Source organism: Nonomuraea sp. NPDC051298, assembly GCF_055586305.1.
Genome location: NZ_JBVJIM010000023.1, coordinates 1 through 57,109, shown reverse-complemented (window position 1 = coordinate 57,109; position 57,109 = coordinate 1). Strand labels below are relative to the sequence as shown.

Genomic DNA, 57,109 nt, shown 5'->3' with positions numbered 1-57,109 from the left:
AGAGCGCCGTCGACCGCGGCTGCATCGCCAGAGACTACCTGCACAGCAAGTTCGCGCTGTTCTCCCGCCTCATGGTGGACGGCGCCGCGCACGCGAACGTGGTGTTCCAGACCTCCTCGAACCTGGCCGACTGGGACATGTACAGCGCGTTCCAGGACGCGTACACGTTCACCGACGCCGCCGTCTACGGCGCGTACCGGCAGTACTTCTCCGACCTGCAGGCGGGCCGCCGCAAGCCGGTCGATCCCGGCTACTCGTGGACCACGCCCACCGGGACCGCGCACCGGGCCACGTTCTTCCCGCGGCGGGCCACGGACCCCGATCCCATCGTCAACGTGCTGAAGCTCATCGAGTGCGGCTACGACGACGGCGGCGTCCGCCGGCAGACCGACATCCGGGTGGTGATGCTGGCCTTCAACAAGCACCGGGTGGCGATCGCCAACGAGCTGCTGCGGCTGCGCGGCGAGAACTGCTGGGTGGACGTCGTCCACTACGAGGACGCCTCCACAGACGCCACCAAGAGCGTGGACGCCACCGTCCGCGAGGTGCTGGGCAGGACGGTGAACGGGCGCAGGATCCAGGTGACGCCCTGCCGCATCCCGGCCGGCTCGCGCAGCGTGGGCGTGCACAGCAAGGTGATGATGATCGACGGGTACTACGACGACGACATCACGCCGCGCGTGTACACGGGCAGCGCGAACTTCACGCACCTGGAGAACTCCGACGACTCCCTCGTGCGCATCGCCGGCCGCGATGTCCACCAGCAGTACCTCACCTGGTTCTGGCACGTCCGCGACACCTGCGCCGCAGGCTAGCAGCCACCTGACCGTCGGGGCTCACCTGCCGCTCATGGCCGGGGGACGGGACCACCGTGAGCAGCCCTGACGGCCTGGAGGATCTGGTCGCGTACGAGGCGGGGCCCGGCCGGAAGGAGGGCGGTCAGATCGGTGTCGCGGGCGTGCAGGTATTCGGCGTGGAGATTGGCGAACAGCGAGAGCGTGTGCGTGATCCGGTACGGCTCCAGGCCGCTGCCGGCCAGTGCCTCGCGCGTGCTGAACAGGGAGATCGGCTGGTATCCGACCGGACGGCCCAGCGCCTCGCCCAGCACCTCGGCGAGGTCCTGACCGCCGAACGCCTCCACGCCTTCCAGCTCGTAGGTCCTGCCCGCGTGGCGGTTGCGGCGGCCCGCGACGAGGTCGTTCTGGATCTCCGCCACGACCCGGACCGCGACGTCCGCCAGGTCCTCCTTCGCCACGACGGAAACCCGGCCCGCGCCGAACGCGGCGGCGAAGACGCCGGTCCCGACGGCTGACGCGGCGGCGACGGCGGCCAACCCGGCCGGAACCTCGGCATAGAGCCCGTTGCGCAGCACCGTCACCTCGAACGCGGCCTCGGCCAGACGCGCCTCGGTCCAGCGATGCGGCAGCGCGATGGTCATCAGGCTGCCCGAGCCCGCCAGGCTCGTGTAGACGACATGCCGCACGCCCGCGGCCTCGGCCGCGTCCACCACGGCCCCATGGCGGGCGAGGACCACGTCGTCCTCGGCGTATCCGGCCGAGACGAACACCAGGACGTCCACGCCTCGAAAGCCGGAGGCGAGCGAGGCCGGGTCGTCGAAGTCGATCCGGCGTGCGCTCACCCCGTCACCCGAGCGGGTGCCGCCGACCACGTCAAGGCCGTCCTCGCCGGACAGGCCACGGAAGATCAAGCCGCCGAGCCCGCCGGAGACGCCGGTGACGAGAATCATCTGATGCTCCTTGATGTTGACGCAGGTGGGAACATCAACGATCATCCGCGCCGGACCGCGGCGCCGTAAGGAGGCACTCTCGTGTCCGTCACGAACACGGCGGTAAGCCCACAGGTCAACGGCACTGCTCCCGGCGGACCGTGCGGCGATGACGACTGCGGGATCCGCGACGTGCTCGACCGGCTCGGTGACCGATGGACGGTGCTGGTCCTGGTCGAGCTGTCCAAGGGAACGCGCCGTTTCCGGGAGCTCGAACGGGCGATCCCCGGCATCTCCCAGCGAATGCTCACCCTGACCACCAAACGGCTGTGCCGCGACGGGCTGGTCGAAAGGACCGTCTATCCGACCACCCCGCCGCAGACCGACTACCGGCTCACTCCGATGGGCGGCAGCCTGGCAGGCATAGTGTCCGCGCTGGCCGACTGGTCCCGCGACCACAAGGACGCCATCGCCGCCGCCCGCAGCGGCTGGGACCAGGACCATGGGTAGGCACGCCGAGGTCGCGGTGCTCGGGCGCCTCTACCGGGCCAGGCCGCGCAGGCCGTCCGAGGGGAAGAGGGTGAGCGCGGGCTGCGCCGTCTTGGTCCGGGCGTCGCCCGGCCCGCACGCCGCCACCAGGGCGTAGCGGTTCAGTGCGGCGTCGATCGGGCTGGGCTCGAGCTGGCCGTTCTCGTCGACACGCTGGTACTTGGTGAGGTTCATCCCGAGCGACACTTGCCGCTTGCCGTCCGGCGTGGACAGCGACAGCGTGGTCATCCCGAACACGGCTCCGTCGTGCCCCCAGAACCGGCCGCACGGCAGATCGAGGGAGTAGAGGCCCAGGCCGTACGCGATCGCCCCGCCGCCCGCGAGCACCGGCACCGTCTTCTGCATCTCGGCCAACTGCGCCGATTCGATCAGCCGGCCGCCCAGCAGGGCGCGGTAGAACCGGTTGAGGTCGTCCATCGTCGAGGTGACGGCGCCGGCCGTGTAGGCCCATGACATGTTGTAGACGCTGTAGTCGCGGGGCGGGTCGATGAGGCCGTACCACGACTCGTACGCCTTGGAGTGCGGCCCGGGGATGTGCGGCGTGCGCGGGAAGGACGTGTGCCGCAGGCCGGCCTTGCGGATGACGTTGCGGGTGATGTACTGCTCGGCGTCGGTCCCGGTCACCTTCTCCAGCAGCAGCCCGGCCAGCACGTAGTTGGTGTTGGAGTACGAACCGGGCGTGGCGCCCGGCTGCCCGGTCGGGGCCGCCGCCAGGCCGAGCCTCACCAGCTCCTCCGGAGCGATGTCGCGCAGGCGCTCGTCGTCCAGGCTCCTGGTGGAGCCCTCCAGCAGCGAGGGGAACGCCGGGCCCACGTAGTCGCCGAGATGGCTGGTGTGGTTGAGCAGCATGCGAACGGTGATGCGCTGCCCGCGCTCGCCCGGGACCAGGTCGGGCAGGTAGCGGCCGATCGGGGCGTCCCGCTCGACCGCGCCGCTGGCGACCTGCTGCAGGATGGCCACCGCGGCGAACGTCTTGCTGATGCTGCCGACGCGGTGCACCATGTCGGGGCGTACCGGGCGGTTGGTGTCCACGTCGGCCACGCCGGAGGCGCCCCGCCACGTCTGGTCCTGGTCGCGGACCTCCGAGTAGATGCCGTACAGGCCCGCCTCGTGGACGGCGTCCAGGGACTCCCGCAACGCCTGCCGGTCCAGCCCGCCGGCCTGGGACGTCGTGCTGACGTCGGCCGTCCGGGCGACGGCCGGCCCGGTCAACGTTGCCACGGCGAGCAGCGCGCCCGCGCCGGCCGCTACGAATTTGCTGAGTCGGCGTTGAGTCATGGCCGACATCATGATCGAACCGGGCGGGCGGGGTAAGTCCGCTCCGTCACCAGGTTCGTATGACAGCCGTCATGTCACGGGTTGCGGAAAGCGACTTCGGGGTGAGCCGGGACAGCGGTCGGATGCCTGCTGACCAGCGCATTTGACCTCAACCGCAGTTGAGCTGATGGGCTGTTCGCCAGAGTCCGAGGACCAGAGAAGGCGAGCAGAGTTGAACACCACCACCGACACGTCCCAGCCCCCGCCCACAGCCGATCGGCCGTCTCCGCTGACACTCCCGGTGGTCCTGGTCGGCGTCGTCCTCGTGGCGATGTCCATCTCCGGGACCGCGGTCGCGCTGCCGAGCATCGGCCGCGATCTCGACACCTCGGGGGCCCCGCTGAACTGGGTCGTCGCCGGATACAACCTGGCCTTCGCGGCCATGACACTCATCGCGGGGTCGGCCGCCGACCGGATCGGCCGCCGGCGGGTGTTCATCACCGCGGCGCTGGTCTTCGCGGCCGGATTCCTCGCGACGGCGCTGGGCCCGTCGATCATTGTCATCGACATCGCCCGCATCGTCTCCGGCGCCGGCGGCGCCGGGATCATGGCAGCCGGCGGCGCCATACTCGCCTCCAGCTACGACGGCGCGGCCCGCAACCGGGCCTTCGCCCTGATGGGCACCATGGCCGGAATCGGCATCGCCATCGGCCCCACCCTGTCGGGGCTGCTGATCGACGCCACGGGCTGGCAGGGTGGTTTCGCGGTCTTCACCGCCGTCGGCCTGCTGGTGGCCCTGGGCGCCACCCGGGCCCGCGAGTCCCGGGCGAACGTCAGCGGCCCGGTCGACTGGGCGGGCAGCGCCCTGTTCGTCGGCGCGCTGTCCCTGCTCATGTTCGCGCTCCTGGAGGCGCCCGCGCTCGGCTGGCTCCATCCGGGCATCCTGATCACCGGGATCGCCGGCCTGGCCGCCCTGGTCCTGTTCGGCGTCGTGCAGCGGCGCAGCCCCGCTCCGGTGCTGGCCCCCGCCCTGGTCGCCAACCGGGGCTTCATGGGCTGGAGCCTGGCGACCCTGACCACCTCGATCGGGTTCCTCGGCGTTCTGGTCTTCCTGCCCACCTACCTGCAGGCGGCGGCGGGGCTGTCCCCCTCGGCCGCGGGGGTGGCGATGCTGCTGCTGACCGCGCCCGTCCTGGTCGCGCCGATGGTCGCGGTGACCCTGGTGAACAAGGGCGTGTCGGCCCGCCTGCTGATCGTGATCGCCCTGGCGCTGGTCGTGGCCGGGAACTTGTGGCTGACGGCGCTGAACGCCGACCACGCGGTCGCGGCCGTCGCGGCCCCGCTGGTGATGATCGGCATCGGCATGGGAGCCTCCTTCGGCATCACCGACGGCCAGGCCATGGCCCTGGTCCCGGCGGACGACGTGGGCATGGCGGCCGGATTCCTCAACACCCTGCGGGGCGCGGCCGAGGCTCTCGTGATCGCCGCGTTCAGCGCCTCGCTGGTCGGCCTCCTCGCCGCGAAGCTCGGCGACACGAGCCGCGCCGCCGCGGTCGGTGCCGGACGCCTCACCAGCGGGGCCGAGGCCGCGGAACTCGACGCGTTCACCTGGTCCTGGCACCTGACCCAGCTCGGTGTGGGGCTACTCTGCCTCCTGCTGTCGGTCGTCGTGGTCACCCTCCTGGCCCGGGGCCGCGCCGCGACGCCTCAGGGCACTGCCTGACCCACACCGCTGTCTCGGTCACGACGAAGGAGAGCTGCCGTGCGCGCCAGTCCAGACGACCACCTCACGATCGGTGAGATCATCCGCCGGACCGGCGTGTCCGCCTCCGCCCTGCACTTCTACGAACGCAAGGGCCTGATCTTCAGCGAGCGCGGCAGCGGCAACCAGCGGATCTTCTCCCGGCACATGCTCCGCCGGATCTCCCTGATCATCGTGGCCAAGCGCCTCAACATCCCGCTGTCGCACGTCGCCGAGGTCTTCACCACCCTGCCCACCGATCGGGCCCCCACCCACAAGGACTGGCAGCGGGTCTCCCGTATCTGGAAGCGGCAGCTCGAGGAACGCCGCCGAGCCATCGAGGTCCTCGAACAGGAGCTGACCGGCTGCATCGGCTGCGGCTGCCTGTCGATGAAGGCGTGCCTGCTCCTCAACCCCGACGACGCCCTCGAGGGCCAGGGCCCCGGCCCGGTACGGCTCCAGGAGCCCAACCTCGCCCTCCCTGACGGACCGTCCGCCCGACGAGCCACGTGATCAGAGGTCAGGGCCGGGGACCGCGCGCCGGGCCGCCCGCTCAGGGGCGGCGGCGGAGCCGTCCCCAGAGACGGCGTCCGGCAGGCCGGGCGCGACGTCCGAAGCCGGTGGCGTCGAGCACGGCGTCGAGGAGGGAGAACAGCACGGCCACTCCTCCCACGAGGGCGGCGTTCACGAAGCCCGTGGCAGGGGCGTCGTTCCCGGCCGGGCGCGGGGTGATCCGTCCGGCCGGATCCCAGCGGACGGCGATGACGGCGCCCGCCTTCGCCACGGAGGTGTCGGTCGTCATCGCGTCGGGACGGGCCTGCGGGCAGGCCAGACGGTACTCGTAGTAGGTCTCGGCGCGTGTGGAGGTCCACGTGCTGCCCGGGTCGCCGGGGGAGGTGCCGGGACGGTGGTGGGTCTCGGTGACGGTACGCTGCCGCGGGGTCTCCTGCCGTACCAGGCACTCGCTCACCCTGCCGCGCTCGGCCAGCGCCTGCCGCGTCACGGCCTCGTTGGCGAGATCGAGGCACAGGACCAGCGGCGCGGCCACCGCGAGGCTCAGCAACGCCCGGCCGCACCCGAAGAACGCCACGGCGGTCAGCGCCAACGCCACGACCAGGCCGAGGATCCACAGCACCACGCCGACCCAGCCGCCGGGGCCGTAGACGTTGACATAGGCCCACCCGAACGCCGCCGCGACGGCCAGCACGGCCGGTGCCGCACGCCACAGAACGTTCCTCAGGCCCACGGAGCGGAGTGTCCTGCGGGGGCCCGTCGTCACCCTGCGGTCGGTTCCCGCGATGCTCGGGAGGTAAACCTCTCCGTCCGCCACGGCTCGGACGCCGCAGGGCCGGATCCTTCGGGGCGCGCTCGCGACGTCCGCTCTTTTGATTGATCGGCTCTGGCGGGGGTGTGTCGAACAAACCCCTTCGGGATTAGGCTCGTTGCCAGGGGGCTTGACCGATGGGACGTCGCGAGAACACGCTGGACCCCGCAGCCGGGCCGATCCAGCGCTTCGCCGCCGATCTGCGGGCGTTACGCCGCGAGGCCGGAGGCGTCACCTACCGCGCGATGGCACAGCGCACCTCCTACTCGGCCACCACCCTGTCGCAGGCGGCGGCGGGCGACAGCCTTCCCTCGTTACCGGTCACGCTGGCCTACGTCCAGGCGTGTGGCGGGGAGAGCGCGGCTTGGGAGCGGCGCTGGCACGAAGCCGCCACGGAGCAGGGGGCCGTCCAGGCGGCGGCCGAGCGCGACGCCCCCGCGCCCTACCAGGGGCTGGCCCGGTTCGAGCCGGAGGACCACGAACGGTTCTTCGGCCGCGCGCAGCTCCTCGGCGAACTCATGGGGCTGGTGCGCCGGCGGGACCTGGTCGCCGTGGTCGGCCCTTCGGGCAGCGGCAAGTCCTCCCTGCTGCGGGCCGGCCTGATCCCGGCGCTGCGCGGCGCACCGGATCGCGACGCGCCCACGGCCTCGGTCCGCCTCATCACGCCCGGCCAATACCCGGCGCGTACGCATGCCTGGCTGCTGAACCCCGGCCCCGGATCCGGCCCCGACTCAGGCCCCGGATCCGGCTCGGACACGATCGTGATCGTCGACCAGTTCGAGGAGGTCTTCACGCTGTGCGACGCCGCCCAGCGCGGGACGTTCATCGGCCTGCTCACCGAGGCGCTGCGGCCACGGAGCCGCATGCGGGTGGTGCTGGCGATCAGAGCGGACTTCTACGGCCGCTGCGCCGCGCACCGCGACCTGGCACACGCGCTCACCCGCTCGACCGTGCTGGTCGGCCCGATGAGCCAGGCCGAACTCCGTGAGGCGATCGTCAAACCCGCCGCCGCGGCAGGGCTCATCGTCGAACGCGCGCTGACCGGGCGCGTCATCGCCGAGGTGGCCGACGAGCCGGGCGGTCTCCCGCTGTTGTCACACGTGCTGCTGGAGACGTGGCGGCGCCGGTCAGGCCGGGTGCTCACGCTGGACTCCTACCAGGCGGCGGGAGGCATTCGCGGGGCGATCGCGCGTACCGCCGAGGACGTGCACACCTCGCTCACCCCGGCGCAGGCCGGGGTCGCCTGCCGCATTCTGCTGCGCCTCATCGCTCCTGGCGAGGGCGGGCCGGACACCCGGCGCCCCGCCGACCGCGCCGAGCTGGACCTCGGCGAGTCCCCGGACGTCGACCTGGTGCTCGACAAGCTGGCCTGCGCCCGGCTCGTCACCCTGCACGACTCGACGGTCGAGCTGGCCCACGAGGCGCTCATCACCGGGTGGCCGCGGTTGAGCGGCTGGATCGAGGAGGAGCGGGAACGGCTGCGCCTTCATCGCCGCCTCACCGAGGCCACCCAGATCTGGGAGGAGTTCGGCCGCGACCCCGGCACCCTGTACCGGGGCACCCGCCTGGGCACGGCCCGCGAGGCGTTCGGCTCTGCCGGCCGGCGAGCCACCCTGTCCCAGGCGGAACGCGAGTTCCTGGACGCCGGCCTCGCCCTCGACGACGCCGAGCGCAACGCCGAACGACGCCGCGGCCGTCTCCTGGCCCAGCTCGTCGTGGGGCTGCTGGTGCTGCTCGTCCTCGCCGCGACGGGTGGCGTCGCCGTGATCCAGGAACGGCAGGCGGCGCTGCGGCAGCGCAACGCGGCCCTGTCGCGGGAGCTGGCCGTGCAGGCGATGGCCATGACCCCCACGGAGCCGGTGCGGGCCCGGTTGCTCGCGCTGCACGCCTACCGGACCGCGACCACGCCGCAGGCGCTCGGCAGCCTGCTCAGCGCGTCCGGCCCGCCCCTCGACAGAGCCCTGCTGAGCGGCCACCACGGCACGGTCAGCGCCGCGGTGTTCAGCCCCGACGGGCGGCTGCTGGTGACAGCGGGGGAGGACCGCACCGTCAGGCTCTGGGACGTCCGGCGGCGCGCGCAGCTCGCCGCGCTCCGCGCGCACACCGCCCCCATCCGCGCCGCCGCCTTCAGCCCCGACGGCCGCCTGCTCGCCTCCGCCCACCGGGACGGTAACGTCGTCCTGTGGGACGTCGCCCGGCGCGCGAGACTCGCCACCCTCGAGGCCGGGCGGGGCATCCTCCAGTCCGTGGCCTTCAGCCCGGACGGCCGGAGCCTGGCCGCCGCCGGAGACGAGGGAGTCATCCGGGTGTGGGACGTCGCCCGCCGAACGAGCGTGGCGGCCCTGCGCGGCCATGCCGGGCCGATCAGCGCCCTGGCCTTCACCCCCGGCGGCCAGGGCCTGATCTCGGCCGGCGACGATCACAGCGCCCGGCTGTGGGACACGCGTACCCGCCGCGGCGCACTGCTCGCCCGGCACGGCGCGCCGATCCGGGCGGTGGCCGTCAACGCCGACGGCACCACGTTCGCCCTCGCCGGTGAGGACAACCGCGTGGTGCTGCGCGACGCCGACGACGGTACGGTCGTCGCCGAGTTGGCCGGGCACGTCGACGCGGTGGGCGCGCTGGCCTTCAGCCCCGACGGACGGCACCTGGCCTCCGGCGGGGACGACGGGTCCCTCATCTTCTGGGACGTCCTGCGGCACGGACGAATCGCCACGTTCAACGACTTCTCCGACAAGGTGTCCGCCGTGGCGTTCAACCCTGACGGCCGCAGCGTCGCCTCGTCCGGGGGCAGCGGCGGCGTCGCGCTGCGCAGCCCGGCCCTGCCCGGCTTCACCGGGCACACCGACACGGTCGGCGGCCTCGCGTTCAGCCCCGACGGCGTGCTGCTGGCCTCGGCGAGCAATGACCGGACCGTCCGCCTGTGGAGCCGGAGAACGGGCAGCCCGCTCGGCGACCCGCTCCAGCGGCACACCGGCAAGGTCAGGGCCGTGACGTTCAGCCCCGACGGCAGGTGGCTGGCCACGGGCGGCGAAGACAGCGCCGTCGTCGTCTGGGACGCCGCCACCCGCGCCGCCACCCTCCTGGGCCGCCTCGACGACAGCGTCATCGGCGTGGCCTTCAGCCCGGACGGCGACACCCTGGCCACGGCCGGCGTCGGCGGCGGCATCGTGTTGTGGGACCTCCCCGGCCGCCGCCGCACGGCCGAGTTCCCGGGCCACGCCGGCACGGTCACCGACCTGGTCTTCAGCCCGGACGGCAGCCTGCTGGCCAGCTCGGGAAACGACGGCGCCACCCGGCTGTGGGACCCCTACAGAAGGCGACTCGTCGCCGGCCTCGCCGGGCACGCCGGAGCGGTCACCTCACTGGACTTCAGCCCGGACGGGCGGCGCCTGGTCTCCGCCGGCGACGACGGCACCGTCCGGCTGTGGGACGTGCCGCGCCGGACCCAGGCCGCCGTACTGAAGGGGCACCGCGCACCCGTGCAGGCGGTGGCCTTCAGCCCGGACGGCCGCCTGATCGCCTCGGGCGGGCAGGACCAGACGGTCCAGTTGTGGAACGCCCGCACCCACGCGACCGTGGCCGAGCTGTCCGGCCACGACGACCTCGTCACCACGCTGGCCTTCAGCCCCGACAGCCGCACGCTCGCCTCCGGCGGCAAGGACCAGCGCATCCTGGCCTGGGACCTCGACCCGCGCCGCGCCGCCGACACCATCTGCCGCGTCAAGGACCTCGTCACGCCCAGCGAATGGGATCACGCGCTCAGCGGCTTCCCCGGCACGCCACCCTGTCAGAAGGACGACCGGCGTACGACATCGTGAGCATGCGAGCCAGGCCCTCACCCGTTTCAGCCGAAATGCAGGGAAATTTCAGTGTCGAGTGCCAATGTTCGCCCGGCGGGATCACGTAGTTGACCCGTAGGGATGAATGGCTGGAGAAGGGGCCTAAATCATGATCAAGCGAGTTTTCGGCGCGATAGGGCTCGCCCTGGTCGTCGGCGTCGGCGGTGCCGCGATGGCGGTACCGGCCGCTGCGACCTCGGAGGCGACGGTCGAGGCGATGGGGTGGAAGTTCGTCACGGACTTCCCGTACACGACGGACGGCGCGCGGGAGTGCCAGACCGCCGGTAAGGCGTCGGGCTCGCCTTACCGGTGCGACATTGTCCAGAGAAAGACCGGCAAGAAGTACGCGTTGTACGTCAACGTATAACCGGCGACGCGACATTGCCTGCGGGGCTCGAATATGCGCTTCAGGCAAGCCCCGCAGGCCCCCGGCCAACCCTGACCGATGCCGAACGGGCGCCCTCAGCCGGCGAGCAGGCCCCGGGCTTCCAGGCCGGCGGTGACGGTGGGCGTCAGCGCGGGGCATCGAGTCACCCTCACCTCCTTGAGGGACGGCAGGTCGATGAGCGTCCCCAGGTCGGCCAGGGCGCCGCAGTGGTAGAGGCGCAGAGTGCGCAGGCTGGGCAGGTCTCCGGGGTCGCCGAGGGTCCGCAGGTGATCGTCGAAGGCCACGTGGAGTTCCTCGAGCCGCCGCAGCCCGGCGAACGGGGTCAGGTCGGTGAGCTGGTCGAGACCCTGCAGGGTGAGCTGGCGCAGGGCGGGCAGGCGGGCCAGGGCGGAGAAGTCGCGCAGGTCCTGGGCGTAGGTCAGGCTGATCTCGGCGAGCGAGGGGTGGTCCTCCAGCCCGTCCAGCGAGGTCAGTCTCTGCCACTCGTCGATGTTGAGCTCGGTGAGGGCGGGCAGGCGGGACAGGGGGCGCAGGTCCGGGATGGGCGCGCTCGGCAGGCCGAGTTTGGTCAGGTGGGGGTGGTGGCCGAGGCCGTCGAGGCTGGTGAGGTTCGTGCAGCCGCTGAGCCACAGCCGGCGCAGCCCGGGCATGGCGTCGATGCCGTCGAGACTGGTCAGGCGGGCACAGTGCATGGTCAGCTCGGTGACGGAGCGCAGGTCGCGCAGCCCGGCGATGGAGCGGATCTTGGTGCCGGAGAGGTCGAGTTCGGTCAGGCGGCGCAGCCCTGACAGGGGCAGCACGTCCTCGATCGCCCGGCAGTGGCCGAGGTCGAGGTGCTCCAGGTGGGGGAAGGCGTCGCCGACCCCTTCGACGCTGGTCACGCCGCTGCTGCGCAGGTCGAGATGGCGCAGGGTGCGCAGGGTGAGCAGCGGGGTGAGGTCGGTGAGCGCCCGGCTGCTGCGGAGGATGAGCGTTTTCAGTACGGGCAGACCCGACAGCGGGGTGAGGTCGGTGACGGCCGCGCAGCCGTCCAGCTCCAGCCGGAACAGCCCGGTCAGCGCGGCGAGGTCGGACAGGTCCGTCAGGTGCTTGCAGTGGTCCAGTCGCAGTGTGCGCAGCATGGTCAGGTGCCGCACCCCGGTGATCGTCACGCGGCGGCGCAGCTCCAGCGTGGTACGTCCCTCGCGGGTGAACGCGGGCCCCAGCAGCAGCTCGGCGAAGCCGTCCGGGTCGGGCGCCTCCGGCCAGAGCCTGAGCAGCTTGTCGGTGGACGGCTCGGCGATCTCCGCGAATTCGGCGGCCAGCGCGAGGGCGTCTTCGCGGCCGTCGAGGACCAGCTCGCGGGTCGTTTTCCAGGCGCGCGCGGGAGAAGCCGAGCCGAGCTTGGCCCGGTAGCCGGGCAGGTCCGGCCGTGCTGGGGAGAAGGTCATACCGGGGCAGCGTAGGGGGCCGTACCGACAGAAGCGATCATTCTCCTGCGTGCCGAGATCACCGAGAGTGAGTCAGGGTCATCTTTCCGGGGTCCGGCATAGTTTCGTGATGTCCGCTCGTCCTTGGTGGGTGACATCAGGAGGAGGACGGGTGGATCCAGGCTTTGAGGTGGCTTTGCGGCAGTTCGTCATCGACAGGTCGGGCGCGCTGTTCCGCACGGCGTACCTGCTGACCGGCGACCGGCACGCCGCCGAGGACCTCGTCCAGTCGGCCTTGGCGAAGACGGCCGCGCGGTGGCGCGGGCTGCGCGACCCCGAGGCCATCGAGGGATACGTCCGCCGCACCATGTACCACGAGCAGGTGAGCTGGTGGCGCCGCCGTTCGCGGGTGGTGGAGGTGAGCACGGACGAGCGGCTCGACCGGGCCGGCGACGGGCACGCCGAGGCGGCGGATCTGCGGGTGACGATGCGGGCGGCGCTGTCCCGGCTGACGCCCCGGCAGCGGACCATGCTCGTCCTGCGCTATTTCGAGGACAAGTCGGAGACCGAGATCGCGAGCCTGCTGGGCGTGCGGGTGGGCTCGATCCGCAGCCAGATCTACCGATCGCTGGAGCGGCTGAAGAAGTCCGCCCCCGAGCTGAGCACTGTGAGGGAGCTCCGTTGAACAACGTCGAGAACCTGCTGCGTGAGACGCTCGCCGAGATGGCGGACGAGCAGCCGCCGCCGCCCCCCGCCCGATTCCTCCCCCACCGCCCCGCCCGCCGGAGAGGCGCCGCCCTGGCGGCCGCGGTCACCGTCGTCGCCCTGGGCGTGGGCGGCACGATCGCCGTCAGGACCCTCTCGCCCGAGCCGGGCGGGCCGCGGACGTCTGTGACCCCGCCTCCCGTGCCGGAGCGGATGCACAAGGCGACCATCGGCGAGGGCTGGCGGACCGCCCGCCTGTTCGACAACCTCTCCCGCGTCACCGGCGAGCCCGCGGAGTCGTTCGCGCGGGCCGCGAAGGACGGCCGGGCGCTGGGCCTGCCCCCGTACGCCAAGGGCAGGCTGGAGGGCTTCGCCCACCCCGGCACGTACACGTTCACCGACGCCGCCACCCCCGCCCAGATGCTGGCCGCCATGGTGGCCAGGTTCCGCGAGACGGCGGACGAGCTCGGCCTGGCCACTCAGCGCGCCCCCTTGGACGTCGTCATCATCGCCAGCCTCGTCCAGGCCGAGTCGCCCACCGAGGCCGACATGCCGAAGGTGGCCCGCGTCATCCACAACCGCCTGGCCCGCGACATGAAGCTGCAGCTCGACAGCACCGTCCGCTACGGTCTCGGCAAGGACCGCGGCGAGGTCACGGTCGAGGACACGAGGCTGCGTTCGCCGTACAACACCTACCGCCATCTCGGCCTGCCTCCAGGACCCGTCTCCAACCCCGGTGCGGCCGCGCTCAAAGCCGCGCTCAACCCGGCCGCGGGCTCCTGGCTCTGGTTCGTGACCACCGACCAGAAGCGCGGCACCCTGGAGTTCGCCACGACCGAGGCGGAGTTCGCCAAGCTCGTCGAACGGGCGCGGCGCCCCAGCTAGCGCGTCGCGCGCACGAGCGCCCCCACCCGGATCCCGGCCCGGCGGGCTGCCCAGCTAGCCTCTACAAAAAGTAGTACTACTTGCTGTAGAGGATGGTCGCATGCGGGTGCTGATCGTGGGGGCCGGGCTCGCGGGCGTGGCGGCGGCCAGGGGCTTTCTCGCCGCGGGGCACGAGGTCACCGTGCTGGAACGCTCGCCCTCCTTACGCGAGACCGGCTGCGCGATCCTGATCTGGCACAACGGCACGACCGTGCTGAACGACCTCGGCGTCCGCATGGACGGGGCCGGGCAGCGCGTGGACACCCTGGAGCTGCGCAGCTCCCGGGGCCGCCCGGTGATGGTGATGGACGTCGCGCGGCTGGCGGCCGAGTTCGGCGCCCCGGTGGTGTCGCTGCCCCGCCGCGTCCTGCTGGACAGGCTCGCCGAGGGACTGCCGCAGGACATCTACCGCTTCGGCGCCCGTTTCACCGCCCTGCGCGACGACGGCCGCTCGGTACGCGTCGAGACCGAGGACGGCGCCCGGTACACGGGCGACCTGCTCATCGGGGCCGACGGCGTGAACTCCCAGGTCCGTACGGCGCTGTTCGGCTCCCGCCCCGCCCGCCCGACCGGCACCGCCACCTGGCAGGGCCTGATCCGGGCGCCGTTCGACCCCGGCTCGCGCGCCCTGCTGTTCCTCGGCCCGCAGGGCGACGTCGGCATGAACCCGGCGGGCGACGGCCTGCTGCAATGGCTCATCGACCTCCGCCTGCGCCCCGGCGACGGCCGGGAACGCCCCGACCTCGCGCTCGCCGCCCTCAGGCAGCGGTACGGCTCGTGGGGCTCGCCCGTTCCCGAACTGCTGGCGGCGCTGTCGGAGAAGGACCTCCAGCTCTTCCCGCACCGCCGCCACCGCGCCCCGCTCCGCTGGTGGCACGGCCGGAGCGTGCTGATCGGCGACGCGGTGCACGCCATGCCTCCCATGCTGGCCCAGGGGGCGGGCCAGGCGCTGGAGGACGTGTCGGCGCTGCTGCGCGCCCTGGCCGCCGAGCCGGACCCGGTCGCGGCGCTGGGCGCGTACGAGCGGAGCCGCCGTCGGCAGGCCACGCTGGCCTCCGCGATGGCCACCCAGGCCGTCGCGACCGGCGGGCCACGGGCCCTGGCCCAGAGCGAGTGGGCGCTGCGCGGCGCCGTCGCCATACCCGACGGCCTGGGCACCTGGATGCTGCGCAAGCTCCTGCGCGGAGTCAGCACCCGCCTCTGAACGACCCGCCGCGCCCCCGTCGGCGCGCTCAGCGCATCCGAGGCAGCTTACCCGGGACCTCCGCACTGGACGGAGGGTGAAATCTGTCAGACAGGAAACGTTTACGGATCATCAATGCAAGATCACCCGATTGGACGCGGACGATCTTTACCTTTGCGGCGTTTGTGCATCTCTCTCCGCATGTGGAAGGACATTCATGCGCGTTTCCGCTCGGGCGATGATCGTCGCGCTAGCGACCGCTCTGACGATCAGCGGCGCGAACGTGGCCGGTGCCCCGGCCTTCGCGAACGACGACCCCACGCTGGCGGCCCTCACCAAGGTCGTCCCCGAGATCGTCGAGGAGGCCAGGACCGTCCCGCCGACCGTGATCCCCGAGGGCGACGTCCAGCGTCCCTTCGCCGCCGCCACCGACGTCAACCACACGCTGTCGGTGTCGGTCAGCGAGAACGAGGTCGGCATCGGCATGCCGGACGCCACCGGCGCGGGCAACCAGCCGCTGCCCGGCCTGGTCACCTACGCCGCCAACCAGCCCAGCGTCACCTTCGCCCACCAGCGCACCGGCCAGATCGCCCGCGCGCTGACCGTCATCCACGACGCCTCCGCGCCGACCGAGTACCGCTTCCCGATCAGCGCGCCCGAGGGCTCGATGCTGGAGGTCGAGGAGGACGACGGCACGGTCCTGATCTACAACAACGACTTCTACCTCGCCGAGATCGACCTGCCCTGGGCCAAGGACGCCAACGGCAACCCGGTGCCGACCTCGTACCGGGTGGAGGGCATGACGCTCATCCAGACGGTCAGCCACGCGGGCGCCGCCTACCCCGTGGTCGCCGACCCCGCGCTCAAGCTGCAGTGCGAGTGGTGGAAGGCCATGTGCCGGGTGATCTTCTCGAAGAAGCTCACGGCCCAGATCCACAGCTCCTGGCTGTACGCCGGCGCGGCGGGCGCGGTCAAGGTCGCCGACGCCGCCTGCGACAAGTCCAAGAACAGCAAGATCAAGCTGGCCTGCAAGGTGATGTTCGCGGCGGGCATCGCCCAGTACATCTACAAGATCCGGGAAGCCGCCAACAAGAAGCAGTGCTTCGCGCTGCGGGTGCAGTGGCCGGGCCCGATCGTCTGGGGCGAGGTCCGCAAGAAGAGCTGCCAGAGCAAGTAGATCCCCTCGTGACAACCGACGCCCCCGTCCCACCGGCGGGGGCGTCGCCCTACCTCGGAGCACCCATGTCTGCCCTCCTGCCACGGGCCCTCGCCGGTGGCCTCGCCTTCTTACTCCTCCCTCTGGGCGTGCCCTCCTTACCGGCCGCCGCGGAACCCCCCGCCGCCGAGCCGCCCGCCGCCGTCCAGGCCGTGGACGACCCCAGCGACCCGGCCAGGGCCGCCGCCGAGCCGAGCGCGCCCGACGAGGCGTCCGCCCGCCTGTCCGCCCGCCTGACGGGCCGCCGGGTCGAGGTCGCGGACGCCCGTACCGAGACCACCACCACCTACGCCAACCCGGACGGCACGCTGACGGTCGACTCGTTCGCCGGTCCGGTGCGCTACCGCGGCGACGACGGGTGGGCCCCGGTGGACATCGCGCTCACCAAGACCGCGTCGGGCGAGGTCGTGCCCCGCGGTCACGGCCGCAAGCTGCGCTTCGGCGGCGGGAGCGCCGGACTCGGCGCCCGGCGGGCCGCCGCGGACACCGCGGCGACCGACCTGATCACGATCGGGGAGGGCGCCACCAAGGTCACCCTGCAGTGGAAGGGCACCCTGCCTGCCCCGAGCCTGTCCGGCGAGACGGCCACGTACGCGCAGGCCATGCCGGGCGCCGACCTGGTCGTCACCGCCACCAGGACCGGCGCCGAGCAGTTCCTGCTGCTCAGGTCACGCCCGGCCGCGCCGCTGTCGTACACGCTGAGGCTCAAGGCGCCGGGACTGACGCCGCGCGAGGCCAGGGACGGCGGGGCGGAGCTGGTCGACGCCAAGGGCAGGGTCGCCGTCACCATCCCCGCGCCGGAGATGTGGGACGCCACCACGCACCCGATCTCCGGCGAACGCCTGCGCCGGGCTCCGGTGGGGATGAAGGTCTCCGGCAACGACCTCGTCTTCACCCCCGACGCGGCCTTCCTCGACGACCCCGCCACGACGTACCCCGTCACCGTGGACCCCGCGCTCAACCTGGGCCAGGTCTTCGACACGTTCGTCCAGGAGGGCTACGGGACCGACCAGTCGGGCGCCACCGAACTCAAGATCGGCAACAACGGCAGCGGGCAGGTCGCCCGGTCGTTCATCACGTGGAAGACCCCCGGCATCGCGGGCAAGAAGATCATCTCGGCCACGCTGAAGCTGTGGAACTTCCACTCGTGGTCCTGCAACACCCGCTCGTGGGAGGTCTGGTCGGCCAACCGCGCCTCCACGTCCTCGCGCTGGCCGGGCCCTGCGCTGCTGACCAAGTACGCCACCTCCAGCGAGACCAAGGGCTACGGCAGCGGCTGCGCCGACGGCTGGGTCACCGCCAACGTCACCTCGCTGGCGCAGTTCTGGGCCAACGAGGAGTACAAGGAATCCGGCATGGGCCTGCGGGCCACCAGCGAGTCGGACGAGTACGCCTGGAAGCGGTTCAACTCGGGCAACGCCTCCGCGCACGTGCCGGTCATCTCGCTGACCTACAACTCCTATCCGAGCACCCCGGTCTCCACGTGGCTCTCGCCGTACAGCGACTACGACGGCGTCCGCTGGACCAACACGCTCACCCCGCAGCTCCGCGCCCACGTGCGCGACCCCGACGGGGGCAACGTCCGCGGCAAGTTCGACCTGTACCAGGGCTCGACGATGCTGATCGACGACCTCTACGGCGCGTACGTGGCCAGCAACGGCTTCTCCGGCGCGAACGTGCCGGCGGGCAAGCTGGCCAACGGCAAGTCGTACATGTTCCGGTCGTGGGCCCACGACGGCTCGCTGACCTCGAAGCTCTGGCAGACGGCGTACTTCTCCGTCGACACCGTCAAGCCGCCCGCCCCCACGGTCGCCTCCGCCGACTACCCGAACGACGGGGCCTACCACGGCGACGCCGGCAAGGCCGGCACGTTCACCCTCACCCCGGCCAGTACGGACGCCGGGTGGATCGCGTACAAGCTCGACAGCGGCGCCGTCACCAAGGTGCTCACCACCGGCGCGCCGGTCACCGCCAAGCTGACCCCGGCCACGACGGGCGCCCACACGCTCAGCGTCTACACCATAGACAAGGCCGGCAACGCCTCCCCGACGACCGCCCACACCTTCAACGTGGGGACCGGCGCGGCCGTGGCCTCGCTCACCGCGCCCGTGAACGGCCTGCGCAGCACCGGCAAGGTGCCCCTCGCCGTCACCGGCACGGCGTTCACGCAGGCCAGGTTCCAGTACCGGCGCGCCGAGACCGACGCCTGGGCGGACCTGCCCGTCGCGAACGTCACCGGCGCCGACGGCAAGCCGCTGACCGCGTGGCCCGTCGCCGCCCCCGGCAGGCTGTCCGGCCTGACCTGGGACGCGGGCACGCAGCTCGGCGACGCCGCGGTGCAGGTGCGCGCGGTCGTCACGGGCACGACCACCGCGGAGTCCCAGCCGGTCGAGATCGTGGTGGACCGCCGCGCCACCCAGGCCGCCACGAAGGAGGCCGGGCCGGGCGTGCTCAACCTCCAGACCGGCGACTACCGCCTCCAGACCACCGCGGGCGGGCCCTTCGGCCTGACGCTCACCCGCACGGCCTCCTCCCGCGAAGCCGGCTGGTCGCTCGCCGCGCCCGTGCTCAAGGAGACCTCGGCGACCTCGGTCGAGGTGACGCGCGCCGACGGCAGGCCGGTGCAGTTCACCAGGACCGCGGACGGCTGGAAGCCGGAGCCCGGGGCCGAGAACCTGACCCTCACCGGCACGTACACGCTGACCGACGCGCGCGGCGAGGTCACCACGTTCACCAGGCAGGGCGACCTGTACGCCCCCGAGGGCCACGCCTACGACCAGGGCCGGCTGAAGTCGATCACCAGGTCGGGGCACACGCTGGACCTCGGTTACGACACCGCGGGCCGCCTCACCACGGTCTCTCTGCAGGGCACGGTGATCACGCAGTACGGCTACGACGGCGCGGGACGGCTCGCCGAGGCGTGGGACCCGCGGATCAGCCCGGCGCTGAAGACCGTCTACGGGTACGACTCCGCCGGCCGCGTCGCCACGCTCACCCCGCCCGGCGAGCTGCCGTGGACCTTCGCGTACGAGACCGACGGGCGGCTGCGCACGGTTTCCCGGGCCACGCTCAAGGCCGGCACCGCGGACCAGGTCGCCGGCGAGGCGAAGACCACCGTCGCGTACGCGGTGCCGCTGACGAAGGCGGCCGGCGGCCCGGCCGACGTGACGGCCAAGGAGGTGGCGGCCTGGGGCCAGGCCGTGCCGCCCGTGACCGCGACGTCGGTGCAGCCGCCGGGGCTCGCCGCCACGGTGACGTACCTGGACGAGTCGGGTAGGGCGGTGAACGTCCTGACGCCCGGCGGGCACCTGTCCGCCACCGACTACGACCGGTTCGGCCACGTCGTGCGGGAGCTGACCGCCGCGAACCGGGAGCTGTCGCAGCGCGACATGACCGACTTCCGCCTCGCCGAGCTGGCCATCACGGGCTACGAGCCCGAGGAGCGCGCCGAGCTGCTGTCCACCCGTTCCGTCTATGACGCGTCCGGGCGGCGCGAGCTGACGGAGCTGAGCCCGGTCCACATCGTCAACCTGGAGTCCGACGTGGACGACCTGCCCGCCGGGTACGCCATCGGCGCCAGGACGCGTACGGTCCGCACGTACGACGAAGGCCGGTCGGCCGGGGCGGTGGCCCGCGACCTGCCGACCACCGTCAAGACCGGCGCGATGATCGTCGGGCGCGAGACCAGGCCGGACGCGGACGTCCGCACCACCGCCATCACCTACGACTGGGCCACGGGACAGCAGGTCAAGACGGTCCGCGACCCCGGCGGCGAGGCGGTCACCACCACGGCCGCCAACCCCGTGCTCTACACCGCGACCGGCGGCGCGCCGTGCGGCGGGCGGTCCGACTGGGCGGGCCTGGTGTGCCAGGAAGGCGGGCGCACGTACACCTACGACGCCGCCGGCCTGGCCGCCACCGTGACCGAGGGCGGCACGGTCACCACCTTCAGGCGCGACGCCGCCGGCCGCCTCACCGCCACCAAGGCGGGCGGGGAGGCCGAGATCGGCCTCGGGTACGACTCCGCGACCGGCCGGCCCACCCAGCGCCGGCGCGGCACGGAGAAGGTCGTCACGGCCTACGACAAGCTCGGCCGGGCGATCTCCCACACCGACGCCGACGGCGGCCTGACCCGCACCGAGTACGACGACCTCGACCGCCCGGTCAAGGTCACGGACTCGTCCCCGTCCACCAGGACCTACGTCTATGACGCCAGGGTCGAGCCGCGCGGCCTGGCCACCTCGGTGACCGACTCGGTCGCGGGCACGTTCACCGCGCGCTACGACGCCGAGGGCCGCCAGACCGAGGGCGACCTGCCGGGCGGCCTGCACCTGCAGGTCGGCTACGACGAGCGCGGCCAGAGCTACGCCCGGATCTACACCCGGGACGGCCTGGAGGCCCCGGTGATGATCGACCAGGTCGGCCGGAACGTCCACGGCCAGGAACTGCTGAACATGCGGACCGACCTCATGGCCGAGCGGCAGCTCGGCTACGACAAGGCGGGCGGGCTCGCGTCGGCGCTGGACATGGCGTTCCCGGTGTGCACCCTGCGCCGCTACGACCACGACGGCGCGGGCAACAGGACCCGGCTGGCGGTGCAGTCGTCGGACGAGGACTGCCCGGTGGCCGACGACTCGGCCGCGTCGATCACCAGCTACGGCTACGCCTCAGACGGCAGGCTGACCGGCGACGGCTACGCCTACGACGCGGCGGGCCGGACCACGTCGCTGCCCGGCGGGCGAACCATCGACTACTTCGCCGACGGGCTCCCGTCCAAGACGACCTCCGGCGAGCGGAGCCTGGCCTGGACCCGCGACCCGGCGGGCCGGATCCGCTCGGAGACGAACGAGGCGGGCGTGGTCACCGTCCACCACTACGGCACGGACGGCGACCAGCCCTCCTGGACCGCCGCGAACGGCACGATCGTCCGCAACGTCGCCGGGATCGGCGGGGAACTGGCCGCGCACACCGGCGCGACCGGATCGGTGCGCCTGCAGTTGCTCACCATCGGGGGGAGCGTCGGGACCGAGCTGGACCTCGGCACCGGCCTGGCCTCGGTGGTCGGGTACGACGAGTTCGGCGTGCCCTCCCAGCCGGTCCGGTACGGCTGGCTCGGCGGGGCGTACCGTCCGACCCTGCTGAACGGCTGGGTCCTGGTGTCGGGCCGCGTGTACGACCCGGCGCTCGGCCGCTACCTCCAGCGCCCGTACTGAAACGCACGTGACGAGGCCCGGGTGGTCCGGCACCCAGGCTTCGTCACGTGCTGGCCGCGCCGATCCGGGTGGCGGTCTCACGCCCGGAACGTGCGGCGGTAGGCGTCCGGCGGCACACCGATCGTGCGGTGGAAGTGGCGGCGCATCGTCGTCGCCGTGCCCATGCCCGCGGCCGAGGCGATGGTGTCGACACTGTCGTCCGTGGTCTCCAGCAGCTCCTGCGCGCGGCGGAACCGCTGCGTGGCCAGCCACTGCAGCGGGGTGGTGCCGGTTACCGAGCGGAAGTGGCGGGCCAGGTGGCGCGAGCTCATGTTCGCCTGGCGGGCCAGGTCCTCCACGGTGAGCGGCTGGTCCAGCCGCCGCATCACCCAGGTGAGCAGCTCGGCCAGGGGATGGCCGTCCTGGGCGGGCACCGGCGTGGTGACGAACTGGGCCTGGCCGCCGGCCCGGTGGGGCGGCACGACCAGGCGGCGGGCGACCACGTTGGCGACCACCGCGCCCTGGTCGCGGCGGATCAGGTGCAGGCACAGGTCCATCGCCGCGGCCTTGCCCGCGGACGTGAGCACGCTGCCGTTGTCGACGTAGAGCACGTCGGGGTCGACCCGTACCCGGGGATAGCGCGCGGCGAGTTCCGCGGTGTGGGCCCAGTGCGTGGTCGCGCGCAGCCCGTCCAGCAGGCCGGCGGCGGCGAGCACGAACACGCCCGTGCACAGGGAGACCACCCGCGCGCCCGACTCGTGGGCGGCGCGCACCGCCTCGACCAGGTCGGCCGGCGGGTCCTCGTCGACGTCCGCCAGGGCGGGGACGATCACGGTGTCGGCCTGCGCCAGCCGGTCGAGCCCGTGGTCCGGCTCCAGCAGGAACCGGCCGACCCGGACGGCGTGCGTGCCGCACACCATGACGTCGTACCAGGGGCCTGGCAGGGCGTCCGGGGCGGAGCCGAAGACCTCGTAGGCCAGGGCCAGCTCGAAGTGCAGCATCCCGTCGGTGGCGGCGACCGCGACGGAGCGTGGGACAGAACTCATGTCGGGAATTGTACGGTTCATGGCGTTCCGGACGCTGGTACCGTCGCGCCGCCCGGGACAGGATTTCCCCCATAAGGTCACTTCGAGCGGGCGGGTGCAGGGTTATGGGATCGGGTCGGAACGTGGCGGTGTTCGGGGCCTATGGGCACACCGGGCGGTTCGTGGTCGCGGAGTTGCGTGAGCGTGGGTACGTTCCGCTGCTGCTCGGCCGTGACCAGGGCAAGCTGGCGGCGCTGGCGCAGGGCCGGCCGGGGCTCGAGACGTGGCAGGTGTCGGCCGATGACCCGGCCGCGCTCGACCGCGCGCTGAAGGGCGCCGATGCCGTGATCAACACCGCCGGGCCCTTCGCCTCGACCGCCGGCCCGCTGGTCGAGGCGGCGCTGCGGGCCGGAATCCCGTACGTGGACGTGGCGGCCGAGATCGAGGCGAACGTCGACACGTTCGCGCACTTCGCCGAGCGCGCCGCCGCCGCGGGCGTCGCGGTCGTCCCGGCGATGGCCTTCTACGGCGGCCTCGGCGACCTGCTGGTCACCACCGCCATGGGCGACTGGACGGCGGCCGACGAGGTACACGTCGCCTACGGCCTGAGCAGTTGGCACCCCACCGCGGGGACGCTCGCCTCGGGCACGGTCTCCTCCCAGCGGCGGGGCGGCCGCCGGGTCCGCTACTCCGGCGGGCAACTGGAATACCACGACGACGCTCTGCCGACGCTGGAATGGCCCTTCCCGGCTCCGCTGGGCCCGCAGAGCGTCATCGGCGAGTTCTCCATGGCCGACGTCGTCACCGTTCCCAGCCACCTGGCGGTCCCGGAGGTGCGCACCTACATGACCGCCAAGGCGGCCGCGGACCTGTTCGCCCCCGACCCCTCGGCGCCGACCGCGGTCGACGAGCGGGGCCGCTCCGAGCAGACCTTCGTCGTCGACGTCCTGGTACGGTCGGGCGACACCGAACGCCGCGTGACCGCCTCCGGCCAGGACATCTACGCCATCAGCGCGCCACTCGCGGTCGAGGCCGTCGACCGCGTCCTCACCGGCAGGACCAGGACCACCGGCGTCGCCTCCGCGGGCGCGATCTTCGACGCCCCCGACTTCCTGCGCGCCCTGTCCGCGCACCTCACGCTGCACCTGCCGCTCGACGCACGCGGCTGACCGCCGACCCCGTACGGGAAGAGTTCGCCTCACTCGACCTGGCCGCCCTGCTCACCCGGGAACGACATGGCTCGAAACTCAGCGACTTCGACCCCGGCACCCTGGCGATGGTCGTCCGAGGCGCCATCGACGCCGCATCCAGCCCTCCCCGAGCCCGCGCGGACGGTGATCGGCGGACCGCCCGGTGGTTAGGATGGGCCGCATGGCGCTGCGGCTTGTGCAGGTGAATTTCAAGGCCCGGGACGACTCGGCGCTCGGCCGGTTCTGGGCGGAGGCGCTCGGCTGGGGCGTCTCCAGCGAGGGGCCCGGTGTGACCAACGTCGAACCCGTGGGCTTCGACTGGCCCGACCCCACCGCCGTCTGCGTCGATGTCGTCACCGTCCCCGACCCGGAGACGGTGCGGTACCGCGCGCACCTCGATCTCGCCACCACCTCCGCGGCGCATCAGGCGGAGCTGGTCGCGCGACTGAAGGAACTGGGCGCGACACCCGCCGACGTGGGCCAGGGCGACGTCCCGTGGACGGTGCTGGCCGACCCGGAGGGCAACGCGTTCTGCGTGCTGGAGCCCCGGCCGATCTACCAGGACACCGGGCCGATCGCCGCGGTGGTGGTCGACTGCGCGGACCCGCGGGCCATGGCCAGGTTCTGGGACGAGGCGATGGACTGGACCCTGCACGAGGTGAGCGACGACCACGCGCGGCTGCGCTCCGCCAAGGGTGTCGGGCCGTACCTGGAGTTCATCCGCATGACCGGCGAGAAGACCGCGTGGACCCGCGTCCATCTCGACCTGCTGCCGTACAGCGGTGACGACAAGGCGGCGGAGGTGGCCCGGCTGCAGAGCCTCGGTGCGACGCTCGCCGACGTCGGCCAGGGCGACGTCTCGTGGGTCGTCCTCGCCGACCCGGAGGGCAACGAGTTCTGCGTCCTCGGCCGGGCCTGACGCGAAGCCCGCGGGCCGGTCCGCGCCCACCTGGCCGAACTCGCCGAGCCGACGTCGCCCGGCCGCGGGCGTACGGGAGTCCGGGGCCGTCACTCCGGCGGGAGCCGGTCCGTCCATCTGGCGTCGATCGTCATCATACCGTCCTCGGTGTAAGCCAGTCCGCCTGAGAGCGGAGCCCATACGGAGGTTTCGCGGATCCGTCCGGTGTCCTGGTCGACGACCATGATGCCGTTGCCGACGGCCACCGGGACCTGCAGGCGTCGCCCGCCGTCGGTCTCGCCGAGGTCGACGACTCCCGGCCGGGAGGCGAGCGCCCGGTAGGCGGCGGCACGGACCTGGGGCGAGACCGGCGCCTCACCGATCAGTGAGAGCAGCGCGATCGTGGCGAGGCCGTCCTGTTCCGAGGCCGTCGTCGGTTGTCCCGCATCGATCCGCGCACCACTTTCGGCGACATCCGACCGGAGCCGGGCGTACAGGGCGTCCTCGTCAGCGGGCAGCGCCCTCAGCTCTTCGAAGCTCATGCGCAACGGCCCCACCGCGAAAGGCTGAGACTTCGAGGGCCACTCGAAGAGCTTGCCCTCACCTTTCAGCCCCTTGCCCTTGATCCAGAAATGACCGTCGCGCCGGTACCAGTACTCCTGGGTCGGCGACCCCTTCTTGGTGATGGTGATGTGCCAGTACGTCCCAGTGCCCTCGGGGGTGCGCTCCGCGGTGTCGGCGGCGACGAGCAGGACCTCCCGCGAACTCGTGATCGGCGGCCGGGAGTCGCCGAAACGACCCGGCACGATCACGAGTGCGGCGGCGACGGCCACGGCGACCGCCGGGATCAGTGCCCACCACACCGGCCGCCTGAGGGCGCGGCGGCGGGCGGTGGGCGGCGGGCCACCGGCCGCCCGTTCCAGCAGGGCCGCGCGGGCGGCCGTGTGGGCGGCATGCGAGGGGGCGTCGGGCTGTGGGCGGGCGGCGTGCAGCAGTTCGAGGTCGTCCATGATCAACCGTCCGTTTCGATCGTCGCCGGCGCGGCGCCGTTCAGTGAGGCACGCAGGGCCTTGCGGGCCCGGTGCAGCCGGGTGCGGACGGCGGCGCCGGTGATGCCGAGCGCCTCGGCCGCCTCCTCCGAGTTCAGCCCGCCCCACGCGACGAGCAGGAGCACGTCCCGGTGGGAGCTGGGAATCCTGGTCAGCGCGGCCATGAGGGGCCCCCGATGCGCTTGGGCGTCGACCCGGCCCGCGACCTGGTCGGCGTGGCCGTCGTCGGCCCGCGCGAGAGGTGTCCGGGAGAGCGCCCGGTACCATCTGGCCTCCGCCCGGTGATGGCGGGCGATGAGGTTGGCGACGATCCCGTACAGCCAGGGCCGGGCATCCTCACGGGACACGTCGTAGCGGTCGCGTCGGTCGAACGCGACCAGGAACGTCTCCGCGGCCACGTCATCGGCCAGGCTCGGTCCCAACCGCTGTGCGGCGAACCCGTGGATCTGGAAGTAGTAGCGGTCGAAGACCGCGGCGAAGCGTTCCGGGTCTCGCCGGGACTGCTCGATGATCGCCGCGTCGCTGACATCCTCGACCGGAAGCGCCCGGGTCACTGCGGCCATATCCCGATAATTCGTGTCATCGTCTGCCTTACGTAGCTTGAACGGTCGCCCTCCTTCGCCGATGGACGGGCAAGTGTTTCACCCCCCGTCGTGGAGCACCTCGCCCGACCACGGCACGAAGTCACGCATCGGCGCGACGGTGGCGGTGGCCCGTCCATACGGGAAGGTCCGTGCCCCACAGGGTCGGCGGGTGGCTCCACGTTCGGGGCGCACCCTCGTAGTGGACCGGGGGCACGGCGTGGCGGAGCGTTCCGTACGGCGAGGCGGTGTGCGCCAGCCAGGGCCTGGCGTCATAGCCGTCGCCCTCGACCGGCGCGGGATGGACGCCGTGCAGCAACCAGGAGGCGGTGCCCGCGAGGGAGAGCCGTAGCGAGCGCCCGCCACCGGTGACCTGCCGGTCGCTCAACGCCCGCAGGACCGCGGCGGCCAGCAGATATCCGGTTCCGTGGTCCAGCGCCTGCGCCGGCAGCACACCGGGACGGCCGTCGGCCCCGGCCTCGACTACGGCGATGCCGCTCGCCGCCTGGACCAGGCTGTCGAAGCCGCGCCGCGCCGCCCAGGCCCCCGACCAGCCCCAGGCGCACAACCGGGCGACGATCAGGCCGGGACGCCGGGCAAGGAGCGTGTCGAGCCCCAGAGCCTCCAGCGCGCCGGGCCGGTAGCCGAGGACCACGACGTCGGCCGAGCCGAGGAGGTCGGCGAAGGCGCCCCGGTCGCCGGTGGCCGACAGATCCAGCAACGCCGACCGCTTGCCCATCCCGGTGTCGGCGTGGGCGTCCGCGCTCTCCGGCAGCCGGGGGCAGTCGAGGCGGAGCACGTCGGCGCCCAGGAGGGCGAGGGTACGCGTGGCGACGGGACCGGCGATCACCCGGGTCAGGTCCAGGACCCGCACTCCGGCGGCCGGCAGCGACGCCGGCGGGAGAGCCCGCGGGCGGCTCTCCCCGGTGGGCCGGGTCTCGGCGAGCGGATGCACCGTCCCGTCAGCAGGGGCCACGGCCACGGCCAGGCCGCCGGCCTCGTAGACGGTCTCCTGGATCCACCGGGCCGGGCGCGCCGCCAGTTCGGCCGCGAGCGACTCGGCGTGCGCCCGGTCGTCTCCGGTGTCGCCGATGCCCAGGGCATTCAGCAGCCGGGCGCGGTGGTGCGGGTAGTTGGCGTGCGTACGCACCCAGCCGTCGGCCGCGCGCCAGAAGCCGGACAGCGGCGCGAAGGCCGCCGGGGCCCGGCCGTCGACGCGCAGGTGCCGTTCGCCGGTGAACGCCGTGGCCACCGCCGCCTCCCGCACCCGTACCGGGGGTATCGGTGCCGCGTTGCGCCGCGCCAGGAGTTCTGCGGCGGCCAGCGAGCACGCGCCGACGCTCGCCCTGGCCAGCTCCCGCACCGGCAGGCGGGCCGGCAGGACGTCACCCGCCCCCTCGTACGACACCTCCTCCGCCAGCCCGGCCGGCCCCCCGAGAGCTGCCCAGGCGTGCAGGGTCGCGGCGTCGTTCCCGTGCGTCACCCGGCCAGTTTGCCCGTCCTCGGCGGACGATGTCGCCCTGAAAGGGCCGGGACGTGTCGTGGCGCGACAGGTCGCCGCGCGCGAACGCGCGAGGCGGCACCCGCAGGAGATCGACCGGGGCTTTCGTTTGGCCGTATCTTCGTACGGTAACCATGAGTGCATGATTGACTCCGAAAAGTCGCGAAAGTCGTGCTCCCGGCCCGCGACGACCGTCTCGCCGAGGTCTGCGGCTCCCGGGAGAGCCCCAGGCAGCGGCGTTCGCGCGGGGATGGGCGGAATAGGGGCGGCCGGCGAAGCTGTTAGGCCAGGGGTTGCACGAACGCCACGACACCGGCCGGGAAAGCCGGCTGCCGGGGCGGACGTGTCCCACGAGCACGAGCACCGGCCGTCCGACCCAAGGAGCAGCGTTTGCGTAGCGACTCGGTCGATCTGCGTACTCGAATGACGGCCGCGGTGTTTCCCGCCGGCCTGCTGGCGCCCCCGCCTCGCACGTTGCTCGACATCCTCGACGAGTCCGCGCGCCTGCATCCGGACGCGCCCGCGCTGGACGACGGCACGGTCCGCCTCGGCTACCGCGCGTTGCGCGCCGAGGTGGACCGGATGGCCGCCGACCTCGCGCAGGCCGGGATCGGCCGCGGCGCCAGGGTGGGCGTGCGCGTCGTGTCGGGGACGGCCGAGCTGTACCTCTCCATCCTCGCCGTGCTCGCGGCCGGAGCCGCGTACGTGCCGGTCGACGCCGACGACCCGGACGAGCGCGCCGAGCTGGTCTTCGCCGAAGCCAGGGTGGACGCGGTCATCACCGACAAGCTGACGGTGCAGGGGTACGGGAGAGACGACGGCGGCCCGCCGGGACCGGACGACGACGCCTGGATCATCTTCACCTCCGGATCCACCGGCAAACCGAAGGGCGTCGCGGTGACGCACCGGTCGGCGGCCGCGTTCGCCGACGCGGAAGCGGGGCTCTTCCTGCAGGAGCGGCCGCTCGGCCCCGGTGACCGGGTGCTGGCCGGGCTCTCCGTGGCCTTCGACGCCTCGTGCGAGGAGATGTGGCTGGCCTGGCGGCACGGCGCCTGCCTGGTGCCCGCGCCCAGGGCCCTGGTGCGAACGGGCATCGACCTCGGCCCCTGGCTGGCCGAGCGGCGCATCACGGTCGTGTCGACCGTTCCGACGCTGGCCGCGCTCTGGCCGGTCGAGCACCTCGGCGGCATCCGGCTGCTCATCTTCGGCGGGGAGGCGTGCCCTCCCGAGCTGGCCGCGCGGCTGGCCGTGCCCGAACGGGAGGTCTGGAACACCTACGGCCCCACCGAGGCGACGGTCGTGGCGTCCGCGGCGCGGCTCACCGGCGGCGGGCCCGTACGCATCGGGTTGCCCCTCGACGGGTGGGACCTGGCGGTGATCGGCGACTCGGGCGATCCGGTGGCCATGGGGGAGACCGGCGAACTGGTCATCGGCGGCGTCGGCCTGGCCCGCTACCTCGACCCGGTGAAGGACGCCGAGAAGTACGCCCCGTTGCCGTCGCTCGGCTGGGCGCGCGCCTACCGCAGCGGCGACCTGGTGCGGGCCGACCCCGAGGGCCTCGTGTTCGTCGGCAGGGCCGACGACCAGGTGAAGCTGGGCGGGCGCCGGATCGAGCTGGGAGAGGTGGACGCCGCTCTGCTGGCGCTGCCGGGAGTCACCGGGGCCGCCGCCGCCGTCCGCACGGCGGGCGGCGGGCATCAGGTGCTCATCGGGTACGTCGTCACGGGCCCCGGCTTCGACCCCGGCGCGGCTCGTGATCTGCTCACCGACTCGCTGCCCGCCGCCCTCGTGCCGCGACTGGCCCCGGTCGACTCGCTCCCGACCAGGACCTCGGGCAAGATCGATCGTGACGCCCTGCCCTGGCCGCTGGCCGAGCAGGCTCCGGCCGCGGCCGAGCTGAGCCCGGCCGAGACGCTGCTGGCCGAACGGTGGACCGCCATCCTGGGCGTGGCCCCGGAAGGACCCGGCGCCGACTTCTTCGCCGACGGAGGCACGAGCCTGGCCGCGGCCAGACTGGTGTCCGTGCTGCGTCCCGACTTTCCCGACGTGGCGGTCGGCGACGTGTACGCGCAGCCGACGCTGGCCGGGCTGGCGCGGCTCCTGGCCGACCGGGGCGAGCCCGAGGCCGCCCGGCCGCCCGTCGTGCCCATGCCGCGGCGGGCCGCGCTCGCGCAGACGCTGCTCATGGTGCCGCTGCTCACCGTCGGCGCGATGCGCTGGATCGTGCCGCTGGCCGCGCTCGGCAACGTGGTCGCGCCGCCGTGGGCGCCTGCGCTGTCCTGGTGGTGGGTGGCGCTGGGCGCGCTGGCGTTCCTCACCCCCGTGGGCCGGATGGGCCTGTCGGCGGCGCTCGCCCGGCTGCTGCTGCGCGGCGTGCGGCCGGGCAGCCATCCGCGCGGCGGCGGCGTCCATCTGAGACTGTGGTTCGCCGAGCAGTTCGCGGCCAGGCTCGGCGTTCCCGACCTGGCCAGCGCCCCCTGGATGACCTGGTACGCCCGCCTGCTCGGCGCCCAGATCGGCGCGGACGCGGACCTGCACTCGCCGCCGCCCGTCACCGGGCTGCTCAAGGTCGGCAAGGGCGCGTCCGTCGAACAGGAGGTGGACCTCAGCGGCCACTGGTACGACGGCGACCGCCTGCACCTCGGCGAGATCCGCATCGGCGCGGGAGCCAGCGTCGGATCCCGCTCGACGCTGCTGCCCGGCGCCCGCGTCGGAAAGAACGCCCAGGTCGCGCCCGGATCGGCGGTCGTGGGCAGCGTGCCGGGAGGAGAGCTGTGGGCCGGGGCTCCGGCGTTCCGGCAGGGCAAGTCGCGCAGGACCCGGCCCCCTGAGCGGGCCGCCCGCTCCCGGCTCTGGGCCGTGCTGTACGCCGTGACCGCCTTCGCGCTCAGCCTGTTCCCGGCCGTCGCGGCCGGGGCCGGTCTCCTGGTCCTGGCCGCCTCCGCCCGGGAGGCGCGCACGCTCGGTGCGGCCCTGACGGCCGCCCTGCCCGCCGTGCCGCTCGCGACGCTCGCGGGCATGGCCGCGTTCGTGCTGCTCACGCTGGTCAGCGTGCGGCTGCTCGGCCTGGGCCTGCGCCCAGGCCACCACCCGGTGCACAGCCGCAGGGCCTGGCAGGCGTGGGCGACGGGCCGGTTGATGGCCTCGGCCCGGGTGTGGCTGTTCCCCCTCTACGCGAGCGTCGTGACGCCCGTGTGGCTGCGGGCGCTCGGCATGAAGGTGGGCCGGGGCGTCGAGCTGTCCACGGTCCTCGCCCTGCCCACGATGACGTCGGTGGGCGACGGGGCCTTCCTGGCCGACGACACGATGGTCGCCCCGTACGAGCTCGACGGCGGCTGGATGCGCGTCGCGGCGGCGCGGATCGGCAAGCGCGCCTTCCTGGGCAACTCCGGGATGACCGCCCCCGGCCGCAAGGTGCCGAAGGACGGCCTGGTGGGCGTGCTGTCGGCGACGCCGAAGAAGGCCAAGTCCGGCTCGTCGTACGTGGGCATGCCGCCGATGAAGCTGCGCCGTACCGCGCAGGAGGGCGAGGCGAACCGCACCTATGACCCGCCCGCGCGGTACAAGGCGGCACGGGCGCTCGTCGAGGCGTTCCGCGTGGTGCCCGCCATGTGCGCGGTCGCGCTGGCCGTCCTGGTCGCCGCCGGGTTCGAGGCTCTCGCCGCCCGCTACGGCTTCGCCGTGGCGATCGCGCTGAGCGGCCTGCTCATGCTGGCGGCGGGCGTGGTCGCCGCGGCGCTCGCGACGGCCGCCAAGTGGTCGCTGGTCGGCCGGATCAGGGCCGGCAGCCGTCCGCTGTGGAACTCGTTCGTGTGGCGCAACGAGCTGGCGGACAACTTCGTCGAGGTGCTGGCGGTGCCCTGGTTCGCGCAGCCGTGGCTCGGCACCGCGCCGCTGAACGTGTGGCTGCGCACGCTCGGGGCGCGCATCGGGCATGGGGTCACGTGCGACACGTACTGGCTGCCCGAGGCGGACCTGGTCACCCTGGGCGACGGCGCATGCGTCAACAGGGGCTGCGTCCTGCAGACACATCTCTTCCACGACCGGGTCATGACCATGGACACCGTGACGCTCGAAGCGGGGGCGACACTCGGCCCGCACGGCGTGGTGCTGCCGGCGGCGCGCGTCGGCACCGACGCCACGATCGGTCCCGCCTCCCTGGTCATGCGCGGCGAGAACGTGCCCGCCCGCACCCGATGGTTCGGCAACCCCATCTCGGCGTGGCGATGACCTCGTACTTCCCCCGGCACGGCGACCACCGCTACCGCGTCTCGCACTACGACCTGAACCTGGCCTACCGGGTCCAGGCCAACCGGCTCGACGGCACGGCCCGGCTGACGGTGACGGCCGCCGACGCGCTCGGTGTGCTCGAGCTGGACTTCGGCAGGCTCAGGGTCGGGACCGTCACGGTGGACGGGACGTTCGCCCGGCACACGCACGCCCAGGGCAAGCTGCGGGTGACGCTGCCCAGGCCGCTGTCCCCGGGGGAGCGGGCCGGGGTGGAGGTGCGCTACTCGGGCAGGCCCGTACCGGTGCCGAGCCCGTGGGGCGGGCTGGGCTGGGAGGAGCTGACCGACGGCGCGCTCGTCGCCGGCCAGCCGATCGGCGCGCCCTCCTGGTTCCCCTGCAACGACCGGCCGGACGACAAGGCGTCGTACCGGATCTCCGTGACCACGAGGTCGCCCTACCAGGCGATCGCCAACGGCGTCCTCGTGGCCACGCGGCGCTCGGCCGGGGACACGACCTGGGTCTACGAGCAGGCCGAGCCCATGGCGAGCTACCTGGCGAGCGTGCAGATCGGGCGCTACCAGATCTCCCCGTCCGGCGGATCCCGGCTGGCCCACCCGGCGCGGCTGGCCACCCGCGTACGGCACGACTTCGCCCGGCAGGGCCAGATGATGGCGCTGTTCGGCGACCTGTTCGGGCCCTACCCGTTCGCCGGCTACACCGTCGTGGTGGTCGACGACGATCTGGAGATCCCGGTCGAGGCCCAGGGCATGTCGATCTTCGGCAGGAACCACGTGGACGGCGTACGCGGCTCGGAACGGCTGATCGCGCACGAGCTGGCGCACCAGTGGTTCGGCAACAGCCTCACCGTGGCCTGCTGGCAGGACATCTGGCTGCAGGAGGGCTTCGCGTGCTACGCCGAGTGGCTCTGGTCCGAGGCGTCGGGCTCCCTGCCCGCCGGTGAGCACGCCCGGCGCTGGCACCGCCGCCTCGCCCTGGCCCCGCAGGACTTCGTCCTGGCCGATCCCGGCCCGTCGGCGCTGTTCGACGACCGCGTCTACAAGCGGGGCGCGCTGACCCTGCACGTCCTGCGCTCGGCCATGGGCGACGAGGCGTTCTTCCCCGCCCTGCGCGCCTGGACCGCCGAGCACCGGCACGGGACCGTAACCACCCGGGAGTTCGCCGGGCACGTCCAGCGGCACACCCCGCGACCGGTCGAGCCGCTGTTGTCCGCCTGGCTGTACGGCGTGGCGCTGCCGACTCTGCCCTGATCATCCCGCACCGCGTTCGCTCTTCGTGGCGGGACAGACTCGCGTCCGCCCACGAGACACCTAGTGTCTTGGTAACCTTGACACCTAGTGACTTTGGGCTTAGCGTTCGAGCAGATCGAACGAACGGGCGCAAGGCCCGGCAGAGAGAGGTGGGCATGTCGCAGCACGCGGCGGGGAGTGGGGCCGGCCGCCGGATCGGGCGCAGCAGGGTTGCCGACCAGATCGTCGACGACCTGCGGGAACGCATCCTCGGCGGCGACCTCCCTGACGGCTCGCGGTTGCCGGCGGAGCGGGAGCTGGCTGATCACTACGGCGTCAGCGGCGCGACCGTCCGCGAGGCGGTTCGGGTGCTGTCCACCGTCGGGCTGGTGAGCGTCCGGCACGGCGCCGGGTCGTTCGTCACCGCCGAGCCCGACACGATGATCGGGATGACCATCGCCTCGGTGGTTCGGCTGGCCGGCGCGGGCGCTCCCGACGTGCTCGGCCTGTTCGCGGCCCTGAACAGGTACGCGGTCCAACTGGCCGCCCAGGAGGCGACCGACGCCGAGATCGCGTCGCTCCGCGAGGCGGCCGACAGACTGGCGGTGATCGACGACACCGGCGGCACGATCGAGGACCTCCGGGCGTTCATGCGGCGCCTGTCGGAGATCTCGCACAACGCGCTGCTCATCCCTCTCTGCCGACTGCTCGCCGACGTCCAGGTCGAGCTGGCCTTCGAGCTGAGCGGCGGACGCGTGTCCGAATGGCGGCGGGTCGCCGGCGGGCTGCACGCCGACCGGCTCGCGATCGTCGAGGCTCTGGAGAACCGGTCGCCCGAGCAGGCGGCCGCGGCCGTCGACGCGCACTCCGCGCACGCGGCCCGCCTGATCCTTTCGACCCCGCGGGCGGAGAAGGTCCAGCTCTCGGACCCCGGCTACGCGCGGTTGCTGGTCGACATGCTCAATGCCAGGCTCAGCCCGGCCATGAGCTGACCGCCGCGGTGCGGCCTCGCCGCGCCCGGCATCGGTCCAAGGCCGGTCCGACCAATCAGGAGAACATCGTGGCTCAAGTCCCTGTCGAACAAGGAATCCTGGAAGGCGATCAACGGCACGGCGTGTTCCGGTTCTGCGGCGTGCCCTACGCGGCCCCGCCCGTGGGGAGCCTGCGGTGGGCCGCGCCGCAGGCCCCCGCCTCCTGGGACGGCGTACGCGCTGCGACGACCTTCGGCAACGCGGCGATCCAGGCCGCCGGCCCCGGTGTGGATCTCGGCGGGCAACCGAGCGAGGACTGCCTCTACCTCAACGTCTGGTCATCGACCATCGACCCGCAGGCTCGACAGCCGGTCATGGTGTGGATCCACGGCGGCGGCTTCCTCACCGGCGCCGGGTCCATGACGGACTACCACGGCACCTCGATCGCCCGGCACGGCGTGACCTACGTGTCCGTCAACTACCGCCTCGGCGCCTTCGGTTTCCTCGACCACCCGCAGGTGGGCGGGAACACCGCCGTCCAGGACTGGGTCGCGGCGTTGACCTGGGTGTCCCGCAACATCGCCGCCTTCGGGGGCGACCCAGGCAACGTCACCGTCTTCGGTCAGTCGGCCGGCGCCACCGCGGTCCGCACCCTGCTGGCCACCCCGTCCGCCCAGGGGCTGTTCCACCGTGCCATCCTGCAGAGCGCGGGACTCGAACGGGCCGCGGCCGTGCCCGACGATGGCCGCCGGCGCCTCGTCGAGGCCAGCGGCAGGCTGTTCGAGCATCTGGGCACCAGCGACATCGAGCAACTCCGTCAGGCCCCGGTGGAGCGGATAAGTCAGGCCTCCTTCCTGTTCTCGGGCGCCGTGCCGTCACCCGGCCAGGTGCACACACCGGCGAACCTGGTCTGGTGCCCGACCGAGGACGGTCAGGTCGTGGGCGCCGATCTGTCCTGCTGGCCGGCGAACCTCCCGGTGCTGTTCGGTCACACCGCGGACGAGGCGCGCTACTTCATCACGCCCAAGGGCCCCTTCGGGGCGCCGCCGGGCACGGTGGACCCCGCCCAGCTCTACACGCCCGCGACGCTGGCGAGGATGGCCGCGGCCTTCGGCCGGCAGCAGGCCGACCCCATCGTGGCCGCGCTCACGGGCAGCCCGTACGAGGAGTTGGCGGAGCTGTTCACCACCGCCATCTGGACGGAGCCGGCCCTGGCCTCCTACCGCCGGTTCACCGAACTGGGTCGCACCACCTATGCCTACCGTTTCGATCGCGTGTCACCGGGCAACCGCCGGACGGGCAGGCTCGCGTACCACATGTCCGAGATCCCCTACGTGTTCGGCCGCCTCATTCCGTCCGAGGACTACGACGAGGCGGACGCCCAAGTCTCAGAAACCATGACACACGCCTGGACGGAGTTCGCCCGGACCGGCGTGCCGAGCGGCCCCGACGGCACCCCCTGGCCCGCCGCCACCAGTACGGCGCCGCACACGACCGTCATCGACGACAAGACACAGAGCTGTCCCTTGACCGTCGGCCCGGTCACCGAACTGATCAACTCCCTGCGGGCGGCCGCCGGCCACCGCTGAGCGCCCGCCCGGCGATCCCGACGCACAGCCCCGCCCCCGAGTGACGCACGGGACGACCACGCGCCCAGATCCGCCACGTCACCCGACGGCGATCCCCTCCAATTCGACCAGCAGGGTGGGGATCGCCAGGCGGGTCACCCCGAGCATCGTGGTGGACGGCGCCACCCCGGCGGCGCCCAACCGCGACGCCAGCACGCCGTAGTGCTGGAAGAGCAGATCGACGTCGGTCGTGTAGACGTTGAGCCGGACGAGGTTCGCCAGAGACATGCCGGCCTCGCCGAGCACGGCCTCCAGGTTGTCCACGCTCAGCGCCAACTGCGCCGCCAGGTCACCGTCATGCTGGGGCTTGCCGTCACCGCTCATCGCGGTCTGCCCCGAGCAGTACAGGGTCCGGGTGTGCCCGGAGACGACCTCGCCCTGGTTGTACCCCATCTCCACCGACCACGCCCACGGGTTGACCGCCGTTCGTTCCACTGCCACATCAGCTCCATTCGTCCATCGGCCGGTTGGCCGCGATCCTTGACGTCGTGGTGATGAGCCTCCCAGCGAATCACGACATCCTGTGTCGTGTATTTCGGTAAAGTTCCCGATATGCGCGCCGACCGGCTGGTCTCCCTGGTGCTGCTGCTGCGGCAGCACGGGCGGCTGTCCGCGGCCACGCTGGCCCGCGAGCTGGAGGTGTCCACCCGCACCGTGCTGCGCGACGTCGAGGCGCTGTCCGCGGCCGGCGTCCCGGTCTACGCCGAACGCGGCCGGCACGGCGGGTTCGCGTTGTTGCCCGGTTTCCGTACCGAGCTGACCGGGCTCAACCCCGACGAGGCCCTCGCCCTGCTGGTCGCCGGATCGCGGCGCGGCGCGCAGGCGTTCGGCCTCGGCTCGGCGCTCGCTTCCGCGATGCTCAAGGTGGTGGACGCGCTACCCGAGAGCTATCGGGACACCGCGGCCGGCGCGGCCGAGCGGCTGCTCATCGACCCGGAGACCGACCTCCTCTCGCGCCGGCTGGTCGCCGAGGAGGTGCCCGACGCCATAGCGGCCGAGGTCCTGCGCGCGGTGTTCGCCGGGCACAAGCTGCGGATCCACTACGCGGCCGCGGACCAGGACCCGAAGTGGCGCACGGTGGACCCGATCGGCCTGGTCACCATCCGCGACCGGGGCTACCTGCTGGCCACGAGGTCCGGCGCGGACCGTACCTACCGGCTGTCCCGGATCTCGGCCGCCGAAGAACTCGCCGAACCCGCCCAGCGACCGGACCGCGTCGATCTGGACCGGGCCTGGCAGGAACGCGGCACGCGGTTCCGGACCGGCGGCGACCAGGTCACCGTGCTGGTACGGGTGAACCCGGCGCGGCGGGAGGACCTGCTGGGCACCGCGCTGGCCGTCCTCGCCGAAGAAGCCGACGCGGACGGCTGGCTACGGCTGGAGGTGACCTTCCAGGATCCGCGACACGCCGAATGGGCGCTGTGGCAGCTCAGCACGAACGCGGAAGCCCTGACCCCGCAGTGGTTGCGCACCTCCCTGCGCGACCGCGCCGCCAGGATCGCCACCCGCTACGAAGTCTCGTCCTGAGGGCCGCCCTGCACGACCTCGCGCGTGACGCCACGGTCGTCGCCCTCGCCGCATCGGCCCGCCAGACCCACGAACTGTCGGCCATCGCCCATCGGATGCTGAGGTTCCCGATCGAGCCCCCCTGCGACCCGGCGATCCGCAGACGATGGACGACATCGAGCAACGCCTGGCCGAGGACACGATCTGGTGGCACGAGCACACCGGCGACAAAATCGTCTACTGGGGCGGCCTCGCGCACATGGTCAACGGCTCCACCCTGGCGCTCTCCCCGCCATCACCGCCGCCCGCGCACCGCACCGCGGGCAGCCGTCTGCGCGAACGCTTCGGCAGCGGCTACCTGTGCGTCGGCCTGACCTTCCACCACGGTTCGCTGCCCTACCCCGTCCCAGCGCCACCGCCCGACTTCGCCGAGGCGCCCCTGGGCGATGCCGGGCTGGACTCCTTCTTCCTGGACCTGCGCGCGCCGGGCCCGGCCTCCGTTCACGCCTGGCTCGACACGCCGACCAGAACCCGCCTGGTCGGCCCGGTCCACGACCCGGGCGACGACGCCGCCCATCACCTGTCCGGCGGTTCGCTCGCCGGCTGGATGGACGTCATCGCCCACCACCGGCAGGTGACACCTGTCCGCGTCCTCGGCCGCTGATCCCTGATGGGGACGCGTCGGTGTGGTTGGGCTGGGTCCCGTCACGCCAGGAGGGCGCGCCAGCGGTCGGCCGACTCGATCATGTCCAGGCTGACGTGTTCCAGGAACGACGCCGTCTTGGCCAGCCGCTCTCCCACGGGGCTGCCGGGCCCGTAGGACTCGGCCACCGCCATCGTGGCCCGTACCATCTCGAGCGTCTGCCGCCTGCTGATCAGGACGGAGTGGTACCAGGCGTCGTTTTCGACCACGTAGACGTCGCGACGGTGCCGCGGGTCGCGCTCGCGCCGGGCGTACCCGTTCTGGACCAGGTAGTTCACGGCCACGGAGATGGAGGCTGGGCTGACGTTCAGCCTGCGGATCAGCTCGGCGGCGGTGCGGCGGCCGTCCTCGGACCGCACCAGGTCGTGGTGCACGCGCGCGGCCGTCCTCGGCATCCCCGCTCTGACCATCATCTCGATGATCTCCTGTTCCGTCGTGGCGACCTGCGCTGTGGCCGCCTGCGGGGGTGCCGGTGTGCCGCGCCGGGCCCGCTGGATCGTGTCCTGGTGCGCCTGCTGGGGCCGGTAGCCGGCGGGGCCGCCGTTGCGGGCGATCTCCCGGGTGATCGTCGAGGTCGGCCGACCGAGCCGCCGGGCGATCTCGCGGTAGGAGAGTCCGTCGGTGAGTCCGGCCGCGATGCGCCGGCGGTCCTGCTGGGTCAGTCGTCCTCCTGGCATGCCATCAGTGTTGCCTTAGCCGCCATTCATTGCAACATGGTGTTGCTTTCTGGCGCAGCGTCATTGCGCCAATTTATCGCTTTCTACCTGGGGAAATGCATTTTTGTGGATTGACGCGACGGTGGGTGCAGCGTAGCTTTCGAGTTGCACGAAACGCGTACTATCTCGAAGTGAGGACTTGTCATGAGTGAGTCTCAGGATCGGCCGGAGCTGCGGCAGGCCATTCAGGAGTTCGTCGACGCCGGTTTCGCCGGGATGCAACTGCGCGTCCACGACGAGCGGGGCGAGTGGGCCGGCAGCGCCGGGGTGCGCAAGCTGGGCGAGGACGCGAAGCCGCCGACGAACGCCCGGTTCCGGATCGGCAGCACCACCAAGACCTTCACCGCGACCCTGGTGCTGAAGCTGGTGGCCGACGGTGAGATCGGGCTGGACACCCCGGTGGACGACTGCCTGCCCCGGTTCGGCCTGGACCGGCGGATCACGGTGCGGATGCTGCTGCGGCACACCAGCGGGGTGTTCAACCACACCGGCGAACTCGACCCCGACGGGACGTACGTGCCGGGGCTCCCCTCGGTGGGCCAGGAGTGGGTGGACAACCGGTTCCGTACCTATCGGCCGGAGGAGCTGGTGCGGTTCGCGCTGTCCAAGCCGGCGCGGTTCGAGCCGGGGACGGATCAGGGCTACTCCAACACCAACTACACGCTGGCCCAGGTCCTGGTCGAGAAGGTCACCGGCCGCTCCTACGCCGAGGAGATGCGGCGGCTGATCCTCGGGCCGCTCGGACTGTCGGGCACCGTGGTGCCGGACGCCCAGCCGGAGATCCCCGCGCCGCACGTCCACGGCTACTACCGGTACGAGGACGCCGGCCAGTGGAAGGTGGTCGACGTCACCCGCCAGAACCCCTCCCTGCTGGCCGGCACCGGCAGCATGATCTCGACCACCCGGGATCTCCACACGTTCGTCTCCGCGCTGATGGGCGGCCGGCTCCTGCCCGCCCCGCTGCTGGCCGAGATGCGCGAGCCGTACGGGAAGCTCGGCTACGGCCTCGGGCTGTTCGTCCAGGACCTCGGCCCCGACTGCGGCGGCACGGTCTTCCACCACAACGGCAGCACCCTGGGCTTCGGGGCGCTGATGTACAGCACGCCCGACGGCAGCAAGACCCTCACCGCCTCGCTGACCAGCGGGGACGCCGCGGTCGACGTGACGCAGACGTTCCCGAAGGCGCTGGAGAAGCTCGTGAACGAGGTGTTCGCCGGGGTGGCGGACAACGCCGGGGCTGCACGAGACCGTTGACGCCGGGTCGTTCGTTCGGACATTATGAACGTGCGCTCATGAACGCGCGTTCATAATGGAGGCCCGCATGACCATCGTCAACACTCACCAGGCCGAGGCGTGGAACGGCTACGAAGGCAATCACTGGGCCGACCACCGCGATCGATACGACGCCGTGAACAGCGGGTTCAACGAGCACCTGCTGCGGACCGTCCGCGACGGCGATCGGGTGCTCGACGTGGGATGCGGCAACGGCCAGGTGAGCAGGCTGGCCGCCCGGCGGGCCCGGCACGTGACCGGGGTCGACCTGTCGGCGCCCATGCTGGGCAGGGCGCGCGCCGCGGCGGCCGAGGAGGGCGTCGCCAACATCGACTTCGAGCAGGGTGACGCCCAGGTCCACCCGTTCCCCGCCGAGTCGTACGACCTGGCCGTCAGCCGCTTCGGGATCATGTTCTTCGCCGATCCGGTGGCGGCCTTCGCCAACATCGCCCGCGCCCTGCGGCCAGGCGGTCGTGCGGCGTTCCTGAGCCTGCGCGAGATGGCCGACAACGACCTCGGCTCCGTGTTCGCCGCCACGCTCGGCCGCCTCCCGACGCCCAGGCCCGCCGCACCGGACGGAGAGGGACCGGCCTCGCTGTCCGATCCGGTCCGGATCCATGAGGTGTTCGGCGCGGCGGGCTTCACCGACATCGCGGCGACGCCCGTCGACGCGCCACAGGTGTGGGGCAGGGACGCCCAGGACGCCGCCGACTTCCTGGCCGCATGGGGGCCCGTCCGTCTCCTGCTCGATCAGGCCGAGGCCGCCGCCGCGTCCCGCGCCCGCGTCGCGCTGGCCGCCGCCCTCCGCCCCTACGAGCAGCCCGATGCCGTACGGCTGCGCGGCGCCGCCTACCTGATCACGGCGACCCGCCCGTGAGCGCCAGGAAGGCCGCCGCTCTCGGCGACGGGCAGACGCTGGCCGGCCATCTCGTCGCGACCGCCGAACGCCTCCTGGCCCGGCACGGCGCCGCCACTCTGACGGTCCGGGCGATCGCCCGCGAGGCCCAGGTGGCCGACGGTGTGCTGTACAACCACTTCGCCGACAAGGAGGAACTGCTCGCCCTGGCGCTGCACGCGCACGTTCGGACGGTCCAGCGGAGCCTTCCCCCGCTCCCCGGCCGCGCAGGTCAGGGCGACCTGGCGGACAATCTCCGCACCTTCGTCACCTACGGCGTACGGCTCCACCAGGCGATCCTGCCCGCCTTCGCCGGCCTGCTGGCGCAGCCCGCCGTCCTCACCCGCTTCGCCGCCCTGGCCGGCCCCGGCGGGCAGGGCCGCGGCCTGCACGCCCAACTGGCCGCCTACCTCGGAGCCGAGCAGGCCCTCGGCCGCCTCGGCGCCGAAGCGCATCCCGACGCCGCCGCCACCATGATCGTCGGCGCCTGCCACGAACTTGTCCTGCCCCACCTCTTCGCGGGCAGCTCCGCGGCCGACATCGAGATCCCGCCCGACTTCATCGACGGCCTCGTCACCACCTGCCTCCACGGCGTCCTGCGCGCTCCGTGAGTCACACCCCGTCAGTTGACGTGAGGCGGGGGTTGTGGGTTCGCGCGGTGGTCGCGGGATGTCGTTCAAGGGCCGCTCCTTCGCGGGTGGGACGCCGGACCAGTTCCCCGCCGCAGTTGGGGCACTGCCCCCGCAACGGGCCTTCCGCGCAGTCGGCGCACCAGGTGCACTCGAAGCTGCAGATGCGTGCGTCGGTGCTGTCCGGGGGCAGGTCACGGTCGCAGCGCTCACACCCGGGGCGCATCTCCATCATGGGCATGGAACCGAGTATCTCCTTGGTCGGCGACAGTGGTCGCGGGGTGGTGTGTACGGGGCCGCCTCGGTCTCGCGATCGCCGCGGCGGCGAGGACGGCGCACAGCTCGATGGCGGCCGCGGCCCAGCCGACCGCCGTGATTCCGCCCGACGACAGGGCCACCGAGCCCGCGAGCCCGCCGAGTGAGATGCCGAGGTGGGTCGCGCTGGCGTTGAGCGAGAGCACGATCCCGGCGTGTCCGGGGGTGAGATCGACCAGCCGGGCCTGCTGGACGGGCATGAACGACCAGCCGAACACTCCCCAGACGGCGAGGATGACCGCGCAGGCCGCCGCGCCCGCCGTTCCGCCGACGCCGAGCGAGGCGAGCGCGCCGAAACCGGCCAGGGCGACGGCGAGTCCGGCCGTGCTGACCACGGCCAGCCGGGTCGCCTGATACCGGTCGACGGCCCGTCCCCCGAGCGTGTTGCCCGCGACGGCCGCGACCCCGAACACCAGCAGCCAGATGCTCAGCGCCGGGCCCTGGATGCCGCCGAGGCCGTCGAGCACCGGGTTGATGAAGGTCAGCACGGTGAACGCGCCCGCGATCCAGAGCACGGTCAGCGCCAGCCCGGTGGGGACACCGGGCGCGCGGGCGATCGCGAGGCGGGCGCGCAGGTCCGCGGCCGGGGAGGCGGGCATCGGGCGCAGCAGGATCACCAGCCCGACGGTGGCGACGGCACCGAGCGCGGCGACCGCGACGAAGGCCGTCCGCCAGCCGAAGGCCCCGCCGGCCAGGGTGCCGAGCGGGACGCCGAGCGCGGTGGCCAGGCTGATGCCCGCGGCCACGGTGGCCAGCGCCTGGCCGCGCCTGCCCTGGGGCGCGATCTCGGTGGCCGCAGCCGAGGCCGCCGGGGTGAACACGGCGGCGGCCACCGCGGCGACCACCCGTACGGCCATCATCACCGGGTACGAGTCGGCGACCGCGGTGCCGACGTTCGCCACGGTGAAGACCGCGAGGCCGGCGATGAGCACCGGCCGCCGCGCCATGGAGCTGGTCAGCACACCCAGCACCGGCGCTCCGACGGCGTAGGCGAGCGCGAACACGGTCACCAGCAGCCCCGCGGTGCTGTCGGTGACCCCGAGGTCGCGGCCGAGGTCAGGAAGCAGACCGGCGATGACGTAGCCGTCGGTGCCGATCGCGAACAGGCCGACCGCGAGCAGGATCAGCGGGGTTCTCGACGACGTGGCGAGTGGTGTTTGGCGGGTGGTCACGAGGACTGCAGGAACAGCTCGAGCAGGGCCAGCAGCGTCTGCGGCGCGTCCTCGGGGGTGAAGTGGCCGACGTCGGCCAGCTCGACCACCGGAGCCGTGGGATGGCCGAGGCGGAAGGCGGGCACGGTGTACCGCGGCAACAGCGCGGTGTCCCGCATGCCCTGCACCAGCAGCGCGGGCTTGGCCCGCAGCGCCGCGACCGCCGCCGGGTCGGGTTTCGGCGGGGCGGGCTCGTCCGGTGCGACGAGCTGCTGCGGGAAGCGGATCACGCCCCGGCACTGCTCGCGATCGGTGAAGTGCGCCGAGTACGCGCGCAACCAGGCCGGGGTGATCACCTCCGGCCGGGCGATCGTCTGCAGGGTCAGCATCAGGTGGGCGACCGTGTTGCCCGCGTTGCCGAGCAGTACCTCCAGCGTCCCGTCGGCCTGGGCGGCGCGCGCCCAGCGAAACCACAGGCTGTCGTCGTGGTTGCGGTCCATCAGTTCGGCGTAGCCGGGCAGGCCGAGCGGCAGGACGGTGTTGGTCGCCAGGATCCGGGTGACCCGGTCCGGGTGGCGCAGGGCGAAGCCGGCGCCGATCGGGCCGCCCCAGTCGTGCAGCACCAGCGTGATGTCGTGCAGGTCCAGCTCGCCGACGAGCAGCGCCTCCAGGTTGTCGACGTGCTCGCCCGCCAGGTAGGTGCGGTCGGCGGGTGTCTCGCTCTTGCCGAAGCCCATGTGGTCGGGCACCACGACCCGGTGCCGCGCGGACAGCGGGCCGATGAGGTGCCGCCACAGGTAGCCCCAGGTGGGTTCGCCGTGCAGCAGTACGAGGTTCGCCCCGCCCTCGTGCGGTCCCTCGTCCACGTAGTGCTGGCGGAACCCGGCCGCCTGGCAGTAGCGCGCCCGGTACGGCCAGGTTCCGTCGAATGTCTCGTGCTCAGGTATCACGTGGGTCCCCCGTTGGTCGCGTCGCGCGTTCGTGTCGAGGCGCGAGCCGGACACTAGGCGCGACCCCCTGACATCTCCTGTCAGTGGGAGGGGCACCGGTAGGAAAGTTGCTCCCGCGATCATCAGAAAGTCCGCAAATATCGGTCTATATGCATATTTCGGTCCGTACCATAATCCCTGCGGTGATCATCGGTGAGAGTCGCCGATGCAACTGCCGCAGGGAGTCCCACGTGCGTAAGACCGCAGCCGCCACCATCGCCACCGCCGCCCTCCTCGCCGGAGCGGGCGCGGCTCCCGCCACAGCGGGGGCCGCGTCCGCGCCCGACCGGTCCGAGGTCATCGTCATCGGCCATCGTGGCTCGGCGGGCCACCGCCCCGAGCACACGCAGGGCAGCTACGAGCTGGCCGTGGCCATGGGCGCCAACTGGATCGAGCCCGACCTGGTGCCGACCAAGGACCACGCGCTGGTCGCCAGACACGAGAACGAGATCTCCGGCACCACCGACGTGTCCCTGCGTCCGGAGTTCGCCGCGCGCAAGACCAGCAAGGTCATCGACGGGCGCACCGTGACCGGCTGGTTCACCGAGGACTTCACGCTGGCCGAGCTGAGGACGCTGCGGGCGGTCGAGCGGCTGCCCGCGATCCGGCAGCGCAACACCGTGTACAACGGCTACTACCAGGTGCTCACCTTCCAGGAGGTGCTCGACCTGGCCAAGCGGCTCTCACGCCAGTACGGCAGGCAGATCGGCGTCTTCCCGGAGACGAAGCACCCGACCTACTTCAGGTCGATCGGGCTGCCGCTGGAGGAGCCGCTGATCGAGACGGTGAAGCGCAACGGGCTCGACCGGCAGAACAGCTCGGTGGTGGTGCAGTCCTTCGAGCCGTCCAGCCTGAAGCGGGTGGACAAAGAGCTGCGGGTGCCGCTGTGGCAGGCGCTGGGCACCAGCGGCCAGCCGTACGACCTGACGGCGGCCGGCGACCCGACGACCTACGCGGACATGATGAAGCCCGAGGGACTGTCGAAGATCGCCCAGTACGCGCAGTGGATCGGCCCGGACAAGTCCTCGGTGATCCCCCTCAACCCGGACGGCAGCTCGGGCACTCCGACGACCCTGGTGTCCGACGCGCACAAGGCCGGGCTGAAGATCGGGGTGTACACCTTCCGCAGCGAGAACCAGTACCTGCCGCTGCAACTGCGCCGGGGCCAGGTCCCGACCGACCACGGTGACGCGCTGGCGGAGTATCGGGCGCACCTGGACCAGGGCGTGGACGCCTTCGTCACCGACTATCCCGACACCGCCGCCCTGGCCAGGGCCGAGCGCGGCAAGCCGGGCACGTACGTGCGGCCGCAGCAGTTCGACAACGGGCTGCCGGAGGAGGGCCAGGAGTGAACCCGAAGGGCCGCCTCCGCACGGAGGCGGCCCTTCGATCCGCGCGGCACGCCTCAGGACGGTTGACACAGCACCACCTTCACCACGAAACTCTCCCGAAACACGCAAGGTGCGTACTGTAAACGTTTACGGGAGCGGTTGATGCGCAAACCCCGCTGGCTCGCCGTGCTCGCCGTCCTGGCGTCACTCTTCCTCCTGGCCGCGCCGGGCGAGACGGAGGTACGGGCGGGCGGCACGCTCGCCACCGCCTCCGCGCCGTCACCGGCACTGGGCGAGAACATCGCCTACAACGTCTACCTGCCCAGCGGCTACGACCGGGGCACCGGCCGCCACCCCGTGCTCTACCTCCTCCACGGCCGGGGCGACACCATGCAGGCGTGGACCCGGGTCAAGACCGTGCTCGACGACATGATCCGCACCAAGCGCATCCCGCCCGTCATCGCCGTCATGCCGGACGCCCCCTGGAGCGAGCGCGGCGGCTGGTACGTCGACTCCCGCTACACCGGCACGGATCTGCCCGGCAGGCCGATCGAGACGGCGCTGACCGAGGACCTGGTGGCGCACGTGGACGCGACGTACCGTACCGCGCCCATCAGGGAGGCCCGGCTGGTCGGCGGGTACTCGATGGGCGGCGCGGGCGCGCTGCGGTTCGCGCTCGCGCACCAGGACCTGTTCAGCGCCGCCGCCGTGCTCAGCCCGGCCGTGTACACGCCGCTGCCGCCGTCCGACTCCTCCACCCGCGACTACGGCGCGTTCGGGAAGGGCGGCGAGAAGTTCTCCGACGAGGTCTACCGGGAGCGCAACTACCCGGCCCTGCTGCCGAAGCTGGACGCCGACCTGCCGGTCCGGCTGTTCGTGGCGGTCGGCGACGACGAGTACGCCAACCCGGACCCCGCCGACGCCTCCCACGACCTGGACTTCGAGTCCGCCGCCCTCTACAACGCCGCCCGGCGTTCGCCGGCGGTCTCCGCGCAACTGCGCGTCATGGACGGCGGCCACGACTGGACGGTCTGGGAGCCCGCCTTCGAGCAGGCCATGGCCGAACTGGGCCCGGGCCTGAGCGTGACGCCTCCGACCGGCCTGCCCGCCCCGCTGTACGGGACGGCCGGCCAGGACTGGGCCGGGGGAGTGGCGGCACACGCGGACGGCGCCCTGACCATCGGGTACGCGGCCGGCGGCGACGCGGTCCTCACCCGCGTCGGCGGCTGGACCAGGAAGCTCGCCACCCCGGCCGACGAGCGGCTCTACGGCGTGGCGGCCCTGCCGGACGGCGGCGTGCTGGCGGCCGGGTACACCAAGGGCGACCTGGACGGGCGGCACGCGGGCAACACCACCGACGACGCGTTCGTGGCCAGGCTCGGTGCCGATGGGACCGTCCGCTGGATCACCCAGTTCGGCGGGCCTGGCGTGGCCGACCGGCTCTACGGCCTGGCCGCCGCGCCCGACGGCGGCGCGTACGCGGTGGGCTACACCAAGGGCGCGCTGGACGGCGCGAACGCCGGTGACAAGGACGCCGTCCTCGCCCGCCTCACCCCGGACGGTGAGGTGTCCTGGATCCGCCAGTACGGCGGCGCGGGCGAGGACAAGGGCTACGGCGTCGCCGCGGACGCCACCAACGTCTACGTCACCGGCGGCGCGAGCGCGGCCCTGCCGGGCACGGCCGGGCCCGGCGGCTGGCTGGCCGCGTTCACGACGGACGGCACCAGGAAGTGGGCCGCCACGGCGGGCGGCAGCGCCTCCGACCGGCTGAACGCGGTGGCCGTCACCACGGCCGGACTGGCCGTCGCCACGGGCGGCGTCGGCGGCGACGCGTACACCGTCGCCTACACCGGCCAGGGCAAGCAGCGCTGGCAGCACACCCTCGCCACCCCCGCCGCCGACGCGGGCGCCGCCGTGGTCCCGCTCGCGGGCGGCGAGGTCGAGGTGGCCGGCCACACCCGGGGCCGGGTGGGCGTCCAGGCGGGCGGCGCCGACGTCCTGACGCTGCGGCTGGACGGACGGGGCAGGCAGCTCGCCGCGGCCCAACTCGGCACCGCCAGGGACGACGGCGTGGACCCCTTCGCCGAGCCCAACCTGTACGCGACCGCGACCCCGGCGGGCGAGGTGGCGATCACCGGTCTCACCTACGGCGCCCCGAAGGGCGGCGCCGCACCGGGCAACGGCGACGTCTTCCTCTTCGGAACGTCACCAGCGGATGCCCGATGAGGATGGCGTGACTCATCGGAGGTCTTGTTACGATAGGAGCCATGGACATTGAGGTAGACAGGATCTAGCCACCGGACTGCCGGTGGCTTTCATCCGTGTGGGCGACGCCCACGCTGGTGAATGACCGTTCTCCCCGCGCAGCAGCGTGAGTCCGCCCGTTCGAGGCGTCGACACCTCTGCGTGTGACCTGCCGGCACGTTCGCACCGCACCGACCTCGGTCCCCAGTTCGTGCCTGCGAACGCGCGCTTCGATCCTCAGCGTGCCCGTCCACCCGTCCGCCTCCGGCACCCGGGCAGCAGCCCGGTGCCGGAGGCGGATGGCGTCCCGGCAACCCTGATCGAATCTTTCGCGACAGTGACTCACGGCCCGTGGTCGGTTGTCCCGCCAGTTCCGCTGGCATTCGAAACCGTTCACGAAAGGCCACGGCCATGCAGCATCGCACGTCGCGTTCCCGCGCCCGTCACCGCCGCGCTCACGCGAACGCGAGCACCCCGGCACCCACCACCCGCACGAACCCCGCCTGCGGCGAGCCCACCGCGTCGCACCGCGCCGGCCGCGGCCGCGGTCTCCACCGGGGTCGTGAGGTCTTGCCGCTGACGGGCGGTGACACGTGAGCACCGTCCTGACCACCAGGAGTCGCTGGATGCGCATCCGCGACCATCTCGCGCGGGCCGGTGCGCCCGCGTTCCGGTTCGGTCAGCTCATCGCCGCCTGGCAGGGCTCGACGGCCGAGACCTTCGCCGACGTGCACGCGCTGCCGGCCGGCCTGCGTGCCGATCTCGCGGAACGGTTCGGTCCACGGCTGCACCCCCTGACACCGCTGGAAGTCCAACGGGACGAACAGGTGGAGAAGGTGCTGTTCGCTTCGGAGAGCGGCGCTCGGATCGAGACCGTCGTGTCCCATTACCGGGCCGGATGGGACTCCATGTGCATCTCGTCACAGGCCGGATGCGGTCTGGGCTGCACCTTCTGCGCCACCGGCGCGGTGGGCCTGGTCCGCAACCTCACCGCTGACGAGATCGTCGCCCAGGTGATGCACCCGCACTGGACCCGCGAAGGCCGGCCCCGGCCCGCGAGTGTCGCGTTCATGGGGATGGGGGAGGCGCTCGCCAACCCGCACGTGTTCGACGCGCTCACCCTGCTGACCGACGCGGGCTACGCGGGGATGTCCGCACGACGGGTGACCGTGTCCACGGTGGGGTTCGCGCCGAACCTCACCCGGCTCGTCGACCAGCATCCGCGGGTGACGATCACCCTGTCCGTGCACTCACCGTTCGCGCAGGAACGTGCCCGCATCATCCCGCTCGAGGAACAGTTCCCGCTCACGCAGAGCCTCGACATCCTCGACCGGCACGCCTCCGTCAGCCGCAGAAAGGTCTACCTGGCCTATCTGCTCATCGCCGGCGTCAACGACAGCGACGACCACCTCGCCGCCCTCGCCGAACTGGTGCGTACGCGGTCTCGCCCCGAGTTGTTCCACGTCAGCGTCATCCGCTACAACGCGGGGGCAGGAACACCGCCGGACTACCGAGCCCCGTCCTCCGTCCGAGTGGACGAGTTCGTACGCGGGCTGACCGGGCGCGGCGTGCACGCGACGAGGCGACGGCAGTTCGGCGCCGGCATCGATGCCGCCTGCGGTCAGCTCCACGCCAAATACCTCGCGGAGGCTCCCGCGAGACATCGACACGATCGGCGCTGACGGGGACGTCGAGTCCCGCGCCCACGAATCCCCGCAGCAGCTCGGATTCACCGCACGGAGACCTCGACCGCCGCGGCGGTCGAGGTCTCCGTGCGGAGCGGGGACCCTCGCCGGGCTCCCGCCGCCTGATCGGTGGAAGAACAGTCTCCGACCTGGTAGTTCCGCCCTCCTGGCGGGGCGCGGCTCGCGATCAGTTGGCGCAGAGGTCCCGGCAGCCACCGAAGCGAGCGGCGTCGTACCCGCTGAACGGCGTCGCCCCGGTGCCTTCCAGCGCCGCCCGCATGGACTCCTTCCAGATGGGACCGGGGAGGGACGTGCCGAGTACGTGCGCGTAGCGCTTGCCGCCGATGGTGACGCCGATCAGCTTGTGCTCGACGGGCCCGCGCGAGTCACCGAGGCTGACGGCGGAGGCCAGGTCGGGGGTGTAACCGGCGTAGCCGGCGGTCGTGTAGCCGTCGGTCGTGCCGTCCATGCCCGCCGCGTCCCGGCCGATGCCCTTGAGCGGGCTCCTGGCCAGCGCGTCCGCCAGCACATCGGACACGGCGTCGGCGACCGGCGCCTCCAGCACCTGCTCGCACCGTGGCGGGAAGGTCCGAACGACCCCCGCGTCGCTGCGCACCTCCGTGACCGCCCTCGGCGCGCAGCGCAGGCCCCGGGCGGCGAGAGTGGCATACGTGCCGGCCACCGTGATCGGGTCCACCTCGTTGGTGCCGAGTGCGAACGTCTCGAACTCCATCAGCGGCGCGCCGTCGGCCCGGGAGAGCCCGAGCCGCCTGGCCATCGTCACGCTCTCGCAGAGGCCGACCCGTTCGGTCAGCCGCACGAAGAACGCCTCCTGTGCCGTCCACGTGCCCTCTTCGAGCGTGGTGAAGGCTTTGCGGCCGTCGTCCCGGTTGGTCACCGAGTGGGTTGGATCGCCGACGTTCTCACCCCGGCAGTTCTTGAACGAGCCGTAGTCGGGAGCCCGGTAGACGTCGGAGTAGGGGAAGCCGTCGGCGCGGCGCAGCCCGCTCTCAAAGGCGGCGGCCAGCGGGAACACCATGGCCGTACCGCCCTGCTGGAAGCCCAGCGCGTTGCCGCGGCTGGTCGCCAGGGCCCGGATCTCGCCGGTGGCCGGGACGATCATCGCCTGGGCGGCCACCTGCGGGTCGTCGCGGTGGACGTAGTGGTCGATGGCCTCCTGCGCGGCCCGCTGCACGCGCGGGTCGATGGCCGTCCTGATCGTCAGATTGCCCCGCCCGAGCAGCGCGGGGTCGCTCGCGAGCAGCTCCGTCCGGACGCGTTCGCACAGGTAGACGTAGGAACTGTCGGCGCACTCGCCGGAGAACTCCTCGAGAACGGCGCCCCCGGCGTCGACCAGGACGCTGGGCCTGATGACCTCCGTCGCCAGCCGCACCCTGGCCGGCCCGCCCGCCGCCTCCTGGTCTTCGCCGCGTAGCAGCATGAACGTCGCGGCGGCCAGCACCGCCGCCGCACCCACGGCGCCCGCCACCCGTAAGGGGATCACGTGCGGATCCTACGGCGGCGATGGCCACCGTGGCGAAGACGCTCCAGAAGGACCTCGGTAACGCAACACCCCGAGCGAAGCGATGCGATCTCTTGGAGATCCGGGAAGTCCGTGCCCTGCCGGAACCACCGGACGTGAGGATTGTCTGCGACGCACTCCAGAGGCAATACTCTGAGTAGTGGACTCCGTACTGTTCGGGGTCACCGTGTGGATCGGAGCACCCGATGCACTTCCCCCGCACCTCCCACGACCGGCGACGCGTCCTGGCCGTCCTGGGCGCCACGGCCGCCCTGACCCTGACCGCCGCCCTCGCCCCGGCGGCCCTCGCAGCGGCTGCCGGGCCCGAAGACTGCGCCGACGGCTACGTCTGCTTCTGGCCCCAGGCCGACTACCAGGGGCAGATGATCAGCTACGGCAACCCTTCCTACCACGTCTGCGACGCCATCCCCGGCGGCGTCGCCCGCTCGATCGTCAACAAGGACGACCAGACCTGGAAACTGAGCACCAACTTCATCTGCAACGGCGGACGCCGCATCGCACCCGGCGAAGCCGTCGCCGACCTCGGCCAGGACTACTACTACTGGAACTGACCCCCAGACCCGCCTGCCATGGGCTCGGCCCGCTGCGGATTGCAACACCCGAATAGCTGAGCGTAAGCCGGGACGCCACAGGCGGGTGACGGCGAGCGACCTGATCACTGCCCGGCCGGGTGCGGCTCTTGTAAATCCTTGCGTTACACGGTTTTTCGGTCGGTCTTGCTCTAATGGCGCTCCGTGATCTACCGAGAGGACGTCCACATGAGCGAGCCGATCAACGCGTTCGACGCGAGACCCGGAACAGGGCCTGAGACCGGGGACGGAAGCGGGGCGGGAACGCGGCGGAGAATGTTCGGCGTGGTGGCCGCGGGCGGGCTCGCCGGGCTCGGCCTGCTGGGGCAACCGGCCCGCGCCGACGTGGCCGGTGGTTCTGGCGGTGTGCGGCGGGTGGCCGACCGGGCCATGGACCGGTTCGACGAAGGATGGCGTACCGGGGATTGGGCACCGTTCCTGGCGATGGTGACCCCGCGATTCTCCTTCTGGTTCCCCGAAGGGCAGTGGCGGGGCCGCCACGAGGGGGAGGCCGGCCGGCGCGCGATCACCGAATGGACCGGCTTCCACGCGGAGAACGGCAACCGCGTGAACGGGGAGCGGAGATCGGTGGCGGTCATGGGCGACCGGGTCCTGTACGAGTACGACTCCCGAGGCGCGTCCCCCTCCACCGCCGGATACCTGAACTGGGAGACGATCATCGTGGAGGTGAAGGGTGAGCGGATCTCGGCGCTGCACGAGTACTGGGGCAACATCCCGCCCACCGGGAGCTGAGCGAGACCGGCCGGAGGCGAAGTCCGTGGTGAGGGCCGTGGTGAGGGCCGTACCCTCCGGGACGCAGGCGACGATCGCGCGCCCGGAGCGGGAGTGAGCTCCCGTGCTCGACGGGGCCGAGCCCGTCGAGCACGGGGCGGCCCAGCGCCGAGACGCAGTGGTGGAAGAGGACGACGACCTGTTCGGGCGCCCCTGACCTGCGGTCCTACGGCCGCTGTGTCGGACAGTGAGATCAGATGCGGAACATGGACAGGGGAGCCACGCCAAGGGTCTGCTCGGCGCCGAACTCCTCGAACGTGCTGAGGGGACGGAAGCCGAGGCGGGCGGCGAGTTTCAGAGAGCGCGTGTTCGCGGTCTGGGTCACGGCCAGGACCGGCTGGTCGGGGAGTTCGGCAGCCGCGGCGCGCAACACGGCCGTTGCGGCCTCGAACGCGTACCCCGCGCCCCACGCGCCGCGCCGCAGCACATAGCCCAGTTCCAGCTCCTCGCCGCTCTCGGTGACATGCCCGGGGCGATCGGTCGACCGGCGGGCGAGCATCAGCAATCCGATGAGGCGGTTCGTCGCGATGTCCGCGATGACGTAATTGCCAGGGCTGGATGTCGCGTTGGCGGCCTCGAAGTGCTGCTCGACGTCGCTCCGAGGCCGGGGACCGCCGATGTATTCCTGAACCTCGGCATCGGTCAGCAGCTCGATGAATCCTTCGCGGTCGGCGTCGTGCGCTTTGCGCAGCAGGAGCCGTTCCGAGGGGACTTCCGTGGCGGACAGCGTGCTCAACTGGCTCATAGGCCCGTGATCATAGAACACGGGACCCGGCTCGGCACGATCCCGCCGCCCCCGCTAGCTGGTGGCGCGCCAGGTGAGGGAGAGGCCGGTGGCGGCGCGTTCGGTGCGGATCTCCATCATGGTGCCCAGGATGGTGGCATGGTCGGACACGACGGGAACGCCATCGGGCGTATAGGTGATCCGGGTGCTGACGAGTACGGCACTGCCCTCAGGCTCGTGCAGGCGGCGCGCGGCGGCGGGGTCGAGCAGGCCGGGCCGGACCACCTCGGACGCCCGGGCGACCGCCACCCCAGCTTCGGCGAGCGCGGTGTAGAGGGAGACGGCGGTGAAGTCGCGGTCGCGGATCTGCTCGGCCACCGGCCGGCGGACCCAGGACACCTGGTGAACGGCGGGACGTCCGGCGAACTCGCGAACCCGTTCCAGCCGCAGGGCGGTGTCACCGGGACGAAGCCGCAGCTCCGCGGCGATCCGGGCGGGGGCCCGGCGCATCGCCCTCCCGGCCACCACGGTGCGCACGTCGTGGCCCTGTTCGCGCAGATCGTCGGCCAGACTGCGGAGCGAGCCGAGCTGGTACGCCAGGTGGGGCGGGGCCACGAACGTGCCCTTGCCGGGCCGCTGCACGATCAGCCTCTCGTCGCTGAGCTCCCGCAACGCCTGGCGCAGCGTCATGAGGGTCACCCCATAGGAGGCGCTCAGCTCCCGTTGCGGGGGCAGGGCCTCGCCGGGGGCGTAGTGTCCCGACCGGATCTTCGCGGCGAGGTCGGCGGCGATGGCGCGGTATCTGGCCTCGTGCCCGGCGTCGGGGCTCATCGTGGTACGTCACTCCTGGTCGAGGGCCCGGCGCAGGGTCGCGAGGAAGGCCCGCAGGTCGTCCGGCCCCGCCCCGTCGAGCACCCGCCGCATGACCGCGGCGCCGACCACCACGCCATCGGCGTACCGGCCGGCCTCCCGCGCCTGGTCAGGCGTGGAAATGCCAAATCCTAGCAAGACCGGCCGGTCGGTGCTGCGCCTGATCCGCGCGGTGAGCTGCGCCGCCGAGGCGGCGAGGGCGGCCCGCTCGCCGGTGGTGCCCATCAGCGACACCGCGTAGACGAATCCGCGGCTGCGGTGCGAGATCTCCGCCAGCCTCGGCCGCGGCGTCGACGGCGACGCCAGCAGGACCAGTTCGACCCCGGCGGCGGCGGCCACGTCCGTCAGCTCGTCCGCCTCGTGCACCGGCAGGTCGGGCACGATCAGACCACAGACGCTGGCCCGGCGCAGCGCGGCGCAGAACGCCTCGGGCCCGTCGTGCAGCACCAGGTTGTAGTAGGTGCTGGCGACCAGCGGCACGCCCAGGTCCGGGACCTCGGCCAGGTCGGCGAGGATCCGGCGGGTGCTCGCCCCCCGGGCCAGCGCCGTGTCGCTCGCCTGCTGGATGGTGACGCCGTCGAGCGTGGGGTCGGAGAACGGCAGGCCGACCTCGATCGCGTCCGCCCCGGCGGCGGCGAACGCCCGCAGGTAGTCCGTCCAGCCGGGCGCGATGCCCCCGGTGACGTACGGCATGAGCAGCCCGCGACCGGTGTCCCGCCGGGCACGCAGGTGGCGTTCGACCGCGCCCGCGGCCAGGATGTTCGTCACACCAGCTCCTTCAGGGTGGAGATGTCCTTGTCGCCCCGGCCGGACAACGTCATCAGGACCGTCGATCCCGCGGGCAGTTCGCCGCCGCCCGCCGCGCGGATCACCCAGGCGAGGGCGTGGGCCGATTCGAGCGCCGGGACGATGCCCTCGGCGCGCGCCAGCCGGACCGCCGCGGCGACCGCCTCCTCGTCGGTCACCGTGACGTACCGGGCCCGGCCCAGGTCGCGCAGGTAGGCGTGCTCCGGGCCGACCCCCGGGTAGTCGAGCCCGGCGGCGATGGAGTGCGCCTCGACGATCTGCCCGTCGTCGTCCTGCAGGAACAGCGAGCGGCAGCCGTGCAGGACGCCGGGCCTGCCGAGGGCGGCACCGGCGCCGCCCTCCGCCTCGACACCGACGAAGCGCGCCGAGGTGTCGGCGAAGCCGGCGAACGTGCCCGCCGCGTTGGAGCCGCCGCCGACGCACGCGACCACGTGGTCCGGCACGCCGGTCCGCAGTTCGGCGGCGCACTGCGCGCGGGCCTCGTCGCCGATGACCCGCTGGAACTCCCTGACCATCCACGGGTACGGATCCGGCCCGATGACCGAGCCGACGCAGTAGTGGGAGTCGCCGGTGACGCCCACCCAGTGCCGCATGGCCTCGCTGGTCGCGTCCTTGAGCGTGCGGCTGCCCGTGGTGACCGGGATCACCTCGGCGCCCAGCATGCGCATCCGGAAGACGTTCAACGCCTGCCGCTCGATGTCGCGCTCGCCCATGAACACCGTGGCCTCGAGCCCGAGCAGTGCGGCGGCGGTCGCGGTGGCCACCCCGTGCTGGCCCGCTCCCGTCTCGGCGATCAGCCTGCGGCGTCCCATCCGCGCGGCGAGCAGGGCCTGGCCCAGCACGTTGTTGATCTTGTGGGACCCGGTGTGGGTGAGGTCCTCGCGCTTGAGGTACAGCCGCACGCCCAGCTCCTGCGACAGCCGCCGGGCCGGTGTGAGCGGGGTCGGACGTCCGGCGTGCAGGGCGAGCAGTTCCGCCAGGGCGCCGCGGAAGCCCGGATCCGCCCGCGCCTCCCGGAACGCCTCGTCCACCTCGCGGCACGCCTCCACCAGGGACTCCGGCGCGTACTGGCCGCCGTACTCGCCGAACCGGCCCCGCCCCCGGGGCTCGCCCATCGTCCCGGCGGCCGGGGCGGGCTCGCGCCATGGCGACATGTCTGGCATCACACGCTCACCTCGTTCTATAACTCTGCTCAGAGTTCTATAACAGTGAGTGTGGCACGGGCGGCACGGGACGCGCCACCCCGCCCCCCGTTCCTTCCGTCGGATCGCGAGGCGGGGAACGGGCGGTGTCAGCCGAAGGGTGTAGCCCGATCTCCCCAAGCGGGAGGAGGTCCCGTGGAGCCGGGCCTGACTAGGCTCTCCTGCAGATTCGGCGTGCCCGTCCCCCTATCGAGGAGTGCTCATGGCCTCTGCCCGCAAGACGCTGCTCACTGGTTCGATCACCTTTGTGGCGGGGCTGGCGCTATGGCTGTTCGGGCTCGATGTGGAGATCGTCATCTTCACGCCGTCAAAGGCCGGCCTGGTCCTGATGGTCGTCGGCGGGCTGGAGATCTTGTACGGGGTCTACAAGAGCGTGCGCGCCGACGACGCGCGCGGCTGAGGGCCGTACGGAGTCCGGATCCTCAGGTGCGCCGAAAGCCTCGGGCCCAAAACATCAGCAAACGCCGAGCTAGGACACGGGCGGCGCGGCGGGGACGACGCAGGACAGGGCGTGGCGCAGGATGGCGGCGAAGGAGCCCGTGTTGCCGGGTTCGAGCCAGTGCCGTCCTGCCACGCGGATGGCGCCGGCCACCGCGGCGGCCATGACCGTGGGGAACAGGTCGTGTCCGGGGTCGGTGCCGGTGCGCGCCGCGATCGCCTCGGCGAGCGGCCCCTCCGCCATGGTGAACGCCTTCAGCGCCTCGCCCTCAAGCTCGGGCGTTGACATGATCATGCGCAGACCGGCCTTGTCGGGCTCGGGGTCGGTGTAGAGCTCGATGACGGCCGCGATGACGGCCTGGTCCAGCGGCTCGCCGTCGGGACGGGAGCGCAGCGCCTGCCCCGCACGCTTGGACTGATCGGCCTGGAAGGCGCAGATCGCCTCCTCCCTGCTGGAGAAGTAGTTGTTGTAGGTGCGGGGCGAGACGCCCGCGGCCGTGGCGATGTCATGGACGCGGACGAGTGCCAGCCCGTGCGGGCCCTGGTCGATCGCCAGACGCAGCGCGGCGTTGCCGATCGCCTCCCTGGTGGCCTGCTTGTTGCGCGCCCGCAGACCCATCGCGTCATCGTTCATGTGCTCACCCTATCCCATGATTTGCGTCTCACGCATTATGTGCGTGACGCGCAAGTTTGTGGGTAGAGTGCGACTGCGACGCCTGGGACTCGCATCAGGAGAGTGCCGACAGCAAGGCGTGCGCCGGGACGGCGAGGTCCCTGCGGACCGTCCGTCGCGGGCGCCGTCCCGGCAACCCCCATCGAAAGCAGGAGCAGTGATGACTTCGAAGTTGATCGCGTTCGACGAGGACGCCCGGCGCGGTCTCGAGCGTGGTATGAACCAGCTCGCCGACGCCGTCAAGGTGACCTTGGGTCCCAAGGGCCGCAACGTCGTGCT

At 72.4% G+C, this 57,109-nt stretch carries 48 protein-coding genes (1 of these 48 cut by a window edge); 29 read left to right on the top strand and 19 right to left on the bottom strand.

The annotated features are described in order from the left end of the window. On the top strand, positions 1-815 hold the 3' portion of the coding sequence (locus ACZ6S0_RS41640; protein WP_465924844.1) for a phospholipase D-like domain-containing protein. Its footprint begins 457 nt before the window's first position; 815 of the gene's 1,272 nt are visible here — the last part of the coding sequence; the start codon falls outside the window, past its left edge; its stop codon occupies positions 813-815. A gap of 32 nt (positions 816-847) precedes the next feature. On the opposite strand, the gene ACZ6S0_RS41635 is transcribed toward ACZ6S0_RS41640, so the two are convergent. Then, positions 848-1,747: an NAD(P)H-binding protein gene (locus ACZ6S0_RS41635; RefSeq protein WP_465924843.1), complete on the bottom strand. Its 900-nt coding sequence runs from the start codon at positions 1,745-1,747 to the stop codon at positions 848-850. 81 nt (positions 1,748-1,828) lie between these two features. Here ACZ6S0_RS41635 and ACZ6S0_RS41630 point away from each other — a divergent pair, with 81 nt between their 5' ends. Then, positions 1,829-2,236 (top strand): winged helix-turn-helix transcriptional regulator, encoded by a 408-nt coding sequence (locus ACZ6S0_RS41630; RefSeq protein WP_465924842.1) that lies wholly within the window; start codon positions 1,829-1,831, stop codon positions 2,234-2,236. 30 nt (positions 2,237-2,266) lie between these two features. Here ACZ6S0_RS41630 and ACZ6S0_RS41625 read toward each other — a convergent pair whose 3' ends face one another. Then, a complete protein-coding gene (locus ACZ6S0_RS41625; protein ID WP_465924841.1) occupies positions 2,267-3,553 on the bottom strand; it encodes a serine hydrolase domain-containing protein in 1,287 nt (428 codons plus the stop codon). A 211-nt stretch (positions 3,554-3,764) separates the two neighbouring features. On the opposite strand from ACZ6S0_RS41625, the gene ACZ6S0_RS41620 reads away from it, so the two are divergent. After that, positions 3,765-5,255, top strand: coding sequence for an MFS transporter (locus ACZ6S0_RS41620; protein WP_465924840.1), 1,491 nt, complete (start codon positions 3,765-3,767; stop codon positions 5,253-5,255). Positions 5,256-5,294: 39 nt separating this feature from the next. Continuing rightward, a complete protein-coding gene (soxR, locus tag ACZ6S0_RS41615; protein ID WP_465924839.1) occupies positions 5,295-5,786 on the top strand; it encodes a redox-sensitive transcriptional activator SoxR in 492 nt (163 codons plus the stop codon). A gap of 40 nt (positions 5,787-5,826) precedes the next feature. On the opposite strand, the gene ACZ6S0_RS41610 is transcribed toward soxR, so the two are convergent. Further along, positions 5,827-6,519, bottom strand: coding sequence for a hypothetical protein (locus tag ACZ6S0_RS41610; RefSeq protein WP_465924838.1), 693 nt, complete (start codon positions 6,517-6,519; stop codon positions 5,827-5,829). 215 nt (positions 6,520-6,734) lie between these two features. Between ACZ6S0_RS41610 and ACZ6S0_RS41605 the strand changes: the two genes are divergently transcribed. Both ACZ6S0_RS41605 and ACZ6S0_RS41600 read left to right on the top strand, forming a co-directional pair. After that, entirely contained in the window at positions 6,735-10,418 is a 3,684-nt protein-coding gene (locus tag ACZ6S0_RS41605) for an nSTAND1 domain-containing NTPase (protein WP_465924837.1), read from the top strand. Between the two features lie 130 nt (positions 10,419-10,548). Continuing rightward, positions 10,549-10,806, top strand: a complete 258-nt coding sequence (locus ACZ6S0_RS41600; protein WP_465924836.1) for a hypothetical protein — start codon at positions 10,549-10,551, stop codon at positions 10,804-10,806. Between the two features lie 95 nt (positions 10,807-10,901). Here ACZ6S0_RS41600 and ACZ6S0_RS41595 read toward each other — a convergent pair whose 3' ends face one another. Continuing rightward, positions 10,902-12,257 (bottom strand): leucine-rich repeat domain-containing protein, encoded by a 1,356-nt coding sequence (locus tag ACZ6S0_RS41595; RefSeq protein ID WP_465924835.1) that lies wholly within the window; start codon positions 12,255-12,257, stop codon positions 10,902-10,904. A gap of 151 nt (positions 12,258-12,408) precedes the next feature. On the opposite strand from ACZ6S0_RS41595, the gene ACZ6S0_RS41590 reads away from it, so the two are divergent. From ACZ6S0_RS41590 to ACZ6S0_RS41570, 5 genes are all read left to right on the top strand, one after another. After that, positions 12,409-12,921 carry a SigE family RNA polymerase sigma factor gene (locus ACZ6S0_RS41590; RefSeq protein ID WP_465924834.1) on the top strand — a complete coding sequence of 171 codons (513 nt, stop codon included), beginning with the start codon at positions 12,409-12,411 and terminating at the stop codon, positions 12,919-12,921. Next, on the top strand, positions 12,918-13,826 hold the full coding sequence (mltG, locus tag ACZ6S0_RS41585; protein WP_465924833.1) for an endolytic transglycosylase MltG: 909 nt from the start codon (positions 12,918-12,920) through the stop codon (positions 13,824-13,826). The genes ACZ6S0_RS41590 and mltG overlap by 4 nt, the downstream gene beginning before the upstream one ends. 100 nt (positions 13,827-13,926) lie before the next feature. Continuing rightward, complete coding sequence (locus ACZ6S0_RS41580) at positions 13,927-15,069, top strand: FAD-dependent monooxygenase (RefSeq protein ID WP_465924832.1); 1,143 nt, start codon at positions 13,927-13,929, stop codon at positions 15,067-15,069. Between the two features lie 196 nt (positions 15,070-15,265). Continuing rightward, positions 15,266-16,225: a hypothetical protein gene (locus ACZ6S0_RS41575; RefSeq protein ID WP_465924831.1), complete on the top strand. Its 960-nt coding sequence runs from the start codon at positions 15,266-15,268 to the stop codon at positions 16,223-16,225. Between the two features lie 65 nt (positions 16,226-16,290). Further along, on the top strand, positions 16,291-21,477 hold the full coding sequence (locus ACZ6S0_RS41570; RefSeq protein WP_465924830.1) for a DNRLRE domain-containing protein: 5,187 nt from the start codon (positions 16,291-16,293) through the stop codon (positions 21,475-21,477). A 77-nt stretch (positions 21,478-21,554) separates the two neighbouring features. Here the strand turns inward: ACZ6S0_RS41570 and ACZ6S0_RS41565 are convergent, their stop codons facing one another. Next, the gene (locus tag ACZ6S0_RS41565; RefSeq protein WP_465924829.1) at positions 21,555-22,502 is read right to left on the bottom strand and encodes a helix-turn-helix domain-containing protein; all 948 of its coding nucleotides are present in this window, start codon (positions 22,500-22,502) and stop codon (positions 21,555-21,557) included. A gap of 104 nt (positions 22,503-22,606) precedes the next feature. Here ACZ6S0_RS41565 and ACZ6S0_RS41560 point away from each other — a divergent pair, with 104 nt between their 5' ends. Together ACZ6S0_RS41560 and ACZ6S0_RS41555 are read left to right on the top strand one after the other, a co-directional pair. Further along, positions 22,607-23,650, top strand: coding sequence for a saccharopine dehydrogenase NADP-binding domain-containing protein (locus ACZ6S0_RS41560; protein ID WP_465924828.1), 1,044 nt, complete (start codon positions 22,607-22,609; stop codon positions 23,648-23,650). 202 nt (positions 23,651-23,852) lie between these two features. Further along, a complete protein-coding gene (locus ACZ6S0_RS41555; protein WP_465924827.1) occupies positions 23,853-24,590 on the top strand; it encodes a VOC family protein in 738 nt (245 codons plus the stop codon). Positions 24,591-24,679: 89 nt separating this feature from the next. Here the strand turns inward: ACZ6S0_RS41555 and ACZ6S0_RS41550 are convergent, their stop codons facing one another. The 3 genes from ACZ6S0_RS41550 to ACZ6S0_RS41540 all read right to left on the bottom strand — a co-directional run bounded on the left by ACZ6S0_RS41550 (position 24,680) and on the right by ACZ6S0_RS41540 (position 27,682). Next, a complete protein-coding gene (locus ACZ6S0_RS41550) occupies positions 24,680-25,579 on the bottom strand; it encodes a CU044_5270 family protein (RefSeq protein ID WP_465924826.1) in 900 nt (299 codons plus the stop codon). A 2-nt stretch (positions 25,580-25,581) separates the two neighbouring features. Beyond that, positions 25,582-26,181: an RNA polymerase sigma factor gene (locus tag ACZ6S0_RS41545; RefSeq protein ID WP_465924825.1), complete on the bottom strand. Its 600-nt coding sequence runs from the start codon at positions 26,179-26,181 to the stop codon at positions 25,582-25,584. A 121-nt stretch (positions 26,182-26,302) separates the two neighbouring features. Beyond that, positions 26,303-27,682: a CoA transferase gene (locus ACZ6S0_RS41540; RefSeq protein ID WP_465924824.1), complete on the bottom strand. Its 1,380-nt coding sequence runs from the start codon at positions 27,680-27,682 to the stop codon at positions 26,303-26,305. 408 nt (positions 27,683-28,090) lie between these two features. Between ACZ6S0_RS41540 and ACZ6S0_RS41535 the strand changes: the two genes are divergently transcribed. The 4 genes from ACZ6S0_RS41535 (at position 28,091) to ACZ6S0_RS41520 (ending at position 35,737) form a co-directional block, all read left to right on the top strand. Beyond that, the gene (locus ACZ6S0_RS41535) at positions 28,091-31,930 is read left to right on the top strand and encodes a Pls/PosA family non-ribosomal peptide synthetase (protein WP_465924823.1); all 3,840 of its coding nucleotides are present in this window, start codon (positions 28,091-28,093) and stop codon (positions 31,928-31,930) included. Continuing rightward, complete coding sequence (locus ACZ6S0_RS41530) at positions 31,927-33,198, top strand: M1 family metallopeptidase (RefSeq protein ID WP_465924930.1); 1,272 nt, start codon at positions 31,927-31,929, stop codon at positions 33,196-33,198. Before ACZ6S0_RS41535 ends, ACZ6S0_RS41530 begins: the two co-directional genes overlap by 4 nt. A 155-nt stretch (positions 33,199-33,353) precedes the next feature. Further along, positions 33,354-34,169 (top strand): FadR/GntR family transcriptional regulator, encoded by an 816-nt coding sequence (locus tag ACZ6S0_RS41525; RefSeq protein ID WP_465924822.1) that lies wholly within the window; start codon positions 33,354-33,356, stop codon positions 34,167-34,169. A 68-nt stretch (positions 34,170-34,237) separates the two neighbouring features. Then, positions 34,238-35,737, top strand: coding sequence for a carboxylesterase/lipase family protein (locus ACZ6S0_RS41520; protein WP_465924821.1), 1,500 nt, complete (start codon positions 34,238-34,240; stop codon positions 35,735-35,737). Positions 35,738-35,815: 78 nt separating this feature from the next. Here the strand turns inward: ACZ6S0_RS41520 and ACZ6S0_RS41515 are convergent, their stop codons facing one another. Next, on the bottom strand, positions 35,816-36,211 hold the full coding sequence (locus tag ACZ6S0_RS41515; RefSeq protein ID WP_465924929.1) for a RidA family protein: 396 nt from the start codon (positions 36,209-36,211) through the stop codon (positions 35,816-35,818). Between the two features lie 117 nt (positions 36,212-36,328). Here ACZ6S0_RS41515 and ACZ6S0_RS41510 point away from each other — a divergent pair, with 117 nt between their 5' ends. Both ACZ6S0_RS41510 and ACZ6S0_RS41505 read left to right on the top strand, forming a co-directional pair. Further along, positions 36,329-37,303: a helix-turn-helix transcriptional regulator gene (locus ACZ6S0_RS41510; RefSeq protein WP_465924820.1), complete on the top strand. Its 975-nt coding sequence runs from the start codon at positions 36,329-36,331 to the stop codon at positions 37,301-37,303. Between the two features lie 145 nt (positions 37,304-37,448). Next, entirely contained in the window at positions 37,449-37,946 is a 498-nt protein-coding gene (locus ACZ6S0_RS41505) for an erythromycin esterase family protein (protein WP_465924819.1), read from the top strand. A gap of 41 nt (positions 37,947-37,987) precedes the next feature. On the opposite strand, the gene ACZ6S0_RS41500 is transcribed toward ACZ6S0_RS41505, so the two are convergent. Beyond that, a complete protein-coding gene (locus ACZ6S0_RS41500) occupies positions 37,988-38,662 on the bottom strand; it encodes a GbsR/MarR family transcriptional regulator (RefSeq protein ID WP_465924818.1) in 675 nt (224 codons plus the stop codon). Between the two features lie 183 nt (positions 38,663-38,845). On the opposite strand from ACZ6S0_RS41500, the gene ACZ6S0_RS41495 reads away from it, so the two are divergent. From ACZ6S0_RS41495 to ACZ6S0_RS41485, 3 genes are all read left to right on the top strand, one after another. Then, the gene (locus tag ACZ6S0_RS41495) at positions 38,846-39,955 is read left to right on the top strand and encodes a serine hydrolase domain-containing protein (protein WP_465924817.1); all 1,110 of its coding nucleotides are present in this window, start codon (positions 38,846-38,848) and stop codon (positions 39,953-39,955) included. A 67-nt stretch (positions 39,956-40,022) separates the two neighbouring features. Next, complete coding sequence (locus ACZ6S0_RS41490; protein ID WP_465924816.1) at positions 40,023-40,850, top strand: class I SAM-dependent methyltransferase; 828 nt, start codon at positions 40,023-40,025, stop codon at positions 40,848-40,850. Beyond that, the gene (locus ACZ6S0_RS41485) at positions 40,847-41,479 is read left to right on the top strand and encodes a TetR/AcrR family transcriptional regulator (protein WP_465924815.1); all 633 of its coding nucleotides are present in this window, start codon (positions 40,847-40,849) and stop codon (positions 41,477-41,479) included. Before ACZ6S0_RS41490 ends, ACZ6S0_RS41485 begins: the two co-directional genes overlap by 4 nt. A 1-nt stretch (position 41,480) precedes the next feature. On the opposite strand, the gene ACZ6S0_RS41480 is transcribed toward ACZ6S0_RS41485, so the two are convergent. Genes ACZ6S0_RS41480 through ACZ6S0_RS41470 form a run of 3 tightly spaced genes read right to left on the bottom strand, consistent with a single transcriptional unit; the run spans position 41,481 to position 43,913 of the window. Next, positions 41,481-41,723 carry a DUF1272 domain-containing protein gene (locus tag ACZ6S0_RS41480; RefSeq protein ID WP_465924928.1) on the bottom strand — a complete coding sequence of 81 codons (243 nt, stop codon included), beginning with the start codon at positions 41,721-41,723 and terminating at the stop codon, positions 41,481-41,483. Continuing rightward, complete coding sequence (locus ACZ6S0_RS41475) at positions 41,707-42,984, bottom strand: MFS transporter (protein WP_465924814.1); 1,278 nt, start codon at positions 42,982-42,984, stop codon at positions 41,707-41,709. Before ACZ6S0_RS41475 ends, ACZ6S0_RS41480 begins: the two co-directional genes overlap by 17 nt. Continuing rightward, the gene (locus tag ACZ6S0_RS41470; protein ID WP_465924813.1) at positions 42,981-43,913 is read right to left on the bottom strand and encodes an alpha/beta fold hydrolase; all 933 of its coding nucleotides are present in this window, start codon (positions 43,911-43,913) and stop codon (positions 42,981-42,983) included. Before ACZ6S0_RS41470 ends, ACZ6S0_RS41475 begins: the two co-directional genes overlap by 4 nt. Positions 43,914-44,143: 230 nt before the next feature. Between ACZ6S0_RS41470 and ACZ6S0_RS41465 the strand changes: the two genes are divergently transcribed. From ACZ6S0_RS41465 to ACZ6S0_RS41450, 4 genes are all read left to right on the top strand, one after another. Further along, on the top strand, positions 44,144-45,304 hold the full coding sequence (locus ACZ6S0_RS41465; protein WP_465924812.1) for a glycerophosphodiester phosphodiesterase: 1,161 nt from the start codon (positions 44,144-44,146) through the stop codon (positions 45,302-45,304). A 141-nt stretch (positions 45,305-45,445) separates the two neighbouring features. Further along, a complete protein-coding gene (locus tag ACZ6S0_RS41460; RefSeq protein WP_465924811.1) occupies positions 45,446-47,509 on the top strand; it encodes an alpha/beta hydrolase-fold protein in 2,064 nt (687 codons plus the stop codon). A gap of 429 nt (positions 47,510-47,938) precedes the next feature. Then, the gene (rpmF, locus tag ACZ6S0_RS41455; RefSeq protein ID WP_465924810.1) at positions 47,939-48,124 is read left to right on the top strand and encodes a 50S ribosomal protein L32; all 186 of its coding nucleotides are present in this window, start codon (positions 47,939-47,941) and stop codon (positions 48,122-48,124) included. Then, on the top strand, positions 48,121-49,209 hold the full coding sequence (locus ACZ6S0_RS41450; RefSeq protein WP_465924809.1) for a radical SAM protein: 1,089 nt from the start codon (positions 48,121-48,123) through the stop codon (positions 49,207-49,209). Before rpmF ends, ACZ6S0_RS41450 begins: the two co-directional genes overlap by 4 nt. A 190-nt stretch (positions 49,210-49,399) precedes the next feature. On the opposite strand, the gene ACZ6S0_RS41445 is transcribed toward ACZ6S0_RS41450, so the two are convergent. Next, positions 49,400-50,716, bottom strand: a complete 1,317-nt coding sequence (locus ACZ6S0_RS41445) for a hypothetical protein (RefSeq protein ID WP_465924808.1) — start codon at positions 50,714-50,716, stop codon at positions 49,400-49,402. Positions 50,717-50,940: 224 nt separating this feature from the next. Here ACZ6S0_RS41445 and ACZ6S0_RS41440 point away from each other — a divergent pair, with 224 nt between their 5' ends. Both ACZ6S0_RS41440 and ACZ6S0_RS41435 read left to right on the top strand, forming a co-directional pair. After that, entirely contained in the window at positions 50,941-51,306 is a 366-nt protein-coding gene (locus tag ACZ6S0_RS41440) for a peptidase inhibitor family I36 protein (protein ID WP_465924807.1), read from the top strand. A 207-nt stretch (positions 51,307-51,513) separates the two neighbouring features. Beyond that, positions 51,514-52,077: a nuclear transport factor 2 family protein gene (locus ACZ6S0_RS41435; RefSeq protein WP_465924806.1), complete on the top strand. Its 564-nt coding sequence runs from the start codon at positions 51,514-51,516 to the stop codon at positions 52,075-52,077. 232 nt (positions 52,078-52,309) lie between these two features. Here ACZ6S0_RS41435 and ACZ6S0_RS41430 read toward each other — a convergent pair whose 3' ends face one another. Genes ACZ6S0_RS41430 through trpB form a run of 4 tightly spaced genes read right to left on the bottom strand, consistent with a single transcriptional unit; the run spans position 52,310 to position 55,680 of the window. Beyond that, positions 52,310-52,861: a GNAT family N-acetyltransferase gene (locus ACZ6S0_RS41430; RefSeq protein WP_465924805.1), complete on the bottom strand. Its 552-nt coding sequence runs from the start codon at positions 52,859-52,861 to the stop codon at positions 52,310-52,312. Positions 52,862-52,915: 54 nt separating this feature from the next. Continuing rightward, positions 52,916-53,671, bottom strand: a complete 756-nt coding sequence (locus ACZ6S0_RS41425) for a GntR family transcriptional regulator (protein ID WP_465924804.1) — start codon at positions 53,669-53,671, stop codon at positions 52,916-52,918. Positions 53,672-53,680: 9 nt separating this feature from the next. Further along, the gene (trpA, locus tag ACZ6S0_RS41420) at positions 53,681-54,478 is read right to left on the bottom strand and encodes a tryptophan synthase subunit alpha (protein WP_465924803.1); all 798 of its coding nucleotides are present in this window, start codon (positions 54,476-54,478) and stop codon (positions 53,681-53,683) included. Then, the gene (trpB, locus tag ACZ6S0_RS41415) at positions 54,475-55,680 is read right to left on the bottom strand and encodes a tryptophan synthase subunit beta (RefSeq protein WP_465924802.1); all 1,206 of its coding nucleotides are present in this window, start codon (positions 55,678-55,680) and stop codon (positions 54,475-54,477) included. The genes trpA and trpB overlap by 4 nt, the downstream gene beginning before the upstream one ends. Positions 55,681-55,921: 241 nt before the next feature. On the opposite strand from trpB, the gene ACZ6S0_RS41410 reads away from it, so the two are divergent. Next, complete coding sequence (locus ACZ6S0_RS41410; protein WP_465924801.1) at positions 55,922-56,119, top strand: DUF5708 family protein; 198 nt, start codon at positions 55,922-55,924, stop codon at positions 56,117-56,119. Between the two features lie 69 nt (positions 56,120-56,188). Here ACZ6S0_RS41410 and ACZ6S0_RS41405 read toward each other — a convergent pair whose 3' ends face one another. Further along, on the bottom strand, positions 56,189-56,791 hold the full coding sequence (locus tag ACZ6S0_RS41405) for a TetR/AcrR family transcriptional regulator (RefSeq protein ID WP_465924800.1): 603 nt from the start codon (positions 56,789-56,791) through the stop codon (positions 56,189-56,191). Between the last annotated feature and the right edge of the window lie 318 nt (positions 56,792-57,109).

Bases quoted from the DNA above. Each gene is read 5' to 3' on its own strand.
- ACZ6S0_RS41550 (WP_465924826.1), bottom strand. From the start codon at position 25,579: ATGGACGACCTCGAACTGCTGCACGCCGCCCGCCCACAGCCCGACGCC.
- ACZ6S0_RS41440 (WP_465924807.1), top strand. From the start codon at position 50,941: ATGCACTTCCCCCGCACCTCCCACGACCGGCGACGCGTCCTGGCCGTC.
- ACZ6S0_RS41510 (WP_465924820.1), top strand. From the start codon at position 36,329: ATGCGCGCCGACCGGCTGGTCTCCCTGGTGCTGCTGCTGCGGCAGCAC.
- ACZ6S0_RS41530 (WP_465924930.1), top strand. From the start codon at position 31,927: ATGACCTCGTACTTCCCCCGGCACGGCGACCACCGCTACCGCGTCTCG.
- ACZ6S0_RS41545 (WP_465924825.1), bottom strand. From the start codon at position 26,181: ATGGCCGCAGTGACCCGGGCGCTTCCGGTCGAGGATGTCAGCGACGCG.
- ACZ6S0_RS41625 (WP_465924841.1), bottom strand. From the start codon at position 3,553: ATGACTCAACGCCGACTCAGCAAATTCGTAGCGGCCGGCGCGGGCGCG.
- ACZ6S0_RS41555 (WP_465924827.1), top strand. From the start codon at position 23,853: ATGGCGCTGCGGCTTGTGCAGGTGAATTTCAAGGCCCGGGACGACTCG.
- ACZ6S0_RS41595 (WP_465924835.1), bottom strand. From the start codon at position 12,257: ATGACCTTCTCCCCAGCACGGCCGGACCTGCCCGGCTACCGGGCCAAG.
- ACZ6S0_RS41600 (WP_465924836.1), top strand. From the start codon at position 10,549: ATGATCAAGCGAGTTTTCGGCGCGATAGGGCTCGCCCTGGTCGTCGGC.
- ACZ6S0_RS41405 (WP_465924800.1), bottom strand. From the start codon at position 56,791: ATGAACGATGACGCGATGGGTCTGCGGGCGCGCAACAAGCAGGCCACC.
- ACZ6S0_RS41565 (WP_465924829.1), bottom strand. From the start codon at position 22,502: ATGAGTTCTGTCCCACGCTCCGTCGCGGTCGCCGCCACCGACGGGATG.
- ACZ6S0_RS41580 (WP_465924832.1), top strand. From the start codon at position 13,927: ATGCGGGTGCTGATCGTGGGGGCCGGGCTCGCGGGCGTGGCGGCGGCC.
- ACZ6S0_RS41430 (WP_465924805.1), bottom strand. From the start codon at position 52,861: ATGAGCCAGTTGAGCACGCTGTCCGCCACGGAAGTCCCCTCGGAACGG.
- ACZ6S0_RS41500 (WP_465924818.1), bottom strand. From the start codon at position 38,662: ATGCCAGGAGGACGACTGACCCAGCAGGACCGCCGGCGCATCGCGGCC.
- ACZ6S0_RS41505 (WP_465924819.1), top strand. From the start codon at position 37,449: ATGGACGACATCGAGCAACGCCTGGCCGAGGACACGATCTGGTGGCAC.
- ACZ6S0_RS41560 (WP_465924828.1), top strand. From the start codon at position 22,607: ATGGGATCGGGTCGGAACGTGGCGGTGTTCGGGGCCTATGGGCACACC.
- ACZ6S0_RS41570 (WP_465924830.1), top strand. From the start codon at position 16,291: ATGTCTGCCCTCCTGCCACGGGCCCTCGCCGGTGGCCTCGCCTTCTTA.
- trpB (WP_465924802.1), bottom strand. From the start codon at position 55,680: ATGCCAGACATGTCGCCATGGCGCGAGCCCGCCCCGGCCGCCGGGACG.
- ACZ6S0_RS41525 (WP_465924822.1), top strand. From the start codon at position 33,354: ATGTCGCAGCACGCGGCGGGGAGTGGGGCCGGCCGCCGGATCGGGCGC.
- ACZ6S0_RS41460 (WP_465924811.1), top strand. From the start codon at position 45,446: ATGCGCAAACCCCGCTGGCTCGCCGTGCTCGCCGTCCTGGCGTCACTC.
- ACZ6S0_RS41410 (WP_465924801.1), top strand. From the start codon at position 55,922: ATGGCCTCTGCCCGCAAGACGCTGCTCACTGGTTCGATCACCTTTGTG.
- rpmF (WP_465924810.1), top strand. From the start codon at position 47,939: ATGCAGCATCGCACGTCGCGTTCCCGCGCCCGTCACCGCCGCGCTCAC.
- ACZ6S0_RS41435 (WP_465924806.1), top strand. From the start codon at position 51,514: ATGAGCGAGCCGATCAACGCGTTCGACGCGAGACCCGGAACAGGGCCT.
- ACZ6S0_RS41605 (WP_465924837.1), top strand. From the start codon at position 6,735: ATGGGACGTCGCGAGAACACGCTGGACCCCGCAGCCGGGCCGATCCAG.
- ACZ6S0_RS41635 (WP_465924843.1), bottom strand. From the start codon at position 1,747: ATGATTCTCGTCACCGGCGTCTCCGGCGGGCTCGGCGGCTTGATCTTC.
- ACZ6S0_RS41495 (WP_465924817.1), top strand. From the start codon at position 38,846: ATGAGTGAGTCTCAGGATCGGCCGGAGCTGCGGCAGGCCATTCAGGAG.
- ACZ6S0_RS41490 (WP_465924816.1), top strand. From the start codon at position 40,023: ATGACCATCGTCAACACTCACCAGGCCGAGGCGTGGAACGGCTACGAA.
- ACZ6S0_RS41425 (WP_465924804.1), bottom strand. From the start codon at position 53,671: ATGAGCCCCGACGCCGGGCACGAGGCCAGATACCGCGCCATCGCCGCC.
- ACZ6S0_RS41575 (WP_465924831.1), top strand. From the start codon at position 15,266: ATGCGCGTTTCCGCTCGGGCGATGATCGTCGCGCTAGCGACCGCTCTG.
- ACZ6S0_RS41480 (WP_465924928.1), bottom strand. From the start codon at position 41,723: ATGCGCCCCGGGTGTGAGCGCTGCGACCGTGACCTGCCCCCGGACAGC.